Genomic DNA, 54,894 nt, shown 5'->3' on the forward strand with positions numbered 1-54,894 from the left:
TGCTGTCCTTCAGCCAAAGAACCCAGACCCATACGAAACTTGACTGGAGGTCAATATGAACATCAAGAGCCTTCTTCTCGGCTCCGCTGCAGCTCTCGTTGCAGTCACCGGCGCACAGGCTGCCGACGCTATCGTTGCAGCTGAACCTGAGCCGATGGAATACGTTCGCGTTTGCGACGCTTTCGGCACCGGCTACTTCTACATCCCCGGCACCGAAACCTGCCTCAAGATCGGCGGCTACGTTCGTGCACAGCTTAACTGGGAGCACGTCGAGAACGACCCGGACGGCAACGACTTCGGCCTGGATGCTCGCACCCGCGCCTATCTCTCGTTTGCTGCCAAGAACGATTCGGAAGTCGGCACCATCGGCTCCTTCATCGCCCTGCGTACCTGGGCTGAAGAAGACTATAATGGCGGCGCCTTCGAAATCGACGAAGCCTACATCACCGTTGGCGGCTTCAAGGTCGGTTACATGTACAACTACTGGGATATCGGCCTGTCTGGCGAAACCGATGCCCTGGGTTCGAACCGTCTGAACGCAATCGGTTACGAATATTCGACCGACGCCTTCACCGCCGGTGTATTCGTCGACGAACTGTTCGCCTCGGCTCCTGGTGAAAATGATGGCGTTGGCATCGAAGCCATGGTCAGCGGCAGCTTCGGCGTTGCTACTGCCGCCCTGCTCGGCGGTTATGACTTCGCTCGCGAAGAAGGCGCCGTTCGCCTGATCGTCGAAGCCGAAATCGGCCCGGGCACCCTCGGCGTTGCCGGTATCTACTCCTCCGGCGTCAACCAGTACTACGACCTCGCACAGTGGACCGTAGCCGGCGAATATGCAGTCAAGCTGACCGACAAGCTGAAGCTGACCCCGGCCGCCCAGTACTTCTGGGACTATGACCTGATCGACGGCAACGACGCCTGGACCGCGGGTGTAACCCTCGACTACCAGATTGCCGAAGGCCTGGCGTTCAAGACCACCGCCAACTACTTCGATGAAGATGCCGCCGACGGCGTGTGGACCGGTTACGTCCGCCTGCAGCGTTCGTTCTGATCGCGGCTAATTCGAAAAAAGGAGACCCGGCCATCTGGCCGGGTCTCCTCATTGCCTGACAGGTCCGGTACCGGCTTCGTGATCAGACGAAAGTTGGCAGGACTTGACGGAAAAGCACTGGAACGACATCGACCGCGCGCTGCCGTAGGTTGAGATGCCGTGTGAACGCGCTTGCCTAGTTGAGAAGTTGCTTTATTGTAATTCGCTTACTTGGTGACGCTGGGGGACGTTGCGTTAACAAGGAGCGTGAGGCTTTGAATAGTCTGCACACGAGCGGAATGCGTTTTGACACGCAGGCGAGTCTGTCGCCTTACGAGCGTCATTACCAGTACAGGCTATCGAGCTCACCGAGCGAGGTGAAGGAAACGTCTCTGAAGATCCTGTTCGGGAAATACGGAGACATCCTGTGGAATAATGGTAGTCACAAATACAATGTGACGAACTTCATCGGAGAGTTGAACGATCTCCTCGAAGTCCCGAGCTTTTCTGTCTTCTCCCAGGAAATGCTCGATGAACTCATAGGCAAGTTGCGCAAGCGCGGTAACAGCAATGCCACCATCAATCGAAAGATGGCGGCCTTAAGCAAGTTATTGCGAAAGGCGAACAAGATGGGTGATGTTCACAGCTTGCCGGAATTCAAGCGACAGAAAGAAAGTGCCGGGCGAATCCGCTTTCTCGACCATGACGAGGAAAGCGCCCTCTTCTCGCAGATCCGGTCCCATTCGGAGCTTTACGCTCGATTCTGCATCTTTCTGGTCGACACTGGTGCGCGTCTGAGCGAAGGGCTGGACCTGCGCTGGGGTGACCTCACGGACACGCGCGCGACCTTCTGGGTCACCAAATCGGGCCGAAGCCGCTCTGTCCCACTCACCCGCCGAGCGGCGCTGGCGATTACCGCATCGGACCGGCGCAAGCCCGGACCGTTCAGCGACATCGACCAGCAACGCTTCCGCACGGCCTGGCATCAGGCCAAGGAAGTGGTCGGCCTTGGCGACGACAAGGACGTCGTGCCGCACATCTTGCGCCACACCTGCGCCTCCCGCTTGGTCCAGGGCGGCATCGATATCCGCCGTGTCCAGATGTGGCTCGGCCACCAGACGTTGTCGATGACCATGCGCTATGCTCACCTGGCGTCGCACGACCTGGAAATGTGCATCCCCGTCCTGGAGCGCGCGAGCGCCGGCAAGTGATTCCACAGTGATGATCCGACGGGGGCGGGACGGCGACGGGCCGAGGCCGTCGGCCCTTTTTCTTCCCTGCTTTGCTGATCCTCGCTGATCAGCTCCGCCGAAGATCCCCAAAAGAGCGCCAAACCGCGACGAAAGGATCGGTAGGCCCCTTTCCCTCTTTCCGCATAATCATCTGTGACCAAAATCTGTGCGGCGGGCGCTTCAGGTCCGGGAGGGACGGCTCGTCGCGCTGGTTTGTCGCGGGGGATGGCATGAGGATCTTGAAGAGGCCCGGCGCATTGAGCCTTTCGGCAGCGGCGCCGACGCTGATGCTTGCAGGAGCGGCTTTTCTCGGCATTGCCTTGTGGCGCTACATACCGCCTATTGGCGATCGGCTGGGAATGACGGTCTTTGAAGGGCAAGTCGCCGCAGCTGTTGCGATCGTGATCGCTGTGGTGGCGCTTACGCCGTCTGCCAGGCGGATTGCAGGGGGCGCCGCCGTGTCGCAGGACCGGATCGCCGGGACCCTTACCGAGATCGCCGCCCGCGCCACCGAGATGGAGATGCTGGCGCTTGCCCAGCACAGCCTCGACAACAATCTGCAGATTCTCCAGACCGAACTCCGCCAGCGCGGCGATGCGCAAGTCCGCGACGGCGTGCTCTATTACGGCGACACCCGCATCAACGACGACACCGCCATCGTCGACGCCGTCCGCGAAAAGGCCGGGGGCACCGCGACTATATTTCTCGAAGACCTGCGAATCGCCACCAATGTGACCAAGCCAGACGGCAGCCGCGCCGTCGGCACGCGTTTGAGCGCGGAGGCGGTGATCGAAACGGTTCTACGCCAAGGAAAAGCCTTCCGGGGCGAGGCCGAGATCCTCGGCGAGGCCTATTACACGATCTACGAGCCCATTCTCAGCGACGGCCAGGTGGTCGGCATTCTCTATGTCGGGCTGCGCAAGGCCGAATTCGCCGCCAGCCACGGCGAAGGGGCGAGCGAGACAGGCGCCCCCGCCGGAGCAGCGGCGATCAGCCGTGCACTCGCCGCCCTCGACCGGTCCGCCAGGACGCAAGGCGAGATGGCGCAGGCGGCGATCGTCCAGCGACAGCAGGCGGAGGATCTGCGCCGTCAGCACGAAGCGCGACGCCAGGCGCAGGCCGCCGAGCAGCGCCAAGTGGTGGCGGATCTCTCGGCCGCGCTCGAGCATCTGGCGCAGGGCGACCTGACCCGACCGATCGCAGCCCCCTTCCCAGCCGACTACGAATCACTGCGGCTGAACTACAATAGCGCGCTCCATCGGCTGCACGACGCCATCGCCGAGATTTCGAGCGGCGTCGACAGCCTGCGCGAAGGGTCGAACGGCATCAGCAGTGCCGCCGATCAACTCGCCCATCGCACGGAGCAGCAGGCGGCAAGCCTGGAAGAAACGGCGGCTGCGCTCAACGAAATTACCGCGACGGTGCAGGCAACCTCGGCCGGCGCCCGCAAGGCGAGGCAAACGGTCGAGAGCACCCATGCCGATGTGGAGCGAAGCGGCCAGACCATGAGCCAGGCCGTAACGGCGATGGAGCGCATCGAGGCCTCCGCACGCCACATGGAGCAGATCATCGGCGTGATCGACGAAATCGCCTTCCAGACCAATCTTCTGGCCCTCAATGCCGGTGTCGAAGCGGCGCGGGCGGGCGAATCGGGACGCGGATTTGCCGTGGTCGCGCAGGAGGTGCGCGCGCTGGCCCAGCGTGCGGCCGATGCCGCCAGGGAGATCCGCCAGTTGATCCTTGGCTCGAACGAGCAGGTGGCGCTAGGGGCGAGCCTCGTCAACCAGACAGGAGAGGCTTTGAGCAAGGTGGTGGGCCAAGTCGGCGAAATCGCACGGCTTATCTCCGAAATCGCGAGTTCAGCCGTCGAACAGGCCAGCGGCCTGGAGGAGGTCAACGGCGCCGTCAACCAGATGGATCAGTTTACCCAGCAGAACGCGGTGATGGTCGAGGAGAGCAATGCCGCAAGCCACGCGATCCGACTGGAAGCCGATCGCTTGAGCAACAAGGTGTCCGTCTTCAAGGTCGCAGCACAGCCGTCTTCATCGAAAGATATCGCCGCGGCCTGATGGCGCGCGCGATTATGCCAGCAATGTCTTCAGGTCGGAGCCTGGATCCGCAATCACCGTGCGGTCGGGCGTGCGGCCCATGTCCAGCAGCTTCTTTCCCGTGACATAGGCCTTGGCATCGTTGATCGCATCGACGGCGATGAACTCACCCTTGGCGAAATACCAGATCGACAGGCTGCCTTCGCGTCCGCCGGGCCGCACCACCGTCTCGTCATAGCCGAGGTTGAAACCGGCGATCTGCAGCTTCACGTCGTACTGGTCGGACCAGAACCACGGTTTCGGCTGGTAGGGATCAACGCCGCCGGCCATCGCCGCGGCCGCGGCCTCCGCCTGTTCGACGGCGTTCTGCACCAATTCGAGGCGAATCTTCTGGCCTTTCCAGTCGAAGACGGCGCAATCACCCATGGCATAGACCGATGGATCGGATGTGAGGCCAAACGCGTCGACGACGATGCCGCCGGCAGTCTCGATGCCGGCGCGCGCGGCCAGCCCGTCATTGGCAGTGACGCCGATGCCGGCGATCACGATGTCGACGTCGACGCGGGACCCGTCGGACAGCTCGGCCGCGACGACCCGACCGCTTTCGCCGATCAGCCGGCCAAGCCCGGTCTTTTCGCGGATGACGACGCCGTGGCCGATATGGATGGCGCGCATGGCATCGGCGGTTTCCTTCGCCGCGACCCGGGCCAGAATGCGGTCGGCCATCTCGATCAGCGTCACCTCGAGCCCGAGATGGCGGGCGACGGCGGCAGCCTCGAGGCCGATATAACCGCCGCCGACGATCAGCAGACGCCGGCCCGGCTTCATTTCAGCCGCCAGGCGATCGGCGTCAACCTTGTCACGTACGGTGTAGACGCCCTCAAGATCGCCGCCGATCGCGTCGGGCAGGCGCCGCGGCGTCGCGCCAGTGGCGATCGCCAGCGTTTCATAGGCCAGGGTGGATCCGTCAAACAGACGCACGGCCTTGGCCGCCCGGTCGATATCTTCGACCGGCGTCGCAAGCCTGATCTCGACGTCGTTTTCGCCATACCAGGCCCCGGAGCGAAACAGCAGACGGTCGAAGCTCATCTCGCCGAGCAGGTATTTCTTCGACAGCGGCGGGCGCTGGTAGGGAAGGCAGTCTTCCGCGCCGAGGATGGTGATCGGCCGGGTGTCCTTCAGGCTGCGCAGTTTTGCCGCCAGTGCAAAGGCCGCCTGCCCTGCCCCGATGATGACCAGTCTGCCTGTCACGTGAAGCTCCCGATGTCGGTTCTGGAAGGTCGCGTCGATCGCCGCTTCGGGCCGCGCGATAAGGAAGGCCAAGGGGTAACGCGCCGATACCGGCCCGTCAAGCTGGACGGCCGATCTGCCGAATGCCGCGCCGCCGCCCGGACAGAGAACGGCCCGGCCGGCACATTGAGCGTGCCGGCCGGGCCGGGTGACGGGTCAAAGGTCGAGCACGAGATGCGGCCGACCGTTGGAGGTATGGCGGGGCGAAACGCCCTTGCCGTCGATCGTCGCGGTGACGCGCTGGCGGAAGGCCGAGAAACTGTCGAAGGTGACGACATCGACCGGTGCGTCGAAGTGCAGCGTGATGGAATAGTAGTTGCTCTGCGACAGCCGCGACAGGCTAAGCACCTTCCCGCGAAACCGCTGGCCGAGATATTCGCCGGAGACGACCGCACCCACGGCGACGGGCGCCGGCTCGGCATTGTCGCTGCGGGCGGCAAGCGCCGACATCGTGTTCCAGTCACGCACTCCGTGGCTCTTCGCCACCAGCTCGAGTGCCGCGCTATGGGTGACCGGCGTGCCGCCGCCAGCCATGGCGTCGCGCAGGCGCCGGGCCTGGGATTTCAGTTCGTCAATCGTCAGTGTGGCCATGGACATGGCAAACCTCTCTTCTCATGGCATGCGAAAAGATCGAAGGGAGCCCGCATTGCCCCCATCGCGCACGCGCACAACAAGGGTTTCATTCCATGCTTCAAGAAGACTTCACCAAGGGCATCTCACCCGCGGGCGGCCGGCGCTTCAAACCGGGATCACATATGGAAAGCGGCAAAGCCTGTGTCAAGGGAACAAGGCAAGGCTCACAAGACCGACAGGTCGGGACCGTCAGAGGCCTCAAGATCTGCGGCGGATGGGCGCAGATGTTTCCGTTTTTATCGACGCCATTCAGAAAGCGTCAGGGAAGTTGCGCTAAAGTGGGACCCTAAAACAATATTGGGGAGGGTGCGATGCCCCTGCAGGTCATACCGGACGTAAAACAGGACATCCCGCGGGACAAAGTCTACGAGAAGTTCACGATCGATCGCCCCGGCAAGATCATCTTCGTCGGTCGGCATCTCAGCACCAAGACCAACCTGCGCTGCCTGATCCATTCGATTTCGCTCTATGGCGCGGAACTTGAAGTCAGCCCACATGTTCCCGTGCCGAGCAACTTCTTCCTGGAGATCCTCGGCATTCACGACGAGATCGGCTGCACGCTGATCCGCCGTGAGGAGGAAAAAGTCACCATCGGCTTCAACATGCTGATCGATCCGGAATTCCTGCACCACGTCGTGCGGCTCTCCTTCGAACTCTGAGGCATACTGAAGTCCGAGACGGGCGAAACAGACAGGAGGCCGCCGGCTTTCGCGCCGGAGGCCTCTCTGTGCGGTTCCCACCAGGCACTTATTTCAGTGCGGCGAGGTGCTTCTCGATTTCCGACACGGTCAGTTTCACCAGATCCTTGTCGATCTCGGCGCGGATGATGCCTTCCGGCAGCGAGGCGAACTCCGCCCGCAGGATGCCGAGAGCCTTCGGCGGCGCGACCAGGATCATCGCCTTGATTTCACGCGATTCCACCAGTTTCTCGACCTTCTTCGCGACGTCCTTGAGGAACTCCGCTTCGGCCTGCTCGTGCCAGTCGGTCTCCTCCATGGCACTGCGGCTGGCGCCATGCGACTGGTGCACGCGGCCGGGCCGGTCAGAACCGAGATCGCGCGTTGCCTCATCGGGTTGGGACTGGTGCTCGACGACCGTCAGATTGACGAGGCCGGCATCGCCGTCGTTGCGCAGGAAGAGTGCCTTGGCGCCGTCGCAGACAATCACCCAGGATTTGTGGCCAATATTGAAACGGCTCATGATTTTTTCCTTTTTTGGCGAGGCAATTCCGCCTCTATCTTCATACTAGGCGCGTCGGACCGCCCGTTCAAGGCGAGCCGCTCTCCTTGAGGTCGCAGTCGCCGTGCGGCCGACAGCCCACGCTTGGCCATGCTCCCGGATGGAATCATCCGGATCAAGGTGGCCTGTCGCCGGCATTGCGTTCCAGATCTCGACGTTCAACACGACCCGGTCTCCCGATTTCTGGGGAAAAGGCGAAGCCCGTAGAATTTTAGTGTCTGCATTGACCGCACTACAACGCTTTTGCTGCAGCCTCCCCTTCAAGAACTCGCCCAAAGGCGCAAAAGGGGAATGCCATGCAAGATGGGACACATCTGGCGGCAGTGACTTCAGAAATGTACGAACGCAAGTGGGAGCGGTTTTACGTGCGCCGCCCGGCGCGCATCATGGCCGTCAGCCCTGGCCTCAGTGGCATCACCATGCGCAGCGGCGAACTGGTGGACATTTCGCAAGGCGGGGCTGCGCTGGAAATCACCACGACGATCGGCCTGTCGTCGCACTACTATCTCCAGGTTATCGGCCTGGCCGACCGCATCGGCTGCGCAGAAGCCTATCGCAACGGAAACCGTGTCGGCGTGAAATTCATCTGCCCGATTCCGGAGCACGTACTGCATTCCATCGTCCGCGCCGATTTCATCATGGGCGAGAAAGTCAACAAGCCCGCCGCAGCCTATCGATAGGGGCTTGCCTCACAGGAGTAAGGATCTCCCGAAGGACGTGCAATTCCGGCGGAACCTGCTCTTGCGCAGGGCGCAATTGCACCTATTGTGTGCCGGATTTCAATTTTTCCAGGATTCTCAAGAACAGCATGTCCGGTTTCTCGCGCTTCACCCCCTTGATCAGCGCCCTTCCCGCCACCGTGCCCTTTGTTGGGCCCGAGGCCATCGAACGTCAACGCGGTCTGCCGGTTCGCGCCCGCATCGGCGCCAATGAGAGCGGGTTTGGCCCTGCCCCTTCTGTGCTGGCGACGATCCGCGACAAGGCCGGCGAAATCTGGAAGTACAATGATCCGGAGAACTTCGCGCTGAAGACGGCGTTGGCAGCGCATCTCGCGCTTGCCCCGGCCAATATCGTCGTCGGCGAAGGCGTCGACGACCTGCTCGGCCTGATCGTTCGGCTGATCATCGAGCCCGGAATGCCGGTCGTCACCTCGCTCGGCGGCTATCCGACCTTCAACTTTCACGTCAACGGCTTTGGCGGCCGGCTCGTCACCACGCCCTATGTCAACGACCGAGAAGATCTCGACGGCCTGCTCGCTGCGGTGAAGCGGGAAAATGCCCCGCTCGTCTATTTCGCCAATCCGGACAATCCGATGGGCAGTTGGTGGGATGCCGACAGCATCGTCTCCTTTGCCCGGGCACTGCCCGAGACCACGCTGCTCATTCTTGATGAAGCCTATTGCGAGACCGCGCCAGAAGGCTCGGCGCCGCCGACCGATGCGCTGATCGACCTGCCGAACGTCATTCGCATGCGCACCTTCTCCAAGGCCTATGGCCTCGCCGGCGCACGCGTCGGTTATGCCTTCGGCACGCCGGAGACGGTTCTTGCCTTCGACAAGATCCGCAACCATTTCGGCATGCCGCGCCTCTCGACCGAGGCCGCGCTCGCCGCCCTTGCCGACCAGGCCTATCTGAAGGACGTGGTTGCGCGCATCGTGGCGGCACGCGAGCGCATCGCCGTGATCGCCACGGCAAACGGGCTTGCTCCGCTTGCCTCGGCCACCAATTTCGTCGCCATCGACTGCGGCAGCGACGGCACCCGCGCCCGTGCCATCGTCGACGGACTGATGCAGCACGGCGTCTTCATCCGCATGCCGGGCGTTGCCCCGCTCAACCGCTGCATCCGCGTATCGACCGGACTGCCGGCCGACATGGACCTGTTCGAGGACGTGCTGCCCAAAGTGCTGAAGGCGCTCTGATCGGGCAGGCACAGGCCAAATAAAAAGAACCGCGCCGGCCTTGTTCCTGCCGGTCGCGGTTCTCATGTGTTGGCTCAAGGCCCCGTCCAAAGGTCCCCCGCCACGCTCCCCTCTTCCAGGGTTTTTCTTGTCTGTTGAACCCGGTATCATACCGGGGAATTGGTCGTGACGATCAGTGCATCGTCATCCATTCGCGGGCCGACCGCAGCGCTTCGGCGAGTTCGCCCTTGCTCATCGTCTGGGCCAGATCGGCGCGGAGTTCCGCGGCGCGGCCGCAGCCTTTGATGGCGGCGATGTTCAGCCACTTGTGCGCCGAGACGAGGTCGATCGGGCAACCGCGGCCGGTCGCATACATCAGTCCCATGTCGCAGAAGACATCGGCCCGGGTTTCGCCACCCATGGTGGACATTTCGGAATTATGCATTTCAAAGCGTGCCATTGGTTTTGTCCCTGTCTAGCCTAACGGTTTAAACTGTCCCTGTTTTGGCCCTTGAGAGGCCTCCTTCCGAACCCTTGGCCGTCTGTCGCGGCGTCTTTGAGGTCCTTCCGGGCGGCGGGTTTTCCCTGCTCGTTTGATGACTTCACTATGCCGAAAGCCTTTCAACGGGCGCTTAAAATCCATGCTTAATTTGCTGAAAATAAAGTACAAACTCTTTGTAAACTTGGCTTTTTGTTAAGCATCGCCCTGCCTAAATCCCAAGGATTTCCGCTCAAAATTTACGAAAACTTCAGGTTCCGATTTAAACCGGATGATAACCACGAAAAGCACTTGGCTTTCGATCTCCGTCCATGACAGCCCGAGAATCCCGGCTTTCGATGCCCCCTGAAATGCACGCGACGGCTATTTACCTTTACGTCTGCGTAAGATAATTTTGGCTCGCTGAACCATGTACGACCATTACAATGGCGCCGACATGCCGGCTTTGGAGCGCCGGTCCATCAGTATTCGGATTCATCTCGGGAGGAGAGTTACACAATGCGCATGATCATCGTCGCCGCTGCCCTGGCATTTTCTGCCGCCTCTGTTCAGGCTGCCGAGCCCATCGAAGGCAACTGGAAAACCGCAAGCGGCGCCACCGCGCAGATCGCCCCCTGCGGCGGCAGCTATTGCGTGACGCTGAAGAGCGGCAAGCATTCCGGCAAGCAGATCGGCAAGATGGCCGGCGGCGGCAATAGCTACAAGGGCACGATCACCGATCCGGACGCCGACAAGACCTATTCCGGCTCCGGCACCGTGTCGGGCAATTCGCTCAAGATGAAGGGCTGCGTCATGGCCGTTCTGTGCAAGACCCAGACCTGGTCGCGCCTGTAAAGGACAAGGCCGTCGCGTCCGGCGCCGATCGCCGGGCCGGAAACACAATCAAGACCGGCCAATGTCCCCATCGGCCGGCCTTTTCGTTCAGCTGCCCGCTTTGGCGCGGTAGGCGTCCGGGAGGATGAAAACCTCGTCGGCGCGGGCATAGCCGCCGTCCTTGACCTCCTCGATCAGGACCATTGTATGGGGCCGCGCGGCTTCCGAAAAATACTCGACCAGCATATCGGTGGTGCGATGGACGATCTCTTCCTTCTGCGCCCTGGACAGCGCCCCTTCCGGCGTCTTGATGTTGACGAATGGCATATTTCTTCTCCTGTTGCTGGATATGAGTTGTCGGCGGGTTGCCCGGTCAGATGGCGCCGCCATTGGCGCGGATGATCTGGCCGCTGACCCAGCCGCTGTCGGAGCCGGCCAGGAAGGACACCACCGAAGCGATGTCGCCCGGTTGGCCGAGGCGCTTGCGCGGATTGAGGCCAATGATCGTCTTCAGCAGGTCCTCGGACTTGCCGGCCATGAAGAGATCCGTTTCCACCGGGCCCGGCGCCACGGCATTGACGGTGATTTCGCGGGGCCCCAACTCCTTGGCGAGGATATGGGTCAAGGCCTCGACCGCCGCCTTGGTGGCGGCATAGACGCCGTAGGCGGGCTGGTAAAAGCCGACGACGCTGGACGAAAAGTTGACGATCCGGCCGCCGTCGCGCAGGCGCCGGGCGGCTTCGCGCATGCCTCGGAACGTGCCGCCGAGATTGACGGAGACCTGCCGCTCGAAATCCGCATCCTCGACTGTCGCGATCGGTCCGAGCGCCATGATGCCGGCATTATTGACCAGGACATCGACGCCGCCGAACGCCTGCTCGGCGGCATCGAACAGAGCCGCGGCGCCGGACGGGGCGCCGATGTCGGCCTTGACCACGATGGCACGCCCGCCAGCCGCCTTGATCGCGGCCACGACGTCGAGCGCGGGCTGCTCGTCTCGCGAATGGTTCACGACAACCGCCAATCCATCCGACGCAAGCCGTTTGGCGATAGCGGCGCCGATGCCTTTGGATGCGCCGGTGACGATGGCTGTCCGTTCGAATGTTTCTGTCATCACATCTCTCCTTATGTTGGTGCCGCAGAATTATGCCTGTCGTCATACGGAAACATTCACGGGAAATTTGACATTAGAATTCGGCTGTGGTGAACAAAATCATGGACCGTCTCGATCGCATGCAGCTTTTCGTCCGTGTCGTGGAACGGCGCAGCTTCACCGCCGCGGCGACGGACGTCGGCCTGGCGCGATCGACGGCAACCGAGGCGATCAAGCTGCTGGAGGCCGATGTCGGGGCGCGGCTGCTGGAGCGCACGACGCGGCATGTGACGCCGACGCTCGACGGCCAGGCCTATTACCAGCGCTGCCTCTCGATCCTGTCGGAGGTGGAGGACGCCAACAGCGTGTTTCGCAACGCCCAGCCGCAAGGCACCTTGCGCATCGATGCGCATGGCTTGCTGACGCGAACATTCCTGCTGCCCCGGCTGCCGGAGTTTCTCGACCGATACCCCCTGCTGGAGCTGTATATCGGCCAGGGGGATCGGCTGGTTGATCTGGTGCGCGAAGGCATCGACTGCGTGATCCGGGCCGGAGACCTGGCGGATAGCGGCATGATCATGCGGCGCCTTGCCACGATCCAGGAGGTGACCTGCGCAAGCCCCGCCTATATCGGGAAACATGGCATGCCGTCATCGATCGACGATCTGACCGGCCATGTCTGCGTCGGATTCGTCTCGTCGCGAACAGGCGAAACCATGCCGCTGGAATTCCTCATCGAGGGGCAGACGCGTTTCGTCCACCTGTCGAGCCGGCTGACGGTCAATAATTCCGACACCATGGCCGATCTGGCGCGACAGGGGTTCGGTCTCATCCAGGCACCGCGCTATCGCCTGGCGGCCGACTTCGAATCCGGAGCACTGGTCGAGATCCTGCCCCAGTATCCGCCGCCACCGACGCCGCTCTCCGCCCTCTATCCGCAGAACCGGCAGCTCGCGTCGCGCGTAAGGGTCTTCCTGGACTGGGCAGCGGACGTGTTTGCCGGCGCAAAACTCTGATCGTTGGCGCGAGCGGCCACGAAAAAGGCCCCGGTGTTACCCGCACCGGGACCTTGACGGCATTTGCGACCCGGCTGTCCGGTCAACTTCGAGCCCGTCAGGTACATCGTGAACCAGCCGGGCTCCAGCTCATTCGTTTACGTCTGTCTTTTCGGGAAAACCGTTCCCGCTTTTCCCTGACAAACTTCAGCGCGCCTTCTGGCCGAACAGAACCTTCTTGGCCTCTTCGTCCTGGGCGATATTGCTGCGCTTTTCCTGTCCGACAGCGATGCCGCGCTCAACGGCAGGCTTTGCCATCATACGTTCGAACCAGCGCTTGAGGTTCGGGAAGTCGTCGAGATCCTGGCCCTGGTTCTTGTAGGGCACCACCCAACCGATGGAAGCGATGTCGGCAATCGAATAGTCTCCGGCGAGGTAGTCGCGGTCGGCGAGCCGCTTGTCCATCACGCCGTAGAGCCGGTTCACCTCATTGGTATAGCGGTTGATGCCGTATTCGATCTGTTCCGGCGCATATTGGCGGAAGTGATGCGCCTGGCCGGCCATGGGCCCCAGACCGCCCATCTGCCAGAACAGCCACTGGTCGACTTCCACGCGCGCACGCTCGTCGGTCGGATACAGCTTGCCGTACTTGCGGCCGAGATACTGAAGGATGGCACCTGACTCGAAGATCGAGATCGGCTCGCCGCCCGGACCGTCCGGATCGATGATGGCCGGCATGCGGTTGTTCGGGGCGATCTTGAGGAAGTCCGGCTCGAACTGCTCGCCCTTGCCGATGTTGACGTACTTTACCTCGTAGGGAACGCCGAGTTCCTCGAGCATGATGGAAATCTTCCAGCCGTTGGGCGTCGGCCAGTAATAGAGTTCGATCGGCTTGGTCATGGGGCTTCTCCTGTTTTCGGGAAGATTGGCTGTTGCCGGAGAGTTAGGCACGGCCGGCCCTTGTTCAAGTGAATTCCCCTTAACCGATCTGAATGCCAGATGAACCGCAACCTCAGCACGCGTTCAGGCCCGATACGTCATAAAGCCCTCATCGCAACAACGAAGCGGGAGAAACGGTGATGGCCAAGATGGCAAGGCGACTGACAATCTTCACTCTCGCCATGACGATCTTTGCCATGCTCGTCGCGGGACTGGTGACCGCCGGAAGCGGCGCGGCCGGACGGCCAGTATCTGTTTCCGCAGCCTGCCTGACATCCACCGCCCCGTTCTGCAACTCCAGCCTTTGACACGTTGACCGAGGATATGATCATGCCCGCAACTCTCAACCCCTTCGCCGCCATCTGCCTTCGGTGCACGCTGGCCCTCGGCCTCTTCCTCGGCCCACTCGTCGCAGTCGGCATCGCCCGGTCGGAGGAACTGAGAGTCGCCAAGAATGGTGCCGGTCTGGTGCTGTTCGTCAGCCTACAGCGTCAGTCGATGAGTTGAGTGCCGCCCGCGGCCGATAATTGCCAGTTGCAATCCCGCCCAACTCTGCAATGAATTCGTCACCAATACCGTCGTTTGCTTGTCAAGAAGTCTTCACTATAATGACTTATGAGCAAGCGAATCCATTTCCACACCCCCATCAATTTCATCAGTCCCGATCCGTTAGAGCGGCAGGTCTTCACCGATGCAAAAGCAGCCGTCGACGCGCTGACCGCGCTCTATGAGCGCAATACGGCCTTTCTGATCGATGGCTTTTCGGCGCTTTCCAACGGCGCGCCGATCTCCGGCCGCTACCGGGCCTTCTATCCGCAAGTCACTCTTGAGACGACAAGCTACGGCCAGATTGACACTCGTCTCGCCTATGGCCATGTCACTGCGCCGGGGCTCTACACGACCACGGTGACGCGGCCCCAGCTCTTCCGCCACTATCTTGAAGAGCAGCTGGCACTATTGATTCGCAACCACCAGGTCCCGGTCGTGGTATCGGAATCGACCACCCCGATCCCGTTACACTTCGCCTTCGGCGAAGGAGCCCATGTCGAAGCGGCAACGAGCGGACTTCCGGACATCCCGCTGCGCGATCTGTTCGACACGCCGGACCTCACCGTCACCGACGATGAGATCGCCAATGGCGAATATGATCCGCGGCCCGGAGAACCGCAGCCGCTCGCGCCGTTCACGGCGCAGCGCATCGACTACTCTCTGGCGCGCCTGTCGCACTACACGGCGACGAGTGCTGCCCATTTCCAGAACTTCGTGCTGTTCACCAACTACCAGTTCTACATCGACGAATTCTGCGCCTATGCCCGCAAGCTGATGGCCGAGGGTGGCGAGGGCTATACCGCCTTCGTCGAGCCCGGCAATCTCGTCACGCTGCCCGGCGACAGCGAGCCGAGCGAAGGCGTGGCGATCGGGCGGCTGCCGCAAATGCCGGCCTATCACCTCAAGGGCAAGGGCCATGCCGGCATTACCATGATCAATATCGGCGTCGGTCCGTCGAACGCCAAGACCATCACCGACCATGTGGCGGTGCTCCGGCCCCATGCCTGGCTGATGCTCGGCCATTGCGCGGGCCTGCGCAATTCGCAGCGTCTCGGCGACTACGTGCTGGCGCATGCCTATGTGCGCGAGGACCATGTGCTCGACGACGACCTTCCGGTCTGGGTGCCGATCCCGGCGCTGGCTGAGGTGCAGCTGGCGCTGGAAGACGCAGTCGAGGAGATCACCGGCTACGAGGGCTTCGAACTGAAGCGCATCATGCGCACCGGAACCGTCGCCACGATCGACAACCGCAATTGGGAACTGCGCGACCAGCGCGGTCCGGTCAAGCGCCTGTCGCAGTCGCGCGCCATCGCGCTCGACATGGAATCGGCGACGATCGCCGCCAACGGCTTCCGCTTCCGCGTACCCTATGGCACCCTGCTCTGCGTTTCCGACAAACCGCTGCACGGAGAACTGAAACTGCCGGGCATGGCAACGGCCTTCTACAAGACGCAGGTCAGCCAGCATCTCCAGATCGGCATCCGTGCCTTGCAAAAGCTCGGCGAAATGCCGAAGGAAAGGCTGCATTCACGCAAGCTCAGAAGCTTTTTCGAAACGGCATTCCAGTAAGGACCAACCAGCCGGCCCCATCATGGGCCGCATCCCTGCAACCGATCCAAACCGGCCCTCGCTGATCGTTGCCAGCGACCAGCAGATCGCCGGCAGGAGGTCATTCAATGGCTTGCCGCCCACCATGCTCTGCAAAACGGCGAGGCGAAGAGAAAGCGCCCTGCCCTACATCTTCGGGCGCGAGGGCGATCTCTACCACTTAGCCTCTGCCTTCATCTGCCCGCGCAGCACCTGAAGGCTGATCGCCGCGTTCACTCCTGGATGATCACCGGCTCGCAGCGCACCGGGAAATTCACCGAATTGGCGATGAAGCACTTTTCATGCGCGTCCTCGTGCAGCTGTTGCGCCCGCTCGGCATCGCCGGCCGAGATCGTCACGCGCGGCCTCAGCACCACGTCGGTGAAGCGGCCGGCGCCGGTTTCGTCCGTCACCATCGTGCCCGCGGCGTGGTCCTCATAGGCCGTCACCACGACGCCGTTGACTGCGCAGACATGCAGGTACCAGAGCTTGTGGCAGGCGGAGATCGAGGCAAGCAGCAGGTCTTCCGGGTTCCACCGCTCGGCATCGCCGCGAAAAGCGGGATCGGCCGAACCGGGAATGTCGGGCTTTCCGTCGCAAGAAATCGCATGGTCGCGGGCATAGTCACGGTAGCCGGACGTGCCGGTGCCGCGATTGCCGGTCCAAGTGACGATGACCCGGTATTCGTGGTGGTGCCCCGCCATTTTCTCATCCTCCCCAAGCGTGATTCTTTTGCTGCACGATATGTCAGCGCCCGGACCGCTCCAAGGCTGTCGCGCCGCGCTGTCGCCTCCGACAAAGGAAAATCTCAAATCTCCTCTTGCAATGATCGATCTAAGATATATCTTAGATGCAGCTTCAAACGACAAACGAAGGAACGCAGATGAGACACATGAATTTTGAAGGGCATGGCCGGGGTTCTGGCCACCGGGGTTGGCATGCCATGCGGGAAGGCGCGCCCGGCGGCCGCTTCGACGGTCCCCACCGGGGTCGCGGTCATGGCGGCGAACGCCGACGCATGTTCGAAAGCGGCGAACTTCGGCTCGTCCTGCTCACACTGGTCGAGGAACAGCCGCGCCACGGCTATGACCTGATCCGCGAGATCGAGAACCGATCCGGCGGCGCCTATGCCCCGAGCCCCGGCGTGGTCTATCCCACCATGACCCTGCTCATCGACATGGGCCTTGCCGAGGAAGAGGCCAGCGAAGGCCCGCGCAAGCTGCTCGCCATCACCGAGGCCGGCCGCGCGCATCTGACTGAGCGGGCCGACGAGGTCGCGACTGCCATGGCCCGTCTGGCAGCCCTTGCCAAGGTCAGCGCACGCACGGATGCCGCCCCGGTCCGCCGCGCCATGCAGAACCTCAAGGCCGCGCTGCAGGACCGCTTGTCGCAGGACGGCGTCACCCGCGACGTCCAGCTCGAGGTGGCCCGCCTGATCGACGAGGCGGCCGGCAAGATCGAGAGGCTCTGACCGTGGCGAAGGCGATTGCGATCGTGCCGACCGAGAACGGCTGGAAATACCTGCAGCAGCTCTGCAAGCATTGGAGCCACAAGCTCGACGTCGAACTGGGCGAAAGGAGCGGCATCGTCCGCTTCTCCGAGACGGTCGCCACCATGAGCGCCGATGACAAGGCGCTGACGGTGGAAATCGAGGCGGCTTCGGACGAGGTGCTGGAGCGGATGAAGGGCGTGGTGTCGAACCATCTCGACCGCTTCGCCTTCCGCGAGGCGCCGCTACCCTTCGCATGGCAGGCGGCCTGATCCGGCAGGTGCTTGAAAAGCCGTTCGATTGAGCGTGTATTGTGCCCCCGTCAGAAGGAGGCACGACATGAGCAATACCCTCACCATTCCCGACCTCTCCGGCAAGGCGGTGCTGATCACCGGCGCCTCGAGCGGGATCGGAGCAGCCCTTGCCCGCGCCTTCGCCGCGCAAGGGGTGGCGGTCGGTCTTCACTACCATTCCGGCGCCGAGGCCGCTCAGGCGATTGCCGGCGACATCGAGCGCGCCGGCGGCAAGGTTTCGCTCGTTCGGGCCGACGCGGCGAAGTCCGAGGAGATGGCCGCCGCAGTCGACACAGTCGCGCAGACTTTCGGGCGGCTGGACGGGCTCATCAACAATGCCGGCAGCATGATCGCCCGCGTGCTCTATGAGGAGATGACCGACGCGCATTATGACAGGGTCATGGACGTGAACGGCCGCTCCGTCGTCGCGACCAGCCGCGCCGCTGTTGCCCACCTCAAGACGGACGGCGGCTTCATCATCAACACGACGTCGGTCGCCGCGCGCAGCGGCGGCACGGCCGGATCGGGAATCTACGGCTCGTCCAAGGCCTTCGTGGCGGCCGTCACCAAGGGCATGGCGCTCGAATTCGGCAAATACAATATCCGCATCAACGCGGTGGCGCCCGGCGTGATCGCAACACCGTTCCAGGATCGCTATGCCCTTGCCGGACAGCTCGACCAGGTCGCGGCCAGCGTGCCGTTACGCAGGACCGGCACGCCGGAAGACTGCGTCGGCGCCTACCTCTTCCTCGCCTCCGAAATGCTATCGGGCTACATCACCGGCCAGACGATCGACGTCAATGGCGGACAGTTGATGCCGTGAGCGCGGCTTGGCCGCCGACGGAAGCGGACATCAGATACATCAATGAAGAGGCCGGCGAAATGCCGGCCTCTTTGCGTGGTGTCTATTCCTTGTGATTGTCCTTCAGCCAGTCGAGGCCCTTGCGCAACGTATCGACCGCCTGGTCGACCTCGGAACGCGCGATGATCAGCGGCGGCGAGAACAGCATGCGGTCGCCGGTGGCGCGCAGGATCACGCCATTGTCGACACACTGGTTGCGGACCAGCGTGCCCACCTCGTCGGGCTTCGCAAAACGGCGGCGGGTCGCCTTGTCGGCGGTTATCTGGACCGCGCCCATCAGGCCGACATTGACGGCCTCACCGACCAGGTCGTGATCCGTGAGCGACTGGAGCGCCTGGGTCAGATAGGGGCCGATGTCGTCGCGCACCCGCTCGACCAAACCTTCCTCCTCAATGATCCGAAGGTTCTCGATCGCCGCGGCAGCCGCCACCGGATGGCCCGAATAGGTGTAGCCGTGGTAGAAATCGCCGAGTTCCTCGATCATCACCTTTGCCACCCGCTCGGAGACCAGCACGCCGCCGATCGGCAGATAGCCGGAAGACAATCCCTTGGCGATCGGCGCGAGGTCCGGCTCGAAATCGTAATACTGGTGGCCGAACCAGGTGCCGAGGCGGCCGAAACCGCAGATCACCTCATCGGCGACCAGCAGGATGTTGTATTTCGCGGCGATGCGCTTGATTTCCGGCCAATAGCTGTCCGGCGGCACGATCACGCCGCCGGCGCCCTGGATTGGTTCGGCGACGAAGGCGGCGACATTGTCCTCGCCAAGCTCGAGGATCTTGTCCTCGAGTTCCTTTGCCACCTTGAGACCGAATGCCTCCGGCGAAAGATCGCCCCCCTCGGCATACCAGTAGGGCTGGTTGATGTGGTGAATGCCAGGGATCGGCAGGTTGCCCTGCTCGTGCATCCACGTCATCCCGCCGAGCGAGGCGCCAGCGACCGTCGAGCCATGATAGGCATTCTTGCGGGCGATCACCTGGGTCTTGGTCTCATGGCCGAGCGCCTTCCAATAGACCCGCGCCATGCGGAACCAGGTGTCGGAGGCTTCCGAGCCGGAATTGGTGAAGAAGACGTGGTTGAGCTTGCCGCGCGTATGGCCGGCGATCTTCTGGGCCAGCAGAGTCGCAGGCGGCGTGGTCGTGCCGAAGAAGGTGTTGTAATAGGGGAGTTCCTGCATCTGCGCATAGGCCGCATCGGCGATCGACTTGCGGCCATAGCCGACATTGACGCACCACAGGCCGGCGAAGGCGTCGAGATACTGCTTGCCGTTGGAATCCCAGATATGCACGCCGTCGGCCCGGTTGATGATGCGCGTGCCCGCGTCGTTCAGCTTCTTCATGTCCGAGAAGGGATGCAGATGATGGGCAGCGTCAATGGCACCGAGATTGGAAAGAGCGGCGGCAGTCTTGGTCATGGCAAAAATCCTTGCGCAAGGTGCACTCGCAGTGGCGGCCGCGCACCGGCGGGTCGAGGCCGGTCCGAGACGTCCTGCTTTTCCTTGCCTGATTGAAAGGCGGAAGTTTATCGGCTACGAACATGACCTTCCAAATTGCGTTTGGCAAGGGCGGCGAAGAGCCGCGTGCCGGCCCCAAGACTGCCTTTCAGCCATCCATCGAGAGCCCTTTTTCATGACGAATTCTTCCGAGGCCGCAGCCCCCCTCGCAGCCGATCCCTCCGCGCGTATCGAAGTCCTGCTCGTCGGCATGAACGGCGACCTGCGCGGCAAGCTGATCCCAATAAAGGCCGAGGACAAAGTCTGGAAGAACACGGTTCGGCTTCCGGCCTCCACCCAGTCGCTCGACATCTGGGGCGACGACAATGACGACATCACCAGGATCTCGCTGACGCTGGGCGATCCGGACGGCATTTGCATTGCCGACCGGAATTCGCTGACTGCACTTCCCTGGGGGCCTGCCGGCTCCCGCCAAGTGCTGGCCACCATGCACACGCTTTCCGGCGAACCGCATTTCGTCTGTCCGCGCGCCATCCTCGCCAAGGTTTTGAAGCGTTTCGAGGAACGCGGGCTGACGCCGGTCGTCGCCACCGAACTAGAATTCTACGTGGTCGAGCCGGACTTCCGCGACACCGGCAAGCCGATGCCGCCGAAGGCCCTGGTGATGGACGGCGAGGTCGAGGGCTTCCAGCTTTACGACATGCGGGCAACGGCGGCGATGGAGGATTTCCTCGGCACCGTTCGCCGCTACTGCGACGAGATGGGCCTGCCGGCCGACGCCACGACCGCTGAATTCGGTCCCGGCCAGTTTGAGGTGAACCTCTTGCACAAGGCCGATGCGATGGCGGCCGCGGATGACTGCATCTACCTGAAGCGCGTGGTCGATTTCGCCGCCCGGCGCCATGGCCTGAAAGCCACCTGCATGGCCAAGCCCTATGCCGACCATGCAGGTTCGGGCCTGCATGTGCATGCCAGCATCATCGACAAGGACGGTCGGAACATCCTCGATGCCAAGGGCGCCGATCCGCTCAAGCTCAAGTCGATCACCGCCGGCATGCTGAGGACGATGCAGGACGCCCAATTGATCTTTGCGCCCTTCGCCAACTCCTACCGGCGCTTCCAGCCGGGCTCATTCGCGCCCGACAAGGTCGACTGGGGTTTTGGCAATCGCGGCACGGCGATCCGCATCCCGGACAGCGAGGGTCCTGCCGCCCGCATCGAACACCGCGTCGCCGGCGCCGACGCCCATCCGCACCTGCTGCTCGCTGCGATCCTCGGCGGCATCCTGCTCGGACTTGACGAAGACCTCGATCCGGGTCCGGTCACCACGCCCGATAGCGCGCCGGAAAATCCCGACATGCTGACCCACGACTTCCTGACCGCCGTCGACCGCTTCCGCGCCTCGGCCTTCATCGCCGACGTCTTCGGCGCGGAGTACCAGCGCATCTACGGCGACACCAAGCGCAAGGAAGCGATCACCTACCTGCGCACCGTGTCGAGCTTCGACTACCAGACCTATCTGCCGCGCATCTGAATCTCACCTATCGCGCGGGAAATCATGCACGGTCGTGCATCACGCTTCAGTTCCCGCCAGTGTGATGCTTTCATCACTCGGCCTCGGTGATTGCGTAGAGTTGACAAGCGTCAACACCACACGCCTAGGTGTTGCATCTCGGTTACTCGACGACGAATACGGCATGACCGAATTGTGTAGCGGCATATCCTATTGTACTAATACCTCACATTTGAGCGAGAGGGATGAGGCAATGATCAAGCATTTCGCAAGTGCAGTCCTGTTTGCAGCCATGGTGTCTCCGGCCGTCGCCGCGGACATGTCTATGCCTTATGAGGCACCTGTCTCCAGCGATTGGTCCGGGTTCTACATCGGCGGCCACATCGGCGGGGGCAAGTCGATTATCGACTGGACCTACGATATTGGTGGAACCACGGCGGACCACGAAGGCGACGGCATTATCGGCGGTGCACAGGTCGGATATAACTTCCAGTCGGGCGCCTGGGTGTTCGGTGCAGAAGCCGACATTTCCGCCTCCGGCATCGAAGGCGATACGGCTTGCCCCAACCCGGCCTTCACTTGCTCCAGCGAGGCGCAGTGGCTTGCGACCGTTCGCGGTCGTGTCGGCTACAGCTTCGACAATCTGCTGGTCTACGGCACCGGCGGTCTCGGCATCGGCCGGTTCGAGATGAGCACCGACAACGGTGCGGGTGTAAGCGGCAGCACGGACAAGACTGATACGGGCTGGGTCGCCGGCGCCGGCGTCGAATATGCCTTCTCGCCGCGCTGGTCGGTCAAGGCCGAGTACATGTACTATGACTTCGGCAGTTCCACCTATGAGGTTGATGGCGGTCTGGACGTCAGTGTTGACCAGCGCTTCCACACCGGCAAGATCGGCGTGAACTTCAAGTTCTGATAGTCCAACCTCGATCGACAGATGAAAAGAGCCGCCGCACAGGGCGGCTCTTCTGTTTTGCGGCTTCAAGAGCTTTCAGAAGCCGTCGATACTCAGGTCCGCCGGTCTGCTCTTCTCCATGACAAGACGTGCATTGGGCAGGTCGTTACCGTTGAGCTTGCAGGCTATGCCGGCGGTGTCGAGCCTATAGCCTTGCCAGCGGGCTGTGAGCCGCCGCTGCAGTTCCTCGACGGACGGGGCGACGAAGATCGAGAAATCGAAAAGCGGCGCGAGGCCCGACCATGGCGGCAGGTCGAGCAGCAGGTAATTGCCCTCGATAAGCACGATGCGGTCCTGTGGCGCGATGCTGCGGGCCGAGGCGATGGCAATGTCGCGGTCGCGATCGAAGACCGGTACAAGCACGCCCTCATCGCCCAGCCTGACCGCGCGCACGATGTCGGCAAACCCTCGTACGTCGAAGGTTTCCGGCGCCCCCTTGCGCGGCAAAAGCCCGCGTTGCTCAAGGATGCCGTTGTCCATATGGAAACCGTCCATCGGCAGGACGACCGCGCGTTCTCCGCGTGCATTCAGGATCTCGGCGAGCCGTTCGGCGAGCGTCGACTTGCCGGCGCCCGGCGGACCAGCGATCGCGACGAGAAAACGGCGCGCCCCTTCTGCCTGCCGTATGATGGTTGCGGCAATCTCGTTTGCCGTCAGGCTCATGCGGCCAGTGCCTCGCTCGGGGCCTCCTTGGCGCCGGTCATGAAGGCCACCGCATCCGACATCGTATAGTCCTTCGGATTGACCACACAGAGGCGTCGGCCAAGCCGGTGGATGTGGATGCGGTCGGCGACCTCAAAGACATGCGGCATGTTGTGGCTGATCAGCACGATCGGAATGCCGCGCGAGCGCACGTCCTGGATCAGTTCCAGCACGCGGCGGCTTTCCTTGACGCCGAGCGCTGCGGTCGGCTCGTCGAGGATGATGACCTTGGAGCCGAAGGCGGCGGCCCGAGCCACGGCCACGCCCTGGCGCTGGCCGCCAGACAGTGTTTCCACCGCCTGGTTGATGTTCTGGATGGTCATCAGGCCGAGTTCGGAGAGCTTGTCACGCGAGAACTTTTCCATGGCCGGACGGTCGAGCGAGCGGAAGATGCTGCCCATGATGCCCGGCTTGCGCAGTTCGCGGCCGAGGAACATGTTGTCGGCGATCGACAGCGCCGGCGACAAGGCGAGGTTCTGGTAGACCGTCTCGATGCCGGCCTTGCGCGCCTCGATCGGCGAGCGAAACTGCACCGCCTGGCCTTCCAGCCGGATCTCACCCTCGTCCGGCGCAATGGCGCCGGAGATCGCCTTGATCATCGAGGACTTGCCAGCCCCGTTGTCGCCGATGACGGCGAGGATCTCGCCCGGATAGAGGTCGAAGTCGGCACTGTCGAGGGCTGTAACGCGGCCGTAGCGCTTGACGAGGCCGCGCGCGGTGAGAATGGGTTCCTGAGCCATCAGCCTGCTACCTTTCTGATCCACTGGTCGATTGCCACGGCGGCGATGATGAGGACGCCGATCAGGAGATAGGTCCACTGCGGGTCCGTGCCGATGAGGCGCAGGCCGAGCGAGAAGACACCGACGATCAGCGCGCCGAACAGCATGCCGAGGATGGAGCCGCGGCCGCCGAAGAGCGAGATGCCGCCGATCACCACCGCCGTGATGCTCTCGATATTGGCGAACTGGCCGGCGGTCGGAGAAACCGAGCCGATGCGGCCGATCAGCGCCCAGCCGGCCAGCGCGCAGATCAGGCCCGACAGCGTATAGACCGAGACCAGCATGCGCTTGACGTTGACGCCGGCGAGTTCCGCCGCCTCCGGATCGTCGCCGACGGCATAGACATGGCGGCCCCAGGCGGTGCGGTTGAGCACGTACCAAAGCAGCGCGACGAGCAGCACCATGAAGATGACGCCATAGGTGAAGACGGCGCTGCCGATGCGCAGGTTCTGGCCGAAGAACTGGAGGATCGGCGCGTTGGCGGCGATGTCCTGGCTGCGGATCGTCTCGTTGGCCGAATAGAGGAAATTGGAGGCGAGCACGATCTGCCACATGCCGAGCGTGACGATGAAGGGCGGCAGCTTCATGCGGGCGACCAACTGGCCGTTGATCCAGCCGCAGGCGGCGCCGACGGCCAGGCCGCACAGCACGGCAAACGTGGGCGGCAGGCCGTACCGGAAGGTGAACTGGCCCATGACCACCGAAGACAGCACCATGATGGCGCCGACCGAAAGATCGATGCCGGCCGTGAGGATAACCAATGTCTGGGCGGCGCCGACAATGCCGACGATCGCCACCTGTTGCAGGATGAGGGTCAAAGTGAAGGCGGAGAAGAATTTTCCTCCCAGAAGGACGCCGAAGACGGCGAGTGACAGCACCAGCACGATCAGCGGCACGGCTGCCGGGCTCGAATGCAAGAAGTGCTGAAACTTCTGCAGCGGCGTCTTGTCATGGGTGTCGAAAGAGGCGACCTGGGTCGAACTGTCGGCCAATACCTTCTCGAATTCCTGGCTCGGCTGCGAAACCGGATCTGCAGACTGCATCACCTCGTCCTCCCTGGCTGTCCCGCGCGTGTCTCTGCTGATTGGGAGCGACCGACCCTCCGCCCGGTGGGCCGGTCGCAATGGCCAGCATGCTTGCGCTGAGGGGAGTTGAGGCTCCTCTGCGCGCAATCACCGGCTCGAAGTCGGGCCCTTAGCCCCAGCACTTGTCCTTGCCGGCCTTTGTGTCGATCGACTCGACGCCGGCAGCCGGCTTGTCGGTGACCAGCGCCACGCCGGTGTCGAAGAAGTTCTTGCCTTCGGTCGCGGCCGGCTTCTCGCCGGTGTCGGCGAACTTCTTGATCGCCTCGATGCCCATGGAGGCCATCAGCAGCGGATACTGCTGCGAGGTCGCGCCGATCACGCCCTCAGCGACATTCTGCACGCCCGGGCAACCGCCGTCGACGGAAACGATCAGCACGTCTTTCTCGCGACCGACGGCCTTCAGCGCTTCATAGGCGCCGGCAGCGGCCGGTTCGTTGATGGTGTGGACGACATTGATCGTCGGATCCTTCTGCAAGAGGTTTTCCATGGCGGTGCGGCCGCCCTCCTCGTTGCCGTTGGTGACGTCATGGCCGACGATGCGCGGATCGCTTTCGTCGCCGATCTTGTTGATATCGGCAACGTCGATGCCGAAGCCCTTCATGAAGCCCTGGTTGCGCAGGACGTCGACCGACGGCTGCGACGGGGTGAGGTTGAGGAAGGCGATCTTGGCATCCTTGGCGGCGTCGCCAAGCGTTGCCGCAGCCCATTTGCCGATCAGTTCACCGGCCAGCAGGTTGTCGGTGGCGAAGGTCTGGTCTGCGGCGTCGATCGGCTCGAGAGGCGTGTCGAGGGCGATGACCAGCAGGCCGGCGTCGCGGGCCTTCTGGACGGCCGGAACGATGCCCTTGGTGTCGGAGGCGGTCAAAAGGATACCCTTGGCGCCATCGGCAATGCAGGTTTCGATGGCGGCGACCTGGCTTTCGGAATCCCCGTCGATCTTGCCGGCATAGGATTTCAGCGTCATACCAAGTTCGGTCGCCTTGGCGGTCGCGCCCTCCTTCATCTTGACGAAGAAGGGATTGGTGTCGGTCTTGGTGATCAGGCAGGCCGAAACGTCGGCGGCGCTGGCCGGAGCCGCAAGAATGGTACCGAGCGCAAGCGCTGCCAGCGACGCGGCGAAATGAGACTTCTTCATGTGATTCCTCCCGAAAAACGATCGACCCGGATACTCCGGACCATGAGCGTGGTGCCCAGGCGCTCCCACACCCGGCTGGCGGTCTCATCAAGGCCGCCGTTTCTCCACGCACCATTTACAACATCAGCAGAATTCGATTGTCAATAAATAAATCCGATTGAATTATTAATTCGCTGTGACATGTTGGTGATCATATTCTACAAGGCAGCGGGGAGCGACCGAGGGAGGAGCGACCATGGCATTGTCGGAAATCCAAAGTGGGTCAAGCGAGCAATCGCCTTCCACGCCTGCTGCCGGCGGCGCCAATCAGGTGCGCGTCCGCGCCTATAACGAACGGCTCGTACTATCCCATGTCCGCCGCAACAGCGGCGTGTCCAAGGCCGAGATCGCCAGGCTGACCGGCCTTTCGGCCCAGACCGTCTCGGTCATCATGCGGGCGCTGGAAAAGGACGACCTGCTGATCCGCGGCAAGCCGGTACGCGGACGCGTCGGCCAACCCTCGGTGCCGATGCATCTGAACCCGGACGCCGTGCTCTCCTTCGGCGTCAAGATCGGGCGACGCAGCGCCGATCTCATCCTGATGGACTTCGTCGGCACGATCCGCCTCAACCGTCACCTCACCTATCCCTATCCCAATCCGGCCGAAATCCTCGATTTCGTCGTCTCGGGGATCGGCGAACTGCAGCACCAGCTCTCAGCCTCGCAGCGCAGTGCCATCGCCGGCGTCGGCATTGCCGCGCCCTTCGAGCTGTGGAACTGGGCGCGCGAGGTCGGCGCGCCGGAAGGTGCGATGGAGGCCTGGCGCGGCTTCGATCTTCAGGCTGAGGTGGCAAGCCGCCTGCCCTATCCCGTCTACCTGCAAAACGACGCCACCAGCGCCTGCGGGGCGGAACTGGTGTTCGGCGTCGGGCCGCGCTATCCGGACTTCGTCTATTTCTATGTCGGCTCCTTCATCGGCGGCGGCATCGTGCTCAATTCGACGGTCTTCGTCGGCCGCACGGGAACCGCCGGCGCAATCGGCCCGCTGCCGGTACGGAACAAGCATGGCGAGACGCGGCAATTGTTGGAGATCGCCTCGATCTTCGTACTCGAACGACTGCTGCGTGAGCGCGGCATCGATCCGCAGCCACTGTGGTACGATGCCAAGGACTGGATCGACTTCGGCGAGCCGCTGGACATCTGGATCCGCGACTGTGCCGCAGCTCTTGCCCAGGCGATCATTGCCGCCAGTTCGATCATCGATTTTTCGGCCGCCATCATCGACGGAGGCTTCCCGGAATGGGTCCGGGAACGCCTCGTGGCCGCCACCATCGAGGAGATCGGGAAGCTCGACCTCCAGGGCATCGTCTTTCCCGACATCATCGAGGGCGCGGTGGGCGCCCAGGCCCGCGCCGTCGGCGGCGCCAGCTTGCCGATCTTTGCCCGTTATCTCATCGACCAGACCGTCTTGTTCAAGGAGATCGACAATGCTGAAGGGAACAGACCCGCAGCTATCTGACGATTGAACACCGCTGCGCAGGTGCCTTATCTTTCCAACGGCTGGACGACACCGCAGCAGGGACCAGAACCTTGAGTCCACGGGGATGGAGACGGATGTCCACATCGCGCGGCATGCGCAAGAGTTCCCCGTCGACGACGCAGAGCGCGCCGTGGCGGCGCTTGGGGAAGTGCAAGCGCACGCGCCCGGCGGTCGTGGCGCTGACCGCTTCATTGTCCTTCAGCTTGCCACGCAGAATGTCATAGGCGAGTTTTGCTACGCCGACCGGCTTCAGCGGGTCCGCCAGATAGACGCCGAGTCTCCCGGTGGTCAGATCATCGGCAAAGAACAGCGGGTTTTCCCCGAACGGATTGTTTGAGACGGAAATCGCCGAGACCAGCCGGCGGTCGTTTCGCCCGTCCCGGTCGATATCGAAGATTACCTCGAAGTGCGACGGCCGCAGCATCACGCTCAAAGCCGCGCGCGTGCTTGCGCGCACCTTGCCGAGACGCGAGGCAAAATCCATGGCATTGCGCATGCGCACCATGCGGGCGTGCAAACCGGCGGAAAACTGGTGGACGAAGGGACGGTCGTTGACGGTTGCAATATCGACCGCCTGAACCCGGCCCTCAGCCAGGGTTTCAAGAACGGCATAGATGTCTAGCGGCAGCTTCAGCGAACGGGCAAAGAGGTTCATCGTGCCGGCAGGAATAACACCGAGGGGAACACCGGCCTTCCAGGCAATGCCGGCGGCAGCCGAGATTGTGCCGTCGCCGCCACCGGCGATCAGCGCATCGATACCCTCTTCATGCGCTGACGCCTCCAGCCGCTCGACCAAATCACTCCCGGCCACGACGGAGAAGGATATGTCGTGACCCGCCGCTCGGAAGATCTCCTCTGCACGGGCGCAATAGGCGTCCATGTCGGTGGTCTTGAACGTGCCGCCGTCCCGATTGAAAACCGCTTTGAGTCTCATGGATCCTTTCCGGCCCACCGTCCGGCGGGAACCCTCGTGTGCGAGAAGCCCATATTAACGCGGCACCCTGGGATTGGTTTCGTCTTCCACCGCGGGAATCTGGATCGGCATAAGGGAAACCAAGCGGCGCCGTGCGCGGACGGCAAATCAACCAGCACCCATAAGCCGGATATTTCCTGCGGCGGCGCTGTCCTTGCTTGGCCTGCTCTCAGCATGCCTTGCGTCGCAGGCTGTTCCCCTGGACACAGATTACGCATTCTTGCCTAAAGCGCATATACGTATCAATTGACGGCAGTAAAAACCCCTCACGGAGACTTTCCATGCGCGCAGTCGGCTACCAGAGCCCCCAACCCATCGCCGCCGAGACCTCGCTGGTCGATATCGAACTCCCAATGCCGGAGGCAATGGGCCATGATCTGCTGGTCGAGGTGAAGGCCGTGTCGGTCAACCCGGTCGATACAAAGGTCCGTTCCGCCGCTCAGCCGGAACCCGGCCAGCACCGCATTCTCGGCTATGACGCCTCGGGCGTGGTCAAGGCGGTCGGCGAGAACGTCACGCTGTTCAAGCCCGGCGACGAGGTCTTCTATGCCGGCGTCATCAATCGTCCCGGCACCAACAGCGAATTCCACCTGGTCGACGAGCGCATTGTCGGATTGAAGCCGAAGAGCCTGAGCTTCGCCGAAGCCGCCGCGATTCCGCTCACCGCGATCACCGCCTACGAGATGCTATTCCATCGCCTCAAGGTGCACGACAAGGTGGCCGGCGCCAACAACGCGCTACTCGTCACCGGCGGCGCCGGCGGCGTCGGCTCGATGGCGATCCAGCTCGCCCGCGCGCTGACAAACCTAACCATCATCACCACCACGTCGCGGCCGGAAACCAGCCAGTGGGTCAAGGATCTCGGCGCGCATCACGTGCTCGACCACAGCAACGCGCTCGCACCACAATATGCAGCGCTCGACATCGGCGCACCGGCCTTCGTCTTCTCGGTCACCCGCAGCGACCTGCATGTCGCTGATCTCCTGGCGATCGTCGCGCCGCAGGGCCGGTTCGGCATCATCGACGAAATCAAGGGCGGCTTCGACGTCATGCCGTTCAAGGGCAAGGCGGTGTCGATCCACTGGGAATCGATGTTCACCCGCGCCGTCTTCCAGACCGCCGACATGATCGAGCAGCACAAATTGCTGACCCACGTCGCCGAACTGGTCGACAGCGGCCAGATCCGCACGACGCTCACCGAAACGCTCGGCACCATCAATGCCGCCAACTTGAAGAAGGCGCACGCTCTGATCGAATCGGGCCGGACCAAGGGCAAGATCGTGCTCGAAGGCTTCTGACAGCCGGAACGAGGCGGTGTTCGCCCCGCGTCACCCCTTGACCGACGGCAGCTTCAGGGGGCCGCCGGTCTTGACGCTGCGGATGGCGAAGTTCGACTGGATGTCGGTGACATGCGGCAGGACCAGCAGCTTGTCAGTCAAAAGTGCCTCATAGGCACCAAGGTTCTCGACCACCACCTCGGCCATAAAATCGGAATGGCCGGAAATCATGTAGCAGCCGACCACTTCCGGCAGATCCTGAAGGGCCTGCTGGAAGGCATGGGCATGCTCGCGCGTGTGGTGGGCCACCTTGAAGGCGACGAAAACCGTCAGTTCCAACCCGACGGTGCGTCGGTCGATATCGGCCCGATAGCCGCGAATGATGCCGGCCTGCTCCAGCATGCGGATCCGCCGGAGGCAGGGCGACGGCGACAGATTGACCCGTTCGGCGATCTCGACATTGGTCGCCCGCGCATCGGCCTGCAGGGCCTCAAGGATGGCAAGATCGAATTTGTCGAGTTTCGGCATATCCAGAACCTTTGTCGCACTCCAGCGCAATTTTGTGCCAATTGAGACGATCAGGCAAGCGCAAATGGCAAGGACACGCCACGGACACCGAGGCTATACTGGCGCCGTCTCTCCAGGAGTGCTTCATGACTGCCGCCAGCCCCGCCACCCGACCACCGCTTTCAGCCGGCCTCGGCGCCGCCTCTGCCTTGTCAGTCGTGCTGATCTGGGCGGCCTGGCTGATCTCGACGCGCCACAGTGTCGGCACCTCGCTTTCCGCGCTTGACCTCAGCCTGCTGCGCTATGGCGTGCCCGCCCTGGTGCTTGCGCCCTTCTGGCTGCGCACCGGGCTCTGGCCCAAGGGTACGCCGAAATGGACCCTGGTGCTGATGGTGCTCGGCTCAGGCGCGCCGTTCTTCCAACTGGTCGCCTTCGGCATGAAGGCAACGCCTGCCTCCGCCGCCGGCGTGCTTTTGCCCGGCGTCATGCCGCTTGCGGCAGCGCTGATCGGCGTCGCACTCCTTGGCGAGCGGCCGGACCGCATGCGCAAGCTTGGCATGCTGGCGATCCTCACCGGTGGCGTCTTGCTGCTCGTCGACAACCTGTCATCTGGCCGCCTGTCCTGGGTAAGCTATACGGTGCTGCCGGCCGGCGCCACGCTGTGGGCGATCTACACCCACGCCTTCCGAAAGTCGGGGCTTTCGGCCTTCGAGGGCGGGGCGCTGATCTGCATCTGGTCGACCATCATCAACCTCGCGCTCATCCCCTTCCTCGGCACGCATCTGCTTACCGCGCCAATTGCCGAAACAGGCTTGCAGTTCGTGACGCAAGGCCTGCTCTCGGGCCTGCTGGCCACTGTGCTCTACGGCACGGCGGTCCGCAGCCTCGGCGGAACGCAGGCCGCCGCCTATACCGCCGTGACGCCGGTCGCGGCGGCGATCGGCGGTGCGCTCCTGCTTGGCGAACCGCTCGGCATCGTGACGGCCGTCGCGACACTGGTAACAGGGGCCGGCGTGCTACTGTCGACCGGCCTGCTTTCGCCTCGGGCCGGCCGCTGACGACTGGCTGACCGCTGGCAGGCTGTCAGGCCTGCAGCACCAGAACCCGGCTCCCGACCTTTACGCGGTCGTAGAGGTCGATCACATCATGGTTCATCATGCGGATGCATCCCGACGACATGGCCTGTCCGATCGACCACGGCTGGTTGGTTCCGTGAATGCGGAACATCGTGTCCTTGCTGCCACGATAGAGGTAGAGCGCGCGCGCGCCGAGCGGATTGTTGATCCCACCCGGCACACCACCTGCATATTTCAGGTTCCGCTGCGGATCACGGCGAATCATGTTCCCTGTGGGCGTCCAGCTCGGCCATTCCGCCTTGCGACCGATATGGGCAACCCCGGCAAGTGCCAAGCCGCTGCGACCGACGCCGACGCCGTAACGTATCGCCCGGCCGTTGCCCAGCACGTAGTAGAGGCGGCGGGCCGGCGTATCGACGACGATCGTGCCGGCGGGCTGGCTCGTTTCGTAGGCGACCTCCTGGCGGCGCAGTTCCGGCTTGATCTTGTCGATCGGCACCTTTTTCAGCGGATGCGGCTCATTTGGCCGCGCATCATACATCGACTGCGGGCTCGGGCCGGTCTGGCATCCGGCCAGTAGCAGCGGCAGGCCAATCAGCAGGCTGCGGCGGGAAATCGTCATTCTCAAGCCCCCAGGAGTTCTTTCACATGGCTCAAATCTAAGAAACTTATGGTTAACGCCCGGTTAAAGCGCGTGCTGCCGCGGTTAATCATAGACCAACCTGCGTCTCAGACCTGACATCTGCCGCAGCCATTTCACGCCATTCCCTTCGGATGGACCGGTCTCCATCTATGCTCCGCCACTGCAAGATTTCGCCCTTGCCATTACTCGAAGAATGACGAAACTGCACGGCCTCATAGCAGGGGATTGCTTTATGAAAAACGTCATTACTTCTGTGACCGCGACCAGTTGGTTCGGTTACCTGGCCCGCATCGTGCTGACCTACATGTTCTGGGCAAGCGGGATCGCCAAGCTGGTCGATTTCCAGGCTGCCGTAGGAGAGATGGCCCATTTCGGCCTCAACCCACCGGCGGCCTTCGCCATTGCTACGGCAATCGTGCAACTCGTCGGTTCGGCGCTCATCATCCTTAATCGCTGGACGTGGCTTGGCGCCGGCATGCTCGGCGTCTTCACCGCGCTGACGATCCCGATCGCCCACAATTTCTGGAGCATGGAGGAACCGTTCAAGACAATCGAATTCTACGTCGTGATGGAGCATATCACTGTCATCGGCGCGCTGATGGTGGTCGCCTGGAAGGCCGAGCAATGGGGCCAGCGGGCGGCCAACTAACCAGGACCTGAAACGGAAAAGGCCCATCCGCGCTGCGGACAGGCCTTTTCATCGAATCGGTTGACGTGGGAGCGGTTTCACACGCCGTCGATGACGTGGATCCAGCCGTGGCGGTCATTGCTCTGGCCGCGCTGGATGCCGACCAGTGCGTCGCGCAGCCGGGTCGTGACCAGTCCGGTCTCGCCACCGCCGATCTGGAACTCGCCGTCCGGATACTTGACGGTGCCAATAGCGGCGACCACGGCGGCGGTGCCGCAGGCAAAGGCCTCCTTCAGCTTGCCGCTTTGCGCGTCCGACTTCCACTCATCGAAGGAATAGGGCTTCTCGTTCACGGTGATGCCCTCCTCGCGGGCGAGTGCGATCAGCGATTTGCGGGTGATGCCCGGCAGGATCGTACCGCCAAGCGGCGGGGTCATGATCGACCCGTCGTCCATGACGAAGAAGACGTTCATGCCGCCCAGTTCCTCGACCCATTTATGCTCGGCGGCATCGAGGAAGACGACCTGATCGCAGCCCTTGGCATAGGCTTCTGCCTGGGCGACCAGGCTTGCCGCATAATTGCCACCGCACTTGGCAGCACCGGTACCGCCGGGTGCTGCGCGGGTATAGTCCTGCGAAACCCAGATACTGACCGGCTTGGCGCCTCCCTTGAAATAGGGACCCACGGGCGACGCGATGACGCAGAAGATATATTCCTTCGACGGCCGCACGCCGAGGAAGGTCTCGCTGGCGAACATGAAGGGGCGCAGATACAGACTGCTGCCCTCGGCACTCGGGATCCAGTTGGCATCGAGTTTCACCAGCTTTTCGACCGCCGCGAGGAAATCGGCCTCTGGCAGTTCCGGCATCGCCATGCGGCGGGCCGATTCATTGAAGCGGCGAGCGTTTTCCTCCGGGCGGAACAGCACAGCGCGGCCATCGCCCGTGCGATAGGCTTTCATGCCTTCGAAGATTTCCTGGGCATAGTGCAGCACGCTTGACGCCGGGTCGATCTGGAACGGTGCCCGTGCCGTCACTTCAGCCGAGTGCCAGCCCTTGCCTTCGCTCCAGCGGATGACAGCCATGTGGTCGGAAAAAAGCGTGCCGAAACCGAGGTTCTCGAACGCCTTCAGGCGATCCTGCTCGGGCAAGGGGGTGGCACTTGGCTTCATGTCGAAGGTAAGGCGGGATGTTTCGGCTTGCATCGCGGTGATCTTTCAGCTGACCTCTAGGGTGGGCGCAAACTGCCGCTTTAGCCGCCAATTTTCAAGCCGATATTGTTGGAGATCGGTACGCCTCATGCGGCGTGCAATCCGCTCGTCTTCCATTTCGGGAGGTTCAGCCACAGCGAGGAAAGACATTAGCACGGAGGCCGGAACAGGCTGCCGTCTTCTTCCTCGTTCATCGGGCCCACGCGACCGTCGCCGCCGGATCGGGAGCCCGGCCAGCCTCCTGGCGGCCAGCCGGTTCCCATTATACGCGGAGATTAGTTCCACTGCTGGCTGCGCCATTCCCACGGCGTGACCTTACCGTCCTTGTCAGCGTCAGCCTCCTCGAAACGGGCCTTGCTGCTGGCGATGAACTCGGCCTGCGAAACACTGCCGTTCTTGTCCGCATCCATCGTGGCGAACCTGTCGCTCTTTTCCTTCTCCCGAGCGGCCTGGCGTTCCTTGTTCCAGCCGTTCTGCGGGCCCATGCGGACCGTCATGTATTCTTCCATCGACAATTCGCCATTGTCGTCCGAATCCATGGCGACGAAAACCTCTTCTGCCGCCGAGGCCGCTTCTTCAGCGCTGATTACACCGTTTTCGTCGGCATCGATGATCGGGAAGCGACCGCGGCCAGGACCATTCATCATCATTCCACCGCGGCCCCAGCCGGGACCGGCGCCATAGCCAAAAGGCTGTGCCTGAACGACGCTCGCCAGAAGCGCTGTCGTCAACGACAGAGCGACCATCATCTTGAGTTTTCCTGCCATGTGCATATTCCTCTAATGGTTGAATTTCCTAGAATCCCGGCCGACCGTCCGGCAAGCCTCGAGGGGCAAAACGACTTTACCCCAGCAGCATATATTAAAATTTATATGTATCAACACTGTGAACATTCATTGCGCGAAAGCGCGGCATCCTGAACATGGCGTCGGTCACAGACTGCCAAACAAAAAAGCGGCCTCCGCCGACCGGAGACCGCTACGCTTGACTCTGAAAGGGCCTAAGGCTGACCGCTACATGTTCGGATAGACCGGACCTTCCGCCCCCTGCGGCGGCACCCAGTTGATGTTCTGGTTGGGGTCCTTGATGTCGCAGGTCTTGCAGTGGACGCAGTTCTGCGCGTTGATCACGTAGACCTGTTCGCCATCCTTCTCCACCCATTCATAGACGCCGGCCGGGCAGTAACGGGTCGAGGGACCGGCATAGACGCCGAGTTCCGAGCGTTTCTGCAGGTCCATGTCCTTGACGTGGAGGTGAACCGGCTGGTCCTCCTCGTGATTGGTGTTGGACAGGAAGACGGAGGACAGCCGGTCGAAGGTCAAGACGCCATCCGGCTTGGGATAGGCGATCGGCTTGTGCTTGGCCGCCGGCTCAAGCGAGGCCGCATCAGTCTTGCCGTGCTTCAGCGTGCCGAAGATGGACAAGCCGAACAGCTGGTTGGTCCACATGTCGAGACCGCCGAGGCCCACGCCGAGCGCGGTGCCGAGCTTCGACCACAGCGGCTTGACGTTGCGCACGCGCTTCAGGTCCGTGCCGATATCGGTCGAACGCCATTCGTTCTCGATCGCGACCGGCTCGTCATTGGCGCGGCCGGCGGCGATTGCTTCGGCGATCTTGTCGGCCGCCAGCATGCCGGACAGCACGGCATTGTGGCTGCCCTTGATGCGCGGCACGTTGACGAAGCCGGCGGAACAGCCGATCAGCGCGCCGCCCGGGAAGGAAAGTTTCGGCACCGACTGGTAGCCGCCTTCGGTGATGGCGCGGGCGCCATAGGACAGGCGCTTGGCCCCTTCGAAGGTCGGGGCAATCGTCGGATGGGTCTTGAAGCGCTGGAACTCCTCGAACGGGTAGAGATAGGGGTTCTTGTAGTTCAGGTGGACGACGAAACCGACCGCCACGAGATTGTCTTCCAGGTGATAAAGGAAGGAGCCGCCCCCGGTCTTCATGTCGAGCGGCCAGCCGAAGGAGTGCTGGACCAGGCCGGGCTTGTGATGCTCGGGCTTGACCTGCCAGAGTTCCTTTAGGCCGATGCCGAACTTCTGCGGCTCGCGATCCTTCGACAGGTCGAACCTGGCGATCAGCTGCTTGGCGAGCGAGCCGCGCACGCCCTCGCCGATCAGCACATACTTGCCGAGCAGCTCCATGCCGCGGGTATAGGCCGGGCCCGGCTCGCCGTTCTTCTCGATGCCCATGTCGCCTGTGGCGACGCCGATCACCGCGCCCTGGTCGTTGTAGAGCACTTCGGTCGCGGCAAAGCCCGGATAGATCTCGACACCCAGCGCCTCGGCATGGGTGGCGAGCCACCGACAGACATTGCCCAGCGAAACGATATAGGCGCCATGATTGCTCATCAGCGGCGGCATGAACATGTTGGGCAGACGGATCGAGCCGGCGGGCCCCAGGAACAGGAACCGGTCGTCCTTCACTTCTGTCTTGAAGGGATGGTCCGCCTGCTCGCGCCAGCCGGGCAGCAGTTTGTCGATGCCTACGGGATCAACCACCGCGCCGGATAGGATGTGCGCGCCGACTTCCGAACCCTTCTCCAACACGACGACGGTGAGGTCCGGATTGACCTGTTTCAACCGGATCGCCGCCGACAGACCGGCAGGACCGGCGCCGACGATCACGACGTCGAATTCCATGCTCTCGCGTTCGGGCAGTTCGTGTTGCTCGCTCATCATCTCTCTCCGCTCGGCCGGGTCCCAGTCTTCAGCTTCTTCCTTGTCAAAACACAAGCGCCTTGTCGAGCCGCGATGCGACACGCGGTGGCCCGAAATAAAGGCTGGGCGATATTCCCGGACAGAATATCTAACGCTTACGTTAACGTCAATCATTGGACAGCGCGAAGGGGGGAGAGGCCGGCCGCTTGCTGCCAATTCGCAACGCGCCCGTCTTGGCGATTGTTCCGGGCGGCGGCGCGGACTAAACATCCGCCGGCAGGCGCGCGCATGCGCCGAACGCCGCGCCGTTTAAGGCCGACCAGACAGGATGAAAACGAATGCCCGACCGACCAGCAGTCCTATTCAGCGCCGAGCAATTGCTGGAACGCCTTGGCGACCTTCACCCCGAGCTCGTCATCCTGGGCCCCGCGCATCTTGCCGGTCGCCACCCCGGCGAGCACGCCGACAATTTCGCCGGCGGCGTGATGGCGCAGCCGGGTTCGACCGAGGCAGTAGCGGCGCTGGTTTCGTGGTGCGCCGCGCACGACGTCTCCATCGTGCCGCAGGGCGGCCTGACCGGTCTGGTCGGCGGCAATGTCAGCCATGCCGGCGAGGTGATCCTGTCCTCTGCCCGCCTCAACCGGATCGTCGCCATCCATCCCGACGAAATGACGGTGGAGGTGGAGGCCGGCGTGCCGCTCGAGACGCTGCAGCAGGCGATCGCCGCCCATGGGCTCACCACCGGCATCGACCTCGGCTCGCGCGGCTCGGCCACCATCGGCGGCATGGTGTCGACCAATGCCGGCGGCATTCTCGCCTTCCGCAACGGGGTGATGCGCCACCAGGTGCTCGGCCTCGAGGCGGTGTTGCCGTCCGGCGCCGTCTTTTCCGACCTCACCCGCGTGGTCAAGGTTTCAGCCGGGCCGGACCTCAAGCATCTGTTCATCGGCGGCGAAGGCGCCTTCGGCTTCGTCACCCAGGTGGTACTGAAACTGGAGCCGCAGCGGCCCGCCCGCGCCACCGCCTTTCTCGGCGTGGCCGATGCCGCCTCGGCGCTTGCCGTCATCCGGCATTTCCGCAGCCTCTCCTCCGTGACGCTCGAAGGCGCGGAAATGATGTGGCCGCGCTACATCCGCGACGGCGCAGCGCTCAAGGGCTTCGATCTCTCCTGGCTCGAAGAGGACGCCGCGGCGCTGCTGATCGAGGTCTCCGCGGAAACGGTCGAAGCGGCGACGGCAGCGCTGGAACAGGGGCTGGAATCGCTCTGGGAGCCGGTCGGCCTCAAGGGCGGCGTGATCGCCCAGTCGCTCGACCAGGCGCGCCGATTCTGGGACATACGCGAGGATTCCGGCTTCTACTACCCGGCGATCCCGCACGCTCCCTCCTTCGACATCTCCGTGCCGCCCACCCATCTCGACGCCTATGTCGCCGGCCTCGACGCCCGGCTGAAGGCGATCGATCCGTCATATGAGGCCTATGTCTACGGCCATGTTGCCGACGGAAACCTGCACCTGACGCTGATCAGGCCCGGCCCGCTGCCGCAGGACGAGCTTCTGGCCGTCGAGAACGCGATCTATTCAGGCATCGGCGAGGCCGGCGGCTCGTTTTCCGCCGAACACGGCGTCGGCGTCGAGAAGCGTTATGCCTACGAGACCTTCGCCTCGCCGGAGAAGCAGGCGCTGGCCCGCACGATCAAGCAGGCGATCGATCCGAAGGGCTTGTTCAATCCGGGGAAAGTGCCGTTCTCTTTTTTTGATCACAGCAGATGACAGGCGGGGTTTCGCCCACCTCCCCCCCTTGCTAGTTTGCGCCAACGCAGAACACAGTCTCAAGGGAAGGAACTCACATGGATTTCGGAATTTCGGGCAAGCGGGCGCTTGTGCTCGCCTCGTCACGCGGCCTCGGGCTCGGTATCGCCAAGGCGCTGTCCGACGAGGGCGTGCATGTGCTGCTCTGCGGACGCAGCGCCGACAAGCTGAAGGCCAATGCCGACGCCATCAACGCGGCCGGTCGCGGCAAGGCCGACTGGGTCGAAGCCGATCTCTCCGACGCGAATTTCGTCGACACGATGCTGGCCGCCGTCCACCACAAGCTCGGCGGCATCGACATCCTGGTCAACAATACCGGCGGCCCGACGCCGGGCACGGCGGAGGAGATGACGGCGGAAAAGCTCTACAATTTCTTCCAGTCCATGGTGGTGCGCGTCATCACGCTGACCAATGCGCTGCTGCCCTTGATGCAGACGCAAGGCTTCGGCCGCATCCTCACCGTCGCCTCGTCCGGCGTATTCGAGCCGATCCCCAATCTCGCCTTGTCGAACACGCTGCGCTCGGCGCTGGTCGGCTGGAACAAGACGCTTTCGACAGAGGTGGCCTCCTACGGCGTCACGGCGAACATGCTTCTCCCCGGCCGCATCCATACCGACCGGATCGATGAACTGGACGCCGCCAATGCCACGAAGGCCGGCAAGTCGATGGACGAGGTGCGCGCCGCCTCGCTAAAGTCGATCCCGGCCGGCCGGCTCGGCAAGGTCGAGGAATTCGCCGCGGCAGCGGCCTTCCTCTGCTCCGTGCCCGCCTCCTATGTCACAGGCACAATGCTGCGTGTCGACGGTGGAGCGGCAAAGTCGATCTGATCGCCCCACACCGTAGCGGAACCCCGAAGAGACCCCGCGACACTTTGTGTTCGCGGGGTTTTTTCGCATATTCGCCCTCCCCAAAGTCGGCAGAGGGATTTTACTGGCGTCCGGCACGGACTCGACTATAGTGGTGCGACAAATTGTTCCATGGGAGGAGAGACTATTGGAGCAGATTCGCCAGTTATTCACCGTCGTCGGGGCCCTGACACTGCTTGTCGGCATTGCCTGGGTGGCCCACGGCACCGGCCTGTTCCGCCTGCCCGGCACCGACTTCATGCCGAACGAAAGTGTGTGGACGATCAACGGCATGCTCGTCGCCGTCTTCGGCCTGATCGTCTTCGTTGGCGCGCGCTGGTTCCTGCGCCGGGAGCACCCCACGGCGAACTGACGTCCCTGGTTTGACCAATTCTGGAACTTGCACGGCCGCGCCCGGCGCGCGGTCTTTTGCGCTTTGCGGGGAATAGTTGCCATGACAAGACGCATCCTCGTGATCCTCGGCGCGCTCGCGATGCTGATGGGCCTCGTGTGGATCGGCCAGGGCAGCGGATACTTCCCCTATCCCGCCTCCAGCTTCATGATCGACCAGCGCCCGTGGATCGCCTACGGCGCGGCGCTCGCGCTCGTCGGCGTTGGCCTCATCTGGTTCGCCCGGCGCACGCCGCGATAAGGCGCGCGCAAGCCGCCGGTTGGTCGGCGTAGCACCCCCTTGCCTTCCCCCTCCCCTTCGTGGCACTACGCGCCCTCTCCAATCCGGGCGCACTCGGCGCCCTGTTCACCTTCGGGCGCTGCCCGGCTTCAACAACCGACACACCATGAAGGAGCGCGGCGATGGCTGAGGCGCTGGGGCTTGATTTCGGCACGACCAACACCGTATTGGCGCTGGCTGATAGCGCGCGGACCACCCATTCGATCCGCTTCTCCTCTCCGGCCGGGGAAAGCGACAGCATGCGCACGGCGCTGTCCTTCATGAAGGATCGCAATCTCGGCGCCGGGGCGTTGAAGGTCGAGGCCGGACAGGCGGCGATCCGCGCCTTCATCGACAATCCCGGCGAATGCCGCTTCCTGCAGTCGATCAAGACCTTTGCCGCCTCCGCCCTGTTCCAGGGCACGCTGATCCATGCGCGGCGCTTCCAGTTCGAGGACCTGATGGAGGTCTTCCTCAAGCGCCTCGAAGCCTATGCCGGCGACGGCTGGCCGTCGGGGGCGAAACGCATCGTCGCCGGCCGGCCGGTGCATTTCGCCGGCGCAAACCCCGATCCGGAATTGGCCATCACCCGCTACAATGCGGCGCTTTCCCGCTTCGGCTTTCCCGAGATCCACTATGTCTACGAGCCGGTGGCGGCGGCCTTCTACTTCGCCCAGCATCTCAAGCAGGATGCGACCGTGCTGGTCGCCGACTTCGGCGGCGGCACGACCGACTATTCGCTGATCCGCTTCGAAACGAGCGGCGGCAAGCTTTCCGCCGTGCCGGTCGGCCATTCCGGCGTCGGCATCGCCGGCGACCAGTTCGATGCCCGCATCATCGAGCATCTGGTCGCGCCGGAAATCGGCAAGGGCAGCCAGTTCAAGAGTTTTGACAAGGTGCTCGACGTGCCGAGCAATTACTACACCAGCTTCTCGCGCTGGAACCAGCTGTCGGTGTTCAAGTCCTCGCGCGAATATGCCGACCTGAAATCGCTGGTGCGCCAGAGCCTCGAACCGGAGAAGCTCGAACTCTTCATCGATCTGGTCGAGCATGACGAGGGCTATCCGCTCTACCAGGCGGTCTCGGCCACCAAGATGGCGCTGTCCTCGGCCGACGAGGCGGAATTCCGCTTTTCACCGCTCGGACGGGCTGGGGAAAAGACAGTCAAGCGCGCCGAATTCGAAGGCTGGATCGCCGACGACCTCGCCCGCATCGAAGGCGCTCTCGACGAGGTTCTGACCACGACCAACACGGCGCCGGGCGCAATCGACAAGGTCTTCCTCACCGGCGGCACCTCCTTCGTGCCGGCAGTGCGCCGCATCTTCACCGACCGCTTCGACGCAAGCCGCATCGAGACCGGCGGCGAACTCGTCTCGATCGCCCACGGCCTGGCGCTGATCGGCGAACGCGACGACATCGCGCAATGGGTGGCGTGAGGGGGCGCCGTCGCCACCCCTCCCAAACCCTCCCCACAAGGGGGAGGGCTTGACCCGCCGAGCCTTCCGTATCTCAGTCATCGCCGGTGACTATTGCCAATCCTGACGACTATTGCCGATCCCCGATAGCTGCGACCGAAGTCTGGCCGCGAGTCTTCTCCCCCCTTGTGGGGGAGATGGCCGGCAGGCCAGAGGGGTTCTCTCCCCCTTGGTGGGGGAGAATGGAATTTCACCATCTTAACGAAGCTAAGTGTTAGAAATTAAAAGAGAGAGGGGCGGTCGCCTCGTTCCCCCCTCACCTGCGATTTCTGGCACTTGCGCCTTCGGCCCAAGATGCCGAAATCGCCTCCTCTCCCACCAAGGGAGAGGAGGCTGCCGTACGCTTCGCTGCCCCTCACCCTGACCCTTCTCCCCGCCGGGGAGAAGAGGGTGTCCGCCGCGACGTTTCCGGCCGCCCGCAAGAATCAGTTTCCTTCCGCCAATGCCTGCACTAGAACGGGTCCATGATCTCCGCCCGCGACATGATGCCCGCCGAACTGGCCGCCCTTCTGCATTTCCATGCGGATGCCGGCGTCGAATGGCTGGTGGAGGACGAGCCTGTCGATCGCGTCGCCGAGTTCGCCGAGCAGCGTGCCGCCCGCGAGGTTCGCGCCCCGGCCGCAATCGCCATGGCGCAGGCGGCCACCGTGCAGACGTCGCCCGGCCGCACGAGGCCCGATACGCCGCCGCCGGCGCGTGCCCCTTCGGCCTCGGCGCTGCCGGCCATCCCCGACGAACATGCCATCACCGAGGCGCGCTTTGCCGCCGAAAGCGCCCGCTCGCTGGCCGAACTGAAGACCGCCGTCGAGGCTTTTGGCGGCTGCAACCTGAAGACCAGCGCCCGCTCGACCATTTTCGCCGCCGGCGATCCGGCAAGCCGCATCATGGTGATCGGGCCGATGCCGAGCGCCGACGACGACCGCGAGGGTGTCGCCTTTTCCGGCCGCGCCGGCCTGTTGCTCGACCGCATGCTCGGCGCCATCGGCCTTACACGCGAGGCGATCCTCATCACAACGGTAATCCCCTGGCGTCCGCCCGGCGACCGCGCGCCCTCTGTGCCCGAGGTCGCCATCTGCCGGCCGTTCATCGAACGCCAGATCGAGCTGGCCGAGCCCAAGGCCGTGCTCCTGTTCGGCAATCTGACCGCCCGCTTCTTCTTCAACGAGACAGGCACGATCCACGCGCTGCGCGGCCAGTGGCGCGACATCGCCTGCGGCAATCATGCGGTTCCGGCGATCGCCACGCTGCATCCGCAGGAGCTTTTGACCGCACCGGCCAGCAAGGCGCTCGCCTGGCGCGACCTGCAGCTGTTTGCGCAGCGCCTCGCCCAGACCTGACCCTGTTCAGACCCGATCGTCCAAAATTTCGGCACATGTGACATTGATGCGATGAAGGTCATGCGTCTTGCGCATGGCTGCATCGCGTCCCTGCGCCTGCCTCATTTATGCTGCACTGCGATATATACTGTCACTCAAGGGAGGATTCGGAAGACAAGGATAAAAGGCCATGACCGTTCGTGCCCGCCCCATGCATTGCAAGTTCGAAACGCTCCGCCTTGCCGCCGAACCGCTGCGCAGCGGCCAACCCTATCACCGCTTCGGCTCCGCCACCAACGAACAGCTGACCGCGCGCGCCTTCTCCCGCACCGGCATGATCACGCGGCCGGCCACCCTGTTCAGCGACTTCCGCGACGCCTGACGTCCGGCGGCGCCGATGATTGCGTATCGCACAAGTTCGGCCTCTCGCAGTCGTTTAGCCCTTTTCACTATTCACTTCCGGCCGCTCGACGGCCATGCGAAAACCGCAAAGGATACCCCATGACCACGATGTTCAATCCGCTCCGCAATCTAAAGGCCGCCGTCATCCAGATCGGCAGCGCTATCGATGCATCTGAAGCCTATAGCCACGCAGCCTCGGGCAGATCGCGCCGCATGTCGCGCGGCGAAAACGCCCTGGTCCGCCACATCCCGCTCTGAAGCCACCTCGACGCGCGCGGCGAGCGAGTTAGCCGCTCACTCCCGCGAACGCCGGGCTTTCCAGGCGCTCTGCGGGCAGCAGGCTGCACGCATATTCGAATGCCGCGTCGATGATCGAGAACTTGATCGCCTGCCAGCCGCGATACTCATCCAGCAGGTCGGCCGTGAACCACAAGTGGGTCTTTTTCGTCTCGTCTTGCCACTGCAGTCCCTTGGCCTCTATGGCGCGGCGTAGCAAGCGTTGCAGATGGGTGCGAGACATCATGAAATGCTCCGCCATGGCACGGGCATCGACCCGGCCGATGTCATAGCGATCGGGCGACGGATCAGTCACGTCGATCCGCCGGACAAGTTCGTCCATCACCAGTCCGCCCGCCTCCGTCCAGAGGAACATGGCGACCCGCGGTGGAGGTTCGCGCCAGCCGTCGTGCTCGAACGAGCGCCTGGCCGCATAGGGCTGGATCAGCGGGAAGAGTTCCGGGTGGGCCATGAGCGTCTGCGCGCGCGCGCCGCCATCGACCCGGTCAAGCGTCGCCAGATTGGCCACCATCCAGCGAAGCATGCCGGCATAGGTCACCTCTGTCGCTTCGAAGCGGCGCGGTCGGCGGCCGGAATCGCCGGCGATACGAATGAAGCGATAGGACAGCAGCTGGTCGAGGAAGTTCAGCACCGTGTTGCGGCTCGCTGCATTGTAAGTCGTGATCATGTCGCGCAAACGCGAGGCCGTCAGCCCCGAGCCTGGCACGGACGGATCATGTTCGAGATGGAGCGCGAAGGCGCATTGGCTGAGAAGCCAGCGCTGGTGCGAAGAGAGCAGCCGCGCCAGGCGTTTGTTGCCGTCGTACTCGCCCTGGAGATCGGCCGAAAAAATACGCAAGGATTCGCAAAAAGCGGGATTGGTTCGCAAATCATCAACCGACAGGGCCAAGGCAAACCCTCCCCCTCGCGTTGCCGCATCGATTGAACATAGATTGCGACCCGCCACCGGCGCCATAGTCGCCAGGCCGCCTTCTGCGGTCTGGAAGGGGCATTTCTCTGTTCAGGTTCATGCAAACTACGTTGTTCAGGTTTGGTTCGCTCGGGCGGCGGCGATTAACCTAGCCATAACCTTCCCTCTGTTTCAATCTTTATCATCCCGACGCAAGAAAAGAAAAGCGGCAGTCCTGGACGGAGGCCGATTCTGTCGCCGGTTTCAGCCCTGCGGCGTCGCCGCCTTGCGCGCGGCCCGGCGCTCCAGCCCGAGCTGGTGCTCGCGATAGATGATGAAGATGCCGGCTCCCACCACGATGGCCGCGCCCGCCAGCGTGGTCATGGTCGGCACCTCGTCGAACAGAAGGTAGGCGATCATCGAGCCGAGGATGATCGACGTATATTCGAACGGCGCCACTGTCGAGACATCGGCATGGCGATAGCTCTCCGTCAGCAGGATCTGCCCCAGCCCGCCGAAGAATCCGGCCAGCGCCATCAGTCCAAGTGCCTCCCAGCTCAGCACCTGCCAGCCGAAGAACCAGGTGACGGCCGATAGTAGCGAGGCGGTGAGCGAGAAGAACAGCACGATCGTCGCGGTCTTCTCCTCCTTGACCAGCTGGCGCACCTGCAGCATGGCGGCCGCGCCGAGGCCCGCCGAGATTAGCACGGCCAGCGCACCGGTGGCGGCAGTGGAGCCGAAGCCCTGCTCGCTGAACAGTGTCAGCTTCGGCCAGGAAATGATCATCACCCCGACCAGCCCGACGAAGACCGCCGTCCAGCGGTAGGCGCGCACCGTCTCGCGCAGAAACACCGCGGCAAAGACGACGGCCAGCAGCGGCATGGCATAGCCGATCGCAATGGCATCCGGTAGCGGCAGAAGCACGAGGCCGTAGAAGCCGATACCCATGGCCGCGACGCCGATCAGGCCGCGCTTGAGATGGCCGAGCGGATTCTTGGTCTGGAAAGCGGAGCGGAGATCGCCGCGCATGGCAAGATAGGCAAGGATCGGCACGATGGCGAAGGCGGAGCGATAGAAGGTGATCTGGCCGGTCGGCATGCCGGACCCCGCCAACTTGATGCAGGCCTGCATGCCGACGAAGACGGTGACTGAGGCGACTTTCATCAGGATGCCGCGAAGTGGACTGGAGGCGATGGCGGCCATCGGCGGGACTCGTATCTGGACAGCGGAGATGGGGGAGCGCGGAACTCCGCGAGCGAAGGACGAGGGAAGGTGTCAGCGCCTTCGCGATTGACAAAATCCCGTTTTTGAATGGTGGCACTTCCGATGCCCGCGGACAAGGGCAAGTTAAAGGCTCGCAGCAAACATCACTTGCCTATAATATATGCAAATTGTCCCAATGGAGGCACTTGCGCGATATTGAAGTTCAGCTCCTTTTACTTCTAGTTTTATGCCTTTTTAACCAATATCGTGAATGATATGCCGAAGTCTAAATCTCGTGTTTCCTCTGTCGCGCCACGGTCGGTCTACTCTCGACTGCGCGATCAACTACTCTGCGGTGTTCTTCTGATGACCGATATCGCGCCGAAATCGCTTTCCGCCGCCGCCGACATGGCCACGCCACGTTCCATGCGCGTGGTCACCGAGGGCATAGGCGTCGATCTCGAGCGCTTCAGTGCCGACAACACCCACATCGTCCGGCAGATCAGGCTGCTTGCCATCAATGCGCTGATCGAGGCGGCCCGCGCCGGCGAAACCGGCAAGGGTTTTGCGGTCGTCGCCCACGAGGTGCAGCGTCTCGCCCAGGGTGCGGCCGAGATCGCCGGCCGTTTCCAGGAGAACGTGCTTGGCCGAATCGGCCTTAGCCGGACGATCGCGGATACCCTGGTTGTCGAAATGGAAGGCGTGCGGCTGACCGACCTTGCCCAGACGCTGGTACAGTTCATCGTTCGCAATCTGTTCGAACGCACCGCCGACGTGCGCTGGTGGGCGACCGATCCGGCGCTGTGGCAGGCGCTCTGCGACCCGACCCCGAAGCGCTTCGCCTATGCCGCCGAGCGCCTCGGCGTGATCAACCGCTTCTACACGGTCTATCTCGACCTCGTCATGACCGACCAGACGGGCCGCATCGTCGCCTCGGCCAATCCGCGCTTCCAGCGTGGGCTGAAAGACCGCAGCCTCGCCGGCGAACCCTGGTTCGAAGCGGCGAAGAACTGCGCCAGCGGCGACGACTATATCGTCGACCAGGTCAAGTCGAGCCGGCTCCACGACAATCGCGACGTTCTGGTCTATGCCACCGGCATTCGCGAGGATGGCCAAAGCAACGGCCGGCTGGTCGGAACGCTCGGCGTCTATTTCGACTGGCAGGCGCAGGGCCAGGCGATCGTCGAGAAGGAGGCCAATCTGCCGCCGCAGGTCGCGGAAAAGACCGAAGTTCTGCTGCTCGACGGCGCGTTGCGGGTGATCGCCTGCAGCAACCCGGCTCGGCGCTACACCCATTTCGCGCTCAACAACCCCGGACAGGCCATGCGCGGCAGCTATTACGACAATTCGGGCTCGATCGTCGCCTTTGCCAAGACCCTCGGCTACGAGGACTATGACGGCCTCGGCTGGTATGGCGTCATCATCCAGCAGACCGAAGACGAAGACGCCATTCGCGCAACGCTCGGCATCAAGTGAACCCGGAGTCGCAGAGATCTTGAACGGGAAACTCGTCGTCCGGCGCCTTCGGGCAGGTCCTGTCGCGGCCAATCAATCCCGAACAACAGCGCAAATATTCGTCGACAAACACTGCCGATCCGACCGCCTACCTCGTTTTATTTCTTTGCTTTTTAACAATCGTTCAGAAATGTATGGCAGTCTCGCCGGCGAAATCACATCCTTGCACGCGCATGTTCGGGTATCATGATCACGCAAGGCGACTCACGGACGAGATCAGGATAGACAATGCGAACAGACACCGGCCAGATCATCAATCTGGCAGATTACCGCCCCACCGACTTCGTCCTGGAACGTGTGGATCTGACCTTCGAGCTCGATCCGACCGAGACCAAGGTTGAAGCGCGGCTGATCTTTCACCGGCGCGAGGGCGCCGACCCGAATGCCCCGCTGGTGCTCGACGGCGACGAACTGAAGATGACCGGCCTGGCCTTCGACCAGATCGACATGGCGCCTGAGCGTTATACCGAGACCGCTGACAGCCTGACGATCCGCGACCTGCCGGCAACCGCCCCCTTCGAGATCACCGTCACCACGCTGATCAATCCCGAGGCCAATACCCAGTTGATGGGCCTCTACCGCTCCAACGGCATCTACTGCACCCAGTGCGAGGCCGAAGGCTTTCGCCGCATCACCTTTTTTCCCGACCGCCCGGATGTGCTCGCCGTCTATACGGTCAACATCATCGCCGACAAGGCCGCCAATCCGTTGCTGCTGTCAAACGGCAACTTCCTCGGCGGCGCCGGCTATGGCGAGGGCAAGCACTTCGCCGCCTGGTTCGACCCGCATCCGAAGCCGAGCTATCTCTTCGCCCTCGTCGCCGGCGACCTCGGCGTGGTCGAGGATACGTTCACCACCATGTCGGGCCGCGAGGTGGCGCTGAAGATCTATGTCGAGCACGGCAAGGAAGCCCGCGCGGCCTATGCCATGGACGCGCTGAAGCGTTCGATGAAGTGGGACGAGGAAGTCTTCGGCCGTGAATATGACCTCGACATCTTCATGATCGTCGCCGTTTCGGACTTCAACATGGGGGCCATGGAAAACAAGGGCCTCAACATCTTCAACGACAAGTATGTGCTGGCCGATCCCGAAACCGCAACCGACCAGGACTATGCCAATATCGAGGCGATCATCGCCCATGAATACTTCCACAACTGGACCGGCAACCGCATCACCTGCCGCGACTGGTTCCAGCTGTGCCTGAAGGAAGGCCTGACCGTCTACCGCGACCACGAATTCTCCGCCGACCAGCGCTCGCGCGCCGTCAAGCGCATCGCCGAGGTCCGCCATCTGCGCTCTGAACAGTTCCCGGAGGACACCGGCCCGCTCGCCCATCCGGTTCGCCCGACCAAGTATCGTGAGATCAACAACTTCTACACGACCACCGTCTACGAGAAGGGCTCCGAAGTCACCCGCATGATCGCGACCATTCTCGGCCGCGACGGGTTCAAGAAGGGCATGGACCTCTATTTCGAGCGCCATGACGGCGATGCCGCCACCGTCGAAGACTTCGTCAAGTGCTTCGAAGATGCCAACGGCCGCAACCTCACCCAGTTCTCGCTCTGGTACCACCAGGCCGGCACGCCGCAGATCACCGTCTCGTCGTCCTACGACGCGGCCGCCAAGACATTCACGCTTTCACTTGAGCAGATGGTCGCGGCAACCCCCGGCCAGACAGCCAAGGAGCCCATGCACATTCCGCTGAAGTTCGCGCTGATCGGCGAGAACGGCGCTGAGGTCCAGCCGGGCACAGTGAGCGGCGGAGAGATTGCCGGCGACGTTCTGCACCTGACCGAGCGGAGCCAGACCTTCACCTTCTCCGGCATCGGCGCCCGTCCGGTCGTTTCGCTCAACCGCGGCTTCTCCGCGCCGGTCAATCTGCATTTCCCCCAGAGCGCCGACGACCTCGCCCACATTGCCCGCCACGACAGCGACCTCTTCGCCCGCTGGCAGGCGATCACCGATCTGGCGCTGCCGAACCTCATGGCGGCCGCCAAGGCAGCCGCGGCGGGCAAGCCCGTCGAATGCGATGGCGCGCTCTGCGACGCCCTGCTGGCGATCGCCGCCGACGACAGCCTCGAGCCGGCCTTCCGCGCACAGGCTCTGGCGCTGCCGAGCGAATCCGACATCGCCCGCGAACTGGGCGCCAATAACGACCCCGACGCGATCCACCAGGGCCGTCAGGCTATCCTTTCGGCAATTGCCGCGGCGGGTGCAACGACCTTCCGCAGCCTTTATGAAGTGCTTGCCGCGTCAAGCCCTTTCAGTCCCGATGCCGCCGGGGCCGGCCGTCGCGCATTGCGCAATGCAGCCCTCGGTTTCTTGGCGCTCAGCGACAACAGCCCGGCCGGCGCTGCGGAAGCCTTTGCCAAGGCCGACAACATGACGGACCTGTCGCAGGCCCTGACCGTTCTCGCGCACCGCTTCCCCGACGCGACAGAGACCCATGCGGCGCTCGCAGCGTTTGAAAGCCGCTTCGCCGCCAATGCGCTGGTGCTCGACAAGTGGTTCTCGATCCAAGCAACCATTCCGGGCGAAGGCGCGCTCGACCGCGTCATGCGCCTGATGCAGAACCCGCATTTCACCGCGTCGAACCCGAACCGGGTGCGTGCGCTGATCGGCACCTTCGCCTTTGCCAACCCGACCGGCTTCAACCGGCCGGACGGCAAGGCCTATCACTTCTTCGCCGAAGAGATCCTTGCGATCGACAAGCGCAACCCGCAGCTCGCCGCGCGTCTGCTGACGGCCCTGCGCTCCTGGCGGCTGCTCGAGCCGGTGCGCGCCGATCAGGCCCGAGAGGCGCTGATGACCATCGAGCGAGCGCCGTCGCTCTCGTCCGACGTCGCCGATATCGTCGAGCGGATCTTGAAGGGCTGACCCTAGCCCGAGCGGGACGCCCCGGCGCGGGGTGATCCCGCGTCGCGCTTGATAGGCGCGCTGTCAGGGTCGACGTCCTCCTCGACCGCTTCGCCGTCGGGATTGTCGATGTACCACTGCGCATCCAATTGGGCACTGTTGAGCACATCCTCGTAGCAGAGCGTCATCTGGCGATCGTCGGCGCTCCAGAAGGCATTCGCCACACCGCATTCCGTCGCCGTCAGCCTGATCCCGTCCTTCAGCTTGTAGCTGCCGGAAAACGCCGCGGCGACCATTTCGAGCACGCCGGCGTTCTTGATCATCTCGCGAAAATAGGCGAGCTTCGGATCCTTGGTCTTCTCATAAGTGATCTTGAACTGCGTCACGTCGCTCTCGCTCGCTTCATAAGGCTTCAGGACCTTCTCCCAGCTTTGCAGCAGGCTCTGGTATTCACCCGGGCATTCCTCGGCACGGTGGTCGGGAAATTCGAGCGACTCCGCGAAATCCCCGAAGCGCTTCTTGTCCTTGCCGATCATCAGACAGACGGTCGCATAGGCCCGCTGTTCATCCAGGCCGTGGCTGTCCCAGAATTCCAGCTCCTCCTCGTCTCCGTTCGCGCCGGCCGAGAGGAACCAGATATTGGCCCAGTCCTCAACGGCGCTGTTGAAGTCCTCGTCCTCAGCTTCGAGGAGGAGCAACACCGCGAGCCCGTCGACCGCATCCTCCTCCTTGCCGAGAACCGGGAGCGAAAACTCCGAGACCAGCATGTGGCCGGCTTCGTGAAAGACGGTGGCGATGGCATTGTTGAGGGCAAACTGGTTGGCCCCCTCGGTCTGCTCCGCGGTGATCTCGCCGTAGAGTTCGGGTGGCTGCGGCTCGACGGCCCGGGCTGGCCCACCCGCCACCAGCGATGCAAGGACAGCGACAGCCGGCGCGGCCCACAACGGAGACCGGCGAAACGGTTTCGGATACATGTCGGAAATTCCCCCTTCGGGCTCAGCCAGCATTGATCAGCGGCCTAATCGATAGGCGAGATCGGGCGATGTTTTCAATCAAATTCAAGCCTTTGACACAGGTTGCACAAAAAAAGCCGATTCGGATTAAGGGCTTAAGATTTTGTTCACCAAACCCGTCTGGACAAGGCGAATCACCAGTGATTCATTAGGTTAGATTCGGGCGAGCGGCGCTTCGGATCACACGAGGGGCAGAGGCAGGGACAATGTCGAACGCGCGGCGGGCAACCGCAGCCGATGAGCGGTTGCGACTCAATTTTTCAGGCATTGTGGCCTTCTTCGGCGGGCTTGGTGAGCGCATGGCCCGGATCAACGATCCCGGCAACGGTCATTCGCGCCGGATCGAGACCGTGTTGCGCCGGTCCATTCCCATTCTGATCCTCGCCTTCCTCTCGGTGGTGGCCCTTGCGCGCGTCGCCGGCATACTCGGCGAACATGCCCGCATGGAGAGCGGCGTGCGCCAGATCACCGCGCTGGTCGCCACCACGGCCAATGCTGCCCTCGCCGGACGCGAGGCCCTGTTCGTCTCGGCCGACCGCACGGCCGCCGAGACGGCACTCACGGCCCTGCTGCCGGCCGAGCGTCTCGCCGGTGGGGCCTTCGTGCTCATGGTCGAACCCTCGGGCCGGATCTTCGCGTCGTCGGCAGCCGGTGCGGGCTATGTCGGCCTGCCGCTCGCCAATCTGCTTCCGCAGGTCGCCGCCATCCGCCGCTTTGGCGATCGGTCCGGCGGCATCGAGACGGACATCGGCGGTCAGCGTCATTTCGCTATACTAACTCCGGTCGGAACGGACGGCGCAATGGTGCTGACCGCCCATTCCCTCCTGCCGACGTTGGCCTTCTGGCGCAGCGAGATCGCTCTCAACGTCACGCTCTTTGCGGGGATTTCGCTGATCCTCAGCGTCATCGTCTACGCCTATTTCCATCAGACCAAGCGTGCCCGCGAGGCCGACGACATTTTTCTCGAAAGCAATTTGCGCGTGGAAGCGGCCCTGTCTCGCGGCCGCTGCGGCCTTTGGGACTTCGATCTCGCCAATCGCAAGCTGTTCTGGTCACGCTCGATGTACGAGATGCTCGGACTGCCGCCGTCGGGCGAGGTGATGGCCTTTGCCGACGCGGCGCGACTGATGCATCCGGACGACGGCAGCCTCTTTGCGCTGGCCCGGGCCGTGGGTCGCGGCAATTCCAAGCAGATCGACCAGATCTTTCGCATGCGTCACGCCCAGGGCCACTATGTCTGGATGCGGGCCCGTGCCCAGGTCATCTGTTCCAATACCGGCTGCATGCATGTGATCGGCATCGCCATGGATGTCACCGAGCAGCATCGCCTTGCCCAGCGCTACGCCGAGGCCGACCAGCGTCTCGCCGATGCGATCGAATGCACGTCCGAGGCTTTCGTGCTGTGGGACAAGAACGACCGGCTGGTCATGTGCAATGCCCACTTCCAGCACGTCTACGGCCTGCCCGACAGCATCCTCGTGCCGGGCACCGAGCGCGCGGTCGTCCAGGCCGCGGCCCAGCGGCCGATCATCCAGCGCCGCGTTGCAGATCCCGATCCGAGCGGCTCATCGCGCACCACCGAGGTCCAGCTCGCCGACGAGCGCTGGCTGCAGATCAACGAGCGCCGGACGCGCGACGGAGGCCTCGTCTCGGTCGGCACCGACATTACCCTTTTGAAACGTCACCAGGAGCGCCTGCGCGAACAGGAACGCCGGCTGATGGCGACCATCGGCGACCTCTCCTCCTCGCAGAAGAAGTTGGAGCGCCAGAAGGCCGAGCTTTCGGTCGCCAATGCCAATTACCAGGCGGAAAAGGAACGCGCCGAGGCCGCCAACAAGGCGAAGTCGGAATTCCTCGCCAATATGAGCCACGAACTCAGAACCCCGCTCAACGCCATTCTCGGCTTCTCCGAAATCCTGCTCGCCGGCATGTTCGGGCCGATCGGCTCACCGAAATACTCGGAATATGCCCGCGACATCCACGAGAGCGGCAAGCACCTGCTGAACGTCATCAACGACATCCTCGACATGTCGAAGATCGAGGCCGGGCAAATGAAGATCCGCTGCGAGACGATCGATCTCGACGCGCTGATCGAGGAAAGCCTGCGGCTGACCGCGATCCCGGCCGAGGAAAAGAACGTCCACATCGAGCAGCGCGTCACCTCCGGCCTGACCATGACCGCCGACCGCCGCTCGATGAAACAGATCCTCCTCAACATTCTGTCGAACGCCGTGAAGTTCACCGAGTCAGGTGGACGGGTCGCGCTTCGCGCCCGCAAGATCGGCAACGGGGTGGCGATCACCATCGCCGATACCGGCATCGGTATTCCGGCGGCGGCTCTCGGCAAGATCGGCCAGCCGTTCGAGCAGGTGCAGAGCCAGTATGCCAAAAGCAATGGCGGCTCGGGCCTCGGCCTCGCCATCTCCCGCTCGCTGGTCAACATGCACGGCGGCAGCCTCAGGATACGCTCCTGCGAAGGCAAGGGCACCGTGGTATCGGTGCGGATCCCGGACGTTCTGGTGATCGAGACGACCCGCAAGCGGGCGTGAGAGACAGGCAAGGGTCCTGCCCGCCACAACCCGCTTACCGGCTTGAACAGGGGAGGAGGACGGCTGGCATTCGCAGCCGACCTGCCGGTTGTTCCGTCGACCGCTGCCTCCGTCCGCGTGAGCCGGCCCTTGGCATCCTGCGGAATTTACCATGGCGGCATTTGCAAACCGTGCGGACGTGATTTCATTCGTAATTGCTGATACAACTTCGACTCCCGTTCCCTCTTAGCGCGACTTCAGGCAGTCGGAGAAGGTGAAGAATGCGTCGGTCATATTGGACCCAATCCTTGATCACCCTTCTCTCTGCAGGCCTGCTGGCCGGACAGGCAAGCGCGGCTGATACGCTGCGTGTCGGCGGCACCGGCGGCGCAATGCCGATGGCACAGCACATTTCCACGGCCTATGCCGCCCAGGGCGGCCCAACGATCGAAATCGTACCCGACCTCGGCAGTTCGGGCGCTATCCGCGCAGTTGCCGATGGCGTCATTGATCTGGCAATTTCCTCGCGGGCACTGAAGGCGGAGGAGTCCGCGCGTGGCTTGAAGGACACCCGCTTCGCGCTGACCCCGCTGGTGCTGATCACCTCACACCCCGCGCCCGGCAGTGTGAAAAGCAGTGACCTGCCGCAAATGTTCGGGACGCAGACCGCGAAATGGCCGGACGGGACGCCTGTCCGCGTCATCCTCAGGCCTAAGTCTGAGACCGACAATGCGATATTCATCTTGCAGTTTCCGGGCATGGCAGAGGCAATCGACGCAGCACGGCTGCGCCCCGAGCTTCGCGTGGCCCAGACGGATCAGGACACCGCCAGCACGGCTGAAGACCTGCCCGGGTCGCTTGTCCAGTCCGGCCTCAGTCAGATCGTCACCGAAAAACGCGACGTGCGGCTTGTCGCGATCGATGGCGTGGAGCCGACGCTGGAGAATTTCGAAAGCGGCGCCTACCCTTACGAAAAGCAATTCTACCTCGTCTATGCGGAGAAGACCGCCACCGCAGCACAAGGTTTGCTTGACTTTCTGCAGTCTGATGAAGGTCGAAAGGTCTTGCGTGAAACCGGAAGCCTGACGGTCGGGAGTGATGAGTAGCATGGCCACCACACAACTCCGCAACCTCGTCAGCACGATTGGATTGGCCGTGGCGCTGGTGACTGCGGTCGCAGGCCCATTGCTCTTTCTTCTAGATGCCTATTCCGACACGAGGCGCACGCTGGATCTCAAGGCCGGGCTCGCCAGCAATCGCGTGGCGCAGTACATCTATGCGCACGACAGCCTCTGGCAATACCAGCAGCTCCGCCTGCAGGAGCTGATCGAATTCCCCTACGCCGATGGCGAAGCCTTGCAGCAGCGAATCTACGCAGCGGACGGAGAGTTGGTCTTGGAGGTCGGAGCGCCGCTCGCGGCCCCGACGGTTGCCCGGCGCACGCCTGTTTTCGTTTCTGGTCAGCCGCGCGCC

56 protein-coding genes (1 of these 56 only partly in view) are annotated in these 54,894 nt (G+C 63.0%); 34 read left to right on the plus strand and 22 right to left on the minus strand.

Annotated features, from left to right (window positions below; translation table 11 throughout):
• The first annotated feature begins 55 nt into the window (after positions 1-55).
• The 3 genes from ACWPVA_RS10280 to ACWPVA_RS10290 all read left to right on the plus strand — a co-directional run bounded on the left by ACWPVA_RS10280 (position 56) and on the right by ACWPVA_RS10290 (position 4,331).
• Complete coding sequence (locus ACWPVA_RS10280) at positions 56-1,051, plus strand: porin (RefSeq protein WP_454287587.1); 996 nt, start codon at positions 56-58, stop codon at positions 1,049-1,051.
• A 278-nt stretch (positions 1,052-1,329) separates the two neighbouring features.
• Positions 1,330-2,241, plus strand: a complete 912-nt coding sequence (locus ACWPVA_RS10285; protein ID WP_454287588.1) for a tyrosine-type recombinase/integrase — start codon at positions 1,330-1,332, stop codon at positions 2,239-2,241.
• Positions 2,242-2,492: 251 nt separating this feature from the next.
• Positions 2,493-4,331: a methyl-accepting chemotaxis protein gene (locus ACWPVA_RS10290; protein WP_454287589.1), complete on the plus strand. Its 1,839-nt coding sequence runs from the start codon at positions 2,493-2,495 to the stop codon at positions 4,329-4,331.
• 12 nt (positions 4,332-4,343) lie between these two features.
• Here ACWPVA_RS10290 and ACWPVA_RS10295 read toward each other — a convergent pair whose 3' ends face one another.
• Both ACWPVA_RS10295 and ACWPVA_RS10300 read right to left on the minus strand, forming a co-directional pair.
• Entirely contained in the window at positions 4,344-5,561 is a 1,218-nt protein-coding gene (locus ACWPVA_RS10295) for an NAD(P)/FAD-dependent oxidoreductase (RefSeq protein ID WP_454287590.1), read from the minus strand.
• Positions 5,562-5,756: 195 nt separating this feature from the next.
• Positions 5,757-6,197 (minus strand): glyoxalase superfamily protein, encoded by a 441-nt coding sequence (locus ACWPVA_RS10300; RefSeq protein WP_454287591.1) that lies wholly within the window; start codon positions 6,195-6,197, stop codon positions 5,757-5,759.
• A 347-nt stretch (positions 6,198-6,544) separates the two neighbouring features.
• Here ACWPVA_RS10300 and ACWPVA_RS10305 point away from each other — a divergent pair, with 347 nt between their 5' ends.
• A complete protein-coding gene (locus tag ACWPVA_RS10305) occupies positions 6,545-6,892 on the plus strand; it encodes a hypothetical protein (RefSeq protein WP_454287592.1) in 348 nt (115 codons plus the stop codon).
• A gap of 88 nt (positions 6,893-6,980) precedes the next feature.
• On the opposite strand, the gene ACWPVA_RS10310 is transcribed toward ACWPVA_RS10305, so the two are convergent.
• Positions 6,981-7,433, minus strand: a complete 453-nt coding sequence (locus ACWPVA_RS10310; protein ID WP_454287593.1) for a baeRF12 domain-containing protein — start codon at positions 7,431-7,433, stop codon at positions 6,981-6,983.
• A 335-nt stretch (positions 7,434-7,768) separates the two neighbouring features.
• On the opposite strand from ACWPVA_RS10310, the gene ACWPVA_RS10315 reads away from it, so the two are divergent.
• Complete coding sequence (locus tag ACWPVA_RS10315) at positions 7,769-8,152, plus strand: PilZ domain-containing protein (RefSeq protein WP_454287594.1); 384 nt, start codon at positions 7,769-7,771, stop codon at positions 8,150-8,152.
• A 128-nt stretch (positions 8,153-8,280) separates the two neighbouring features.
• Positions 8,281-9,390, plus strand: coding sequence for a pyridoxal phosphate-dependent aminotransferase (locus tag ACWPVA_RS10320; protein WP_454287595.1), 1,110 nt, complete (start codon positions 8,281-8,283; stop codon positions 9,388-9,390).
• Between the two features lie 172 nt (positions 9,391-9,562).
• On the opposite strand, the gene ACWPVA_RS10325 is transcribed toward ACWPVA_RS10320, so the two are convergent.
• Positions 9,563-9,829 carry a sel1 repeat family protein gene (locus ACWPVA_RS10325; RefSeq protein ID WP_454287596.1) on the minus strand — a complete coding sequence of 89 codons (267 nt, stop codon included), beginning with the start codon at positions 9,827-9,829 and terminating at the stop codon, positions 9,563-9,565.
• Between the two features lie 537 nt (positions 9,830-10,366).
• On the opposite strand from ACWPVA_RS10325, the gene ACWPVA_RS10330 reads away from it, so the two are divergent.
• Positions 10,367-10,702: a DUF2147 domain-containing protein gene (locus tag ACWPVA_RS10330; protein ID WP_454287597.1), complete on the plus strand. Its 336-nt coding sequence runs from the start codon at positions 10,367-10,369 to the stop codon at positions 10,700-10,702.
• 87 nt (positions 10,703-10,789) lie between these two features.
• Here ACWPVA_RS10330 and ACWPVA_RS10335 read toward each other — a convergent pair whose 3' ends face one another.
• Both ACWPVA_RS10335 and ACWPVA_RS10340 read right to left on the minus strand, forming a co-directional pair.
• A complete protein-coding gene (locus ACWPVA_RS10335; RefSeq protein WP_454287598.1) occupies positions 10,790-11,008 on the minus strand; it encodes a tautomerase family protein in 219 nt (72 codons plus the stop codon).
• Between the two features lie 46 nt (positions 11,009-11,054).
• Positions 11,055-11,795, minus strand: a complete 741-nt coding sequence (locus ACWPVA_RS10340) for an SDR family oxidoreductase (protein ID WP_454287599.1) — start codon at positions 11,793-11,795, stop codon at positions 11,055-11,057.
• A 101-nt stretch (positions 11,796-11,896) separates the two neighbouring features.
• Between ACWPVA_RS10340 and ACWPVA_RS10345 the strand changes: the two genes are divergently transcribed.
• Positions 11,897-12,790 carry a LysR family transcriptional regulator gene (locus ACWPVA_RS10345; protein ID WP_454287600.1) on the plus strand — a complete coding sequence of 298 codons (894 nt, stop codon included), beginning with the start codon at positions 11,897-11,899 and terminating at the stop codon, positions 12,788-12,790.
• 186 nt (positions 12,791-12,976) lie between these two features.
• On the opposite strand, the gene ACWPVA_RS10350 is transcribed toward ACWPVA_RS10345, so the two are convergent.
• Positions 12,977-13,669 (minus strand): glutathione S-transferase family protein, encoded by a 693-nt coding sequence (locus ACWPVA_RS10350; RefSeq protein WP_454287601.1) that lies wholly within the window; start codon positions 13,667-13,669, stop codon positions 12,977-12,979.
• 179 nt (positions 13,670-13,848) lie between these two features.
• On the opposite strand from ACWPVA_RS10350, the gene ACWPVA_RS10355 reads away from it, so the two are divergent.
• The 4 genes from ACWPVA_RS10355 to ACWPVA_RS10370 all read left to right on the plus strand — a co-directional run bounded on the left by ACWPVA_RS10355 (position 13,849) and on the right by ACWPVA_RS10370 (position 16,061).
• Positions 13,849-14,016, plus strand: a complete 168-nt coding sequence (locus ACWPVA_RS10355; RefSeq protein WP_454287602.1) for a hypothetical protein — start codon at positions 13,849-13,851, stop codon at positions 14,014-14,016.
• 22 nt (positions 14,017-14,038) lie between these two features.
• Positions 14,039-14,215, plus strand: a complete 177-nt coding sequence (locus ACWPVA_RS10360; protein ID WP_454287603.1) for a hypothetical protein — start codon at positions 14,039-14,041, stop codon at positions 14,213-14,215.
• A gap of 108 nt (positions 14,216-14,323) precedes the next feature.
• Entirely contained in the window at positions 14,324-15,826 is a 1,503-nt protein-coding gene (locus ACWPVA_RS10365; RefSeq protein WP_454287604.1) for an AMP nucleosidase, read from the plus strand.
• 22 nt (positions 15,827-15,848) lie between these two features.
• Positions 15,849-16,061, plus strand: coding sequence for a hypothetical protein (locus ACWPVA_RS10370; RefSeq protein WP_454287605.1), 213 nt, complete (start codon positions 15,849-15,851; stop codon positions 16,059-16,061).
• Between the two features lie 16 nt (positions 16,062-16,077).
• On the opposite strand, the gene ACWPVA_RS10375 is transcribed toward ACWPVA_RS10370, so the two are convergent.
• The gene (locus ACWPVA_RS10375; RefSeq protein ID WP_454287606.1) at positions 16,078-16,548 is read right to left on the minus strand and encodes an OsmC family protein; all 471 of its coding nucleotides are present in this window, start codon (positions 16,546-16,548) and stop codon (positions 16,078-16,080) included.
• Positions 16,549-16,727: 179 nt separating this feature from the next.
• Between ACWPVA_RS10375 and ACWPVA_RS10380 the strand changes: the two genes are divergently transcribed.
• The 3 genes from ACWPVA_RS10380 to ACWPVA_RS10390 all read left to right on the plus strand — a co-directional run bounded on the left by ACWPVA_RS10380 (position 16,728) and on the right by ACWPVA_RS10390 (position 18,449).
• On the plus strand, positions 16,728-17,315 hold the full coding sequence (locus ACWPVA_RS10380) for a PadR family transcriptional regulator (RefSeq protein WP_454287607.1): 588 nt from the start codon (positions 16,728-16,730) through the stop codon (positions 17,313-17,315).
• 2 nt (positions 17,316-17,317) lie between these two features.
• Positions 17,318-17,605: a DUF2218 domain-containing protein gene (locus ACWPVA_RS10385; RefSeq protein WP_454287608.1), complete on the plus strand. Its 288-nt coding sequence runs from the start codon at positions 17,318-17,320 to the stop codon at positions 17,603-17,605.
• 67 nt (positions 17,606-17,672) lie between these two features.
• Complete coding sequence (locus ACWPVA_RS10390) at positions 17,673-18,449, plus strand: SDR family NAD(P)-dependent oxidoreductase (protein ID WP_454287609.1); 777 nt, start codon at positions 17,673-17,675, stop codon at positions 18,447-18,449.
• Positions 18,450-18,531: 82 nt separating this feature from the next.
• Here ACWPVA_RS10390 and ACWPVA_RS10395 read toward each other — a convergent pair whose 3' ends face one another.
• Entirely contained in the window at positions 18,532-19,902 is a 1,371-nt protein-coding gene (locus ACWPVA_RS10395; protein ID WP_454287610.1) for an aspartate aminotransferase family protein, read from the minus strand.
• Between the two features lie 214 nt (positions 19,903-20,116).
• On the opposite strand from ACWPVA_RS10395, the gene ACWPVA_RS10400 reads away from it, so the two are divergent.
• Positions 20,117-21,475, plus strand: a complete 1,359-nt coding sequence (locus ACWPVA_RS10400) for a glutamine synthetase family protein (RefSeq protein ID WP_454287611.1) — start codon at positions 20,117-20,119, stop codon at positions 21,473-21,475.
• Between the two features lie 232 nt (positions 21,476-21,707).
• Positions 21,708-22,370 carry an outer membrane protein gene (locus ACWPVA_RS10405; protein WP_454287612.1) on the plus strand — a complete coding sequence of 221 codons (663 nt, stop codon included), beginning with the start codon at positions 21,708-21,710 and terminating at the stop codon, positions 22,368-22,370.
• 75 nt (positions 22,371-22,445) lie between these two features.
• Here ACWPVA_RS10405 and ACWPVA_RS10410 read toward each other — a convergent pair whose 3' ends face one another.
• The 4 genes from ACWPVA_RS10410 to ACWPVA_RS10425 form a co-directional block, all read right to left on the minus strand.
• Complete coding sequence (locus ACWPVA_RS10410; protein ID WP_454287613.1) at positions 22,446-23,072, minus strand: nucleoside triphosphate hydrolase; 627 nt, start codon at positions 23,070-23,072, stop codon at positions 22,446-22,448.
• Positions 23,069-23,851, minus strand: a complete 783-nt coding sequence (locus ACWPVA_RS10415; RefSeq protein ID WP_454287614.1) for an ATP-binding cassette domain-containing protein — start codon at positions 23,849-23,851, stop codon at positions 23,069-23,071. Before ACWPVA_RS10415 ends, ACWPVA_RS10410 begins: the two co-directional genes overlap by 4 nt.
• The gene (locus ACWPVA_RS10420) at positions 23,851-24,933 is read right to left on the minus strand and encodes an ABC transporter permease (protein ID WP_454289568.1); all 1,083 of its coding nucleotides are present in this window, start codon (positions 24,931-24,933) and stop codon (positions 23,851-23,853) included. The genes ACWPVA_RS10415 and ACWPVA_RS10420 overlap by 1 nt, the downstream gene beginning before the upstream one ends.
• A gap of 151 nt (positions 24,934-25,084) precedes the next feature.
• Complete coding sequence (locus ACWPVA_RS10425) at positions 25,085-26,110, minus strand: substrate-binding domain-containing protein (protein WP_454287615.1); 1,026 nt, start codon at positions 26,108-26,110, stop codon at positions 25,085-25,087.
• Between the two features lie 235 nt (positions 26,111-26,345).
• Here ACWPVA_RS10425 and ACWPVA_RS10430 point away from each other — a divergent pair, with 235 nt between their 5' ends.
• Positions 26,346-27,608 carry an ROK family transcriptional regulator gene (locus ACWPVA_RS10430; protein WP_454287616.1) on the plus strand — a complete coding sequence of 421 codons (1,263 nt, stop codon included), beginning with the start codon at positions 26,346-26,348 and terminating at the stop codon, positions 27,606-27,608.
• On the opposite strand, the gene ACWPVA_RS10435 is transcribed toward ACWPVA_RS10430, so the two are convergent.
• Positions 27,601-28,563: a diacylglycerol/lipid kinase family protein gene (locus tag ACWPVA_RS10435; RefSeq protein ID WP_454287617.1), complete on the minus strand. Its 963-nt coding sequence runs from the start codon at positions 28,561-28,563 to the stop codon at positions 27,601-27,603. The genes ACWPVA_RS10430 and ACWPVA_RS10435 overlap by 8 nt on opposite strands.
• A gap of 320 nt (positions 28,564-28,883) precedes the next feature.
• On the opposite strand from ACWPVA_RS10435, the gene ACWPVA_RS10440 reads away from it, so the two are divergent.
• Positions 28,884-29,900, plus strand: coding sequence for a zinc-binding alcohol dehydrogenase family protein (locus tag ACWPVA_RS10440; RefSeq protein ID WP_454287618.1), 1,017 nt, complete (start codon positions 28,884-28,886; stop codon positions 29,898-29,900).
• Between the two features lie 30 nt (positions 29,901-29,930).
• On the opposite strand, the gene ACWPVA_RS10445 is transcribed toward ACWPVA_RS10440, so the two are convergent.
• A complete protein-coding gene (locus ACWPVA_RS10445) occupies positions 29,931-30,407 on the minus strand; it encodes an Lrp/AsnC family transcriptional regulator (protein WP_454287619.1) in 477 nt (158 codons plus the stop codon).
• A 125-nt stretch (positions 30,408-30,532) separates the two neighbouring features.
• Here ACWPVA_RS10445 and ACWPVA_RS10450 point away from each other — a divergent pair, with 125 nt between their 5' ends.
• The gene (locus tag ACWPVA_RS10450) at positions 30,533-31,444 is read left to right on the plus strand and encodes a DMT family transporter (RefSeq protein WP_454287620.1); all 912 of its coding nucleotides are present in this window, start codon (positions 30,533-30,535) and stop codon (positions 31,442-31,444) included.
• A 25-nt stretch (positions 31,445-31,469) separates the two neighbouring features.
• Here the strand turns inward: ACWPVA_RS10450 and ACWPVA_RS10455 are convergent, their stop codons facing one another.
• Complete coding sequence (locus tag ACWPVA_RS10455) at positions 31,470-32,084, minus strand: L,D-transpeptidase (protein WP_454287621.1); 615 nt, start codon at positions 32,082-32,084, stop codon at positions 31,470-31,472.
• A gap of 253 nt (positions 32,085-32,337) precedes the next feature.
• Here ACWPVA_RS10455 and ACWPVA_RS10460 point away from each other — a divergent pair, with 253 nt between their 5' ends.
• The gene (locus ACWPVA_RS10460; protein ID WP_454287622.1) at positions 32,338-32,754 is read left to right on the plus strand and encodes a DoxX family protein; all 417 of its coding nucleotides are present in this window, start codon (positions 32,338-32,340) and stop codon (positions 32,752-32,754) included.
• A gap of 77 nt (positions 32,755-32,831) precedes the next feature.
• Here ACWPVA_RS10460 and ACWPVA_RS10465 read toward each other — a convergent pair whose 3' ends face one another.
• The 3 genes from ACWPVA_RS10465 to ACWPVA_RS10475 all read right to left on the minus strand — a co-directional run bounded on the left by ACWPVA_RS10465 (position 32,832) and on the right by ACWPVA_RS10475 (position 36,622).
• Entirely contained in the window at positions 32,832-33,938 is a 1,107-nt protein-coding gene (locus ACWPVA_RS10465; protein WP_454287623.1) for a branched-chain amino acid aminotransferase, read from the minus strand.
• A gap of 281 nt (positions 33,939-34,219) precedes the next feature.
• On the minus strand, positions 34,220-34,711 hold the full coding sequence (locus ACWPVA_RS10470; RefSeq protein WP_454287624.1) for an EF-hand domain-containing protein: 492 nt from the start codon (positions 34,709-34,711) through the stop codon (positions 34,220-34,222).
• Between the two features lie 246 nt (positions 34,712-34,957).
• Positions 34,958-36,622 carry an electron transfer flavoprotein-ubiquinone oxidoreductase gene (locus ACWPVA_RS10475; RefSeq protein WP_454287625.1) on the minus strand — a complete coding sequence of 555 codons (1,665 nt, stop codon included), beginning with the start codon at positions 36,620-36,622 and terminating at the stop codon, positions 34,958-34,960.
• Positions 36,623-36,942: 320 nt separating this feature from the next.
• Between ACWPVA_RS10475 and ACWPVA_RS10480 the strand changes: the two genes are divergently transcribed.
• The 8 genes from ACWPVA_RS10480 to ACWPVA_RS10515 all read left to right on the plus strand — a co-directional run bounded on the left by ACWPVA_RS10480 (position 36,943) and on the right by ACWPVA_RS10515 (position 43,378).
• The gene (locus tag ACWPVA_RS10480) at positions 36,943-38,373 is read left to right on the plus strand and encodes an FAD-binding oxidoreductase (protein WP_454287626.1); all 1,431 of its coding nucleotides are present in this window, start codon (positions 36,943-36,945) and stop codon (positions 38,371-38,373) included.
• A gap of 77 nt (positions 38,374-38,450) precedes the next feature.
• A complete protein-coding gene (locus ACWPVA_RS10485) occupies positions 38,451-39,239 on the plus strand; it encodes an SDR family oxidoreductase (protein ID WP_454287627.1) in 789 nt (262 codons plus the stop codon).
• 166 nt (positions 39,240-39,405) lie between these two features.
• Positions 39,406-39,630, plus strand: coding sequence for a hypothetical protein (locus tag ACWPVA_RS10490; protein WP_454287628.1), 225 nt, complete (start codon positions 39,406-39,408; stop codon positions 39,628-39,630).
• 81 nt (positions 39,631-39,711) lie between these two features.
• Positions 39,712-39,909 (plus strand): hypothetical protein, encoded by a 198-nt coding sequence (locus ACWPVA_RS10495; protein ID WP_454287629.1) that lies wholly within the window; start codon positions 39,712-39,714, stop codon positions 39,907-39,909.
• 161 nt (positions 39,910-40,070) lie between these two features.
• Positions 40,071-41,363, plus strand: coding sequence for an Hsp70 family protein (locus ACWPVA_RS10500; protein ID WP_454287630.1), 1,293 nt, complete (start codon positions 40,071-40,073; stop codon positions 41,361-41,363).
• 503 nt (positions 41,364-41,866) lie between these two features.
• Positions 41,867-42,739, plus strand: coding sequence for a uracil-DNA glycosylase (locus ACWPVA_RS10505; RefSeq protein WP_454287631.1), 873 nt, complete (start codon positions 41,867-41,869; stop codon positions 42,737-42,739).
• Positions 42,740-42,908: 169 nt separating this feature from the next.
• A complete protein-coding gene (locus ACWPVA_RS10510) occupies positions 42,909-43,100 on the plus strand; it encodes a hypothetical protein (protein ID WP_454287632.1) in 192 nt (63 codons plus the stop codon).
• Between the two features lie 119 nt (positions 43,101-43,219).
• Positions 43,220-43,378: a hypothetical protein gene (locus tag ACWPVA_RS10515; RefSeq protein WP_454287633.1), complete on the plus strand. Its 159-nt coding sequence runs from the start codon at positions 43,220-43,222 to the stop codon at positions 43,376-43,378.
• 28 nt (positions 43,379-43,406) lie between these two features.
• Here ACWPVA_RS10515 and ACWPVA_RS10520 read toward each other — a convergent pair whose 3' ends face one another.
• Together ACWPVA_RS10520 and ACWPVA_RS10525 are read right to left on the minus strand one after the other, a co-directional pair.
• On the minus strand, positions 43,407-44,372 hold the full coding sequence (locus ACWPVA_RS10520) for a hypothetical protein (protein ID WP_454287634.1): 966 nt from the start codon (positions 44,370-44,372) through the stop codon (positions 43,407-43,409).
• A 198-nt stretch (positions 44,373-44,570) separates the two neighbouring features.
• On the minus strand, positions 44,571-45,509 hold the full coding sequence (locus ACWPVA_RS10525; RefSeq protein WP_454287635.1) for a DMT family transporter: 939 nt from the start codon (positions 45,507-45,509) through the stop codon (positions 44,571-44,573).
• A gap of 366 nt (positions 45,510-45,875) precedes the next feature.
• On the opposite strand from ACWPVA_RS10525, the gene ACWPVA_RS10530 reads away from it, so the two are divergent.
• Both ACWPVA_RS10530 and pepN read left to right on the plus strand, forming a co-directional pair.
• The gene (locus ACWPVA_RS10530; RefSeq protein ID WP_454287636.1) at positions 45,876-46,985 is read left to right on the plus strand and encodes a methyl-accepting chemotaxis protein; all 1,110 of its coding nucleotides are present in this window, start codon (positions 45,876-45,878) and stop codon (positions 46,983-46,985) included.
• Between the two features lie 267 nt (positions 46,986-47,252).
• Positions 47,253-49,901 carry an aminopeptidase N gene (pepN, locus tag ACWPVA_RS10535; protein WP_454287637.1) on the plus strand — a complete coding sequence of 883 codons (2,649 nt, stop codon included), beginning with the start codon at positions 47,253-47,255 and terminating at the stop codon, positions 49,899-49,901.
• A gap of 2 nt (positions 49,902-49,903) precedes the next feature.
• Here the strand turns inward: pepN and ACWPVA_RS10540 are convergent, their stop codons facing one another.
• Positions 49,904-50,854 (minus strand): DUF4344 domain-containing metallopeptidase, encoded by a 951-nt coding sequence (locus ACWPVA_RS10540; RefSeq protein WP_454287638.1) that lies wholly within the window; start codon positions 50,852-50,854, stop codon positions 49,904-49,906.
• A gap of 245 nt (positions 50,855-51,099) precedes the next feature.
• Here ACWPVA_RS10540 and ACWPVA_RS10545 point away from each other — a divergent pair, with 245 nt between their 5' ends.
• The 3 genes from ACWPVA_RS10545 to ACWPVA_RS10555 all read left to right on the plus strand — a co-directional run.
• On the plus strand, positions 51,100-53,442 hold the full coding sequence (locus ACWPVA_RS10545) for a PAS domain-containing sensor histidine kinase (protein ID WP_454287639.1): 2,343 nt from the start codon (positions 51,100-51,102) through the stop codon (positions 53,440-53,442).
• Positions 53,443-53,729: 287 nt separating this feature from the next.
• Positions 53,730-54,527: a substrate-binding domain-containing protein gene (locus ACWPVA_RS10550; RefSeq protein ID WP_454287640.1), complete on the plus strand. Its 798-nt coding sequence runs from the start codon at positions 53,730-53,732 to the stop codon at positions 54,525-54,527.
• A gap of 1 nt (position 54,528) precedes the next feature.
• On the plus strand, positions 54,529-54,894 hold the 5' portion of the coding sequence (locus ACWPVA_RS10555) for a putative bifunctional diguanylate cyclase/phosphodiesterase (RefSeq protein WP_454287641.1). 1,845 nt of this gene lie beyond the right edge of the window; 366 of the gene's 2,211 nt are visible here — the first part of the coding sequence; its start codon is at positions 54,529-54,531; the stop codon falls past the right edge of the window.

The organism is Rhizobium arsenicireducens (genome assembly GCF_964021225.1).

Bases quoted from the DNA above. Each gene is read 5' to 3' on its own strand.
- ACWPVA_RS10360 (WP_454287603.1), top strand. From the start codon at position 14,039: ATGCCCGCAACTCTCAACCCCTTCGCCGCCATCTGCCTTCGGTGCACG.
- ACWPVA_RS10505 (WP_454287631.1), top strand. From the start codon at position 41,867: ATGATCTCCGCCCGCGACATGATGCCCGCCGAACTGGCCGCCCTTCTG.
- ACWPVA_RS10455 (WP_454287621.1), bottom strand. From the start codon at position 32,084: ATGACGATTTCCCGCCGCAGCCTGCTGATTGGCCTGCCGCTGCTACTG.
- ACWPVA_RS10345 (WP_454287600.1), top strand. From the start codon at position 11,897: ATGGACCGTCTCGATCGCATGCAGCTTTTCGTCCGTGTCGTGGAACGG.
- ACWPVA_RS10290 (WP_454287589.1), top strand. From the start codon at position 2,493: ATGAGGATCTTGAAGAGGCCCGGCGCATTGAGCCTTTCGGCAGCGGCG.
- ACWPVA_RS10415 (WP_454287614.1), bottom strand. From the start codon at position 23,851: ATGGCTCAGGAACCCATTCTCACCGCGCGCGGCCTCGTCAAGCGCTAC.
- ACWPVA_RS10375 (WP_454287606.1), bottom strand. From the start codon at position 16,548: ATGGCGGGGCACCACCACGAATACCGGGTCATCGTCACTTGGACCGGC.
- ACWPVA_RS10460 (WP_454287622.1), top strand. From the start codon at position 32,338: ATGAAAAACGTCATTACTTCTGTGACCGCGACCAGTTGGTTCGGTTAC.
- ACWPVA_RS10435 (WP_454287617.1), bottom strand. From the start codon at position 28,563: ATGAGACTCAAAGCGGTTTTCAATCGGGACGGCGGCACGTTCAAGACC.
- ACWPVA_RS10405 (WP_454287612.1), top strand. From the start codon at position 21,708: ATGATCAAGCATTTCGCAAGTGCAGTCCTGTTTGCAGCCATGGTGTCT.
- ACWPVA_RS10520 (WP_454287634.1), bottom strand. From the start codon at position 44,372: ATGGCGCCGGTGGCGGGTCGCAATCTATGTTCAATCGATGCGGCAACG.
- ACWPVA_RS10480 (WP_454287626.1), top strand. From the start codon at position 36,943: ATGCCCGACCGACCAGCAGTCCTATTCAGCGCCGAGCAATTGCTGGAA.
- ACWPVA_RS10420 (WP_454289568.1), bottom strand. From the start codon at position 24,933: ATGCAGTCTGCAGATCCGGTTTCGCAGCCGAGCCAGGAATTCGAGAAG.
- ACWPVA_RS10515 (WP_454287633.1), top strand. From the start codon at position 43,220: ATGACCACGATGTTCAATCCGCTCCGCAATCTAAAGGCCGCCGTCATC.
- ACWPVA_RS10340 (WP_454287599.1), bottom strand. From the start codon at position 11,795: ATGACAGAAACATTCGAACGGACAGCCATCGTCACCGGCGCATCCAAA.
- ACWPVA_RS10380 (WP_454287607.1), top strand. From the start codon at position 16,728: ATGAGACACATGAATTTTGAAGGGCATGGCCGGGGTTCTGGCCACCGG.
- ACWPVA_RS10400 (WP_454287611.1), top strand. From the start codon at position 20,117: ATGACGAATTCTTCCGAGGCCGCAGCCCCCCTCGCAGCCGATCCCTCC.
- pepN (WP_454287637.1), top strand. From the start codon at position 47,253: ATGCGAACAGACACCGGCCAGATCATCAATCTGGCAGATTACCGCCCC.
- ACWPVA_RS10495 (WP_454287629.1), top strand. From the start codon at position 39,712: ATGACAAGACGCATCCTCGTGATCCTCGGCGCGCTCGCGATGCTGATG.
- ACWPVA_RS10280 (WP_454287587.1), top strand. From the start codon at position 56: ATGAACATCAAGAGCCTTCTTCTCGGCTCCGCTGCAGCTCTCGTTGCA.
- ACWPVA_RS10510 (WP_454287632.1), top strand. From the start codon at position 42,909: ATGACCGTTCGTGCCCGCCCCATGCATTGCAAGTTCGAAACGCTCCGC.
- ACWPVA_RS10465 (WP_454287623.1), bottom strand. From the start codon at position 33,938: ATGCAAGCCGAAACATCCCGCCTTACCTTCGACATGAAGCCAAGTGCC.
- ACWPVA_RS10335 (WP_454287598.1), bottom strand. From the start codon at position 11,008: ATGCCATTCGTCAACATCAAGACGCCGGAAGGGGCGCTGTCCAGGGCG.
- ACWPVA_RS10310 (WP_454287593.1), bottom strand. From the start codon at position 7,433: ATGAGCCGTTTCAATATTGGCCACAAATCCTGGGTGATTGTCTGCGAC.
- ACWPVA_RS10545 (WP_454287639.1), top strand. From the start codon at position 51,100: ATGTCGAACGCGCGGCGGGCAACCGCAGCCGATGAGCGGTTGCGACTC.
- ACWPVA_RS10450 (WP_454287620.1), top strand. From the start codon at position 30,533: ATGACTGCCGCCAGCCCCGCCACCCGACCACCGCTTTCAGCCGGCCTC.
- ACWPVA_RS10470 (WP_454287624.1), bottom strand. From the start codon at position 34,711: ATGGCAGGAAAACTCAAGATGATGGTCGCTCTGTCGTTGACGACAGCG.
- ACWPVA_RS10365 (WP_454287604.1), top strand. From the start codon at position 14,324: ATGAGCAAGCGAATCCATTTCCACACCCCCATCAATTTCATCAGTCCC.
- ACWPVA_RS10525 (WP_454287635.1), bottom strand. From the start codon at position 45,509: ATGGCCGCCATCGCCTCCAGTCCACTTCGCGGCATCCTGATGAAAGTC.
- ACWPVA_RS10330 (WP_454287597.1), top strand. From the start codon at position 10,367: ATGCGCATGATCATCGTCGCCGCTGCCCTGGCATTTTCTGCCGCCTCT.
- ACWPVA_RS10285 (WP_454287588.1), top strand. From the start codon at position 1,330: ATGCGTTTTGACACGCAGGCGAGTCTGTCGCCTTACGAGCGTCATTAC.
- ACWPVA_RS10300 (WP_454287591.1), bottom strand. From the start codon at position 6,197: ATGTCCATGGCCACACTGACGATTGACGAACTGAAATCCCAGGCCCGG.
- ACWPVA_RS10440 (WP_454287618.1), top strand. From the start codon at position 28,884: ATGCGCGCAGTCGGCTACCAGAGCCCCCAACCCATCGCCGCCGAGACC.
- ACWPVA_RS10410 (WP_454287613.1), bottom strand. From the start codon at position 23,072: ATGAGCCTGACGGCAAACGAGATTGCCGCAACCATCATACGGCAGGCA.
- ACWPVA_RS10485 (WP_454287627.1), top strand. From the start codon at position 38,451: ATGGATTTCGGAATTTCGGGCAAGCGGGCGCTTGTGCTCGCCTCGTCA.
- ACWPVA_RS10530 (WP_454287636.1), top strand. From the start codon at position 45,876: ATGACCGATATCGCGCCGAAATCGCTTTCCGCCGCCGCCGACATGGCC.
- ACWPVA_RS10370 (WP_454287605.1), top strand. From the start codon at position 15,849: ATGGGCCGCATCCCTGCAACCGATCCAAACCGGCCCTCGCTGATCGTT.
- ACWPVA_RS10445 (WP_454287619.1), bottom strand. From the start codon at position 30,407: ATGCCGAAACTCGACAAATTCGATCTTGCCATCCTTGAGGCCCTGCAG.
- ACWPVA_RS10475 (WP_454287625.1), bottom strand. From the start codon at position 36,622: ATGAGCGAGCAACACGAACTGCCCGAACGCGAGAGCATGGAATTCGAC.
- ACWPVA_RS10500 (WP_454287630.1), top strand. From the start codon at position 40,071: ATGGCTGAGGCGCTGGGGCTTGATTTCGGCACGACCAACACCGTATTG.
- ACWPVA_RS10395 (WP_454287610.1), bottom strand. From the start codon at position 19,902: ATGACCAAGACTGCCGCCGCTCTTTCCAATCTCGGTGCCATTGACGCT.
- ACWPVA_RS10315 (WP_454287594.1), top strand. From the start codon at position 7,769: ATGCAAGATGGGACACATCTGGCGGCAGTGACTTCAGAAATGTACGAA.
- ACWPVA_RS10430 (WP_454287616.1), top strand. From the start codon at position 26,346: ATGGCATTGTCGGAAATCCAAAGTGGGTCAAGCGAGCAATCGCCTTCC.
- ACWPVA_RS10325 (WP_454287596.1), bottom strand. From the start codon at position 9,829: ATGGCACGCTTTGAAATGCATAATTCCGAAATGTCCACCATGGGTGGC.
- ACWPVA_RS10540 (WP_454287638.1), bottom strand. From the start codon at position 50,854: ATGTATCCGAAACCGTTTCGCCGGTCTCCGTTGTGGGCCGCGCCGGCT.
- ACWPVA_RS10355 (WP_454287602.1), top strand. From the start codon at position 13,849: ATGGCCAAGATGGCAAGGCGACTGACAATCTTCACTCTCGCCATGACG.
- ACWPVA_RS10320 (WP_454287595.1), top strand. From the start codon at position 8,281: ATGTCCGGTTTCTCGCGCTTCACCCCCTTGATCAGCGCCCTTCCCGCC.
- ACWPVA_RS10425 (WP_454287615.1), bottom strand. From the start codon at position 26,110: ATGAAGAAGTCTCATTTCGCCGCGTCGCTGGCAGCGCTTGCGCTCGGT.
- ACWPVA_RS10305 (WP_454287592.1), top strand. From the start codon at position 6,545: ATGCCCCTGCAGGTCATACCGGACGTAAAACAGGACATCCCGCGGGAC.
- ACWPVA_RS10390 (WP_454287609.1), top strand. From the start codon at position 17,673: ATGAGCAATACCCTCACCATTCCCGACCTCTCCGGCAAGGCGGTGCTG.
- ACWPVA_RS10350 (WP_454287601.1), bottom strand. From the start codon at position 13,669: ATGACCAAGCCGATCGAACTCTATTACTGGCCGACGCCCAACGGCTGG.